This window comes from Mucilaginibacter sp. UYNi724, assembly GCF_054057495.1.
Genome location: NZ_JBSRZI010000007.1, coordinates 112,794 through 170,464 on the forward strand (window position 1 = coordinate 112,794; position 57,671 = coordinate 170,464).

Below are 57,671 nucleotides of genomic sequence, written 5' to 3' on the forward strand. Positions count from 1 at the left end.
AAGCAATAGTTGCGCTCACCTGCTTGCTGCCAACAGAAAGCTCCTGCGCTATTTTTATATTGTATGATTCCATTTGATTTGATTTCACCGATTCAGAAGATTACACTGATTACCGGGAATGCGAAGTTGTCACTCTTTAAGCAGAAATCAAACGGATAGTTTTAAACAAGACGGTAAATTAGTCTTGCCTAATTTTATTATTTTGTTTGTGCTAATTAATTATTACGTTTGTTGAATGGATATGCGCCCCATCTGCCTGATAATCATGCTAACAACTTTTGTATCTGTCGCCTACGGGCAAACAGATACCCTAAAGCACAAGTACACCTTGTTTAACCCCGTGCCCCGAGAAAAAATGAAGGATATGGAAACCGACCGTCCAGATGTTACGGAAAGCGCCTATTCGGTAGCGGCCGGGCATTTCCAGGTGGAGAGCGACTTGTTAAGGCATGTGCGGAACAAAAGTGACGGCGTACAAAGCATCCAAAATACGTATAACCTGGCCAACTATAAATTGGGGTTAACCGAGCGGTCGGACATTCAAATGGTGATACCAACGTACACAACCATCACCGTGCGCGACATTGCCTCCGGTAAAATAACAAACAAAACATCGGGCATTGACGATATCTCCGTGCGGTTTAAATATAATATATGGGGCCACCATGGAGGCAAAACGGCGCTGGCAGCGTTGCCCTATGTTGTATTGCCAACCTCGGCTTTTGCAAACAATGGGATGCAGTATGGGATAGTGTTCCCATTCGCGCTATCGCTGGGCGAGGAATGGAATTTTGGCTCGCAGGTGGCAGTGAATGTTGCCAAAGAGGACGATAGCCATTTTCATCCCGAATACCTTTATTCCTTTACTTTTGGCCGGGAGCTCTCGGAAAAACTTAGCGCTTTTGTAGAAGGGGTTGTCACCTATAATGTTTTCGCCAAAAAGGCCGAGACCTTTGCCAATGGCGGGTTGATATTTTCTGTAACCGGTAACCTGAATATTGACGCGGGGGTAAATATCGGGCTTAAGCAAAGCTCCGACAAAATATATTTCCTGGGCTTTTCGTTCAGGTATTAGTAACGTCATAATAACAACTATGCATACGCTATCCGAAGAAAATTACCTGAAATGTATTTACCGCCTTTGGCAGGACAAAGGGCAAAAGATAACCCCTACTGCCATTGCGGAGTCGCTTGGTAACAACCCGGCATCGGTGGTGGATATGATCCGTAAGCTAACCGATAAGCAATTGATATCTTATGATAAAAAGAAGGGTGTAGAACTAACCCCGCAAGGGCAAAAAGATGCAACTTTAATAGTGCGCCGCCATCGTTTATGGGAAGTGTTTTTGTTAGAGAAACTGGGTTACCATTGGGACGAGATCCACGATATAGCAGAAGAGCTGGAGCATATTAAAGACGCTACCTTAGCAGATAGGCTGGATAAGTTCCTTGGTTTCCCGGAGTATGACCCGCACGGTGACCCGATACCCAAAGCCAATGGGAAAATGGCCAAGCGTTTTTCTACTACCCTTGCCGATGTTAAAACCGGCGGCAGTTGCCTTGTTGTGGCGGTAAAAGATACCACCAGCCAGTTTTTACAATACCTGGTAAAACTGGATATTAATATTGGTACAAAAATTCAGCTGATAGAGAAAATTCCGTTTGATAGTTCATTAGTGATCAGTATTAATGGCAACGAGCATAAAACCGTTTCGCAAAAGTTTGGAGAGAGTTTGCTGATAGATATGTAGGAGATGTGCAGATGCGCGCGTCTTTGCGAGGAGCGATAGCGACGTGGCAATCTCTTTGAGCTATTCGTTGATGCAAGATGTAGAGTCGTCCTAAAGAGATTGCTTCGTACCTCGCAATGACGCGTTAGGGAATCGCAATGGTATGTTTTTATAGCGCACGCTATATTCTTATCCTCCATGCTCGCCTAACAGATCCTTTAAACTTTCTAATGTATCGGCTTCCTCTTTAGGTTTATCATGGCGCCAGCGCAAAATTCTGGGGAACCGTAGGGCTATGCCCGATTTATGCCTGCTTGACTTATTGATCCCTTCGAAACCTATCTCGAAAACCAATTCTGGCTTTACGGTGCGTACCGGGCCAAATTTTTCTAAAGTGTTGCGTTTAACGAAGTAATCTACTTTGTTTATCTCGGCATCGGTAAGGCCGCTGTAGGCCTTGGCAAACGGTACCAATTTATCGCCATCCCAAACGGCAAAGGTATAATCGGTGTAAAGATCGGCGCGGCGGCCGTGGCCCTTTTGTGCGTAGATCATGACGGCATCAACAGATAGCGGATCTATTTTCCATTTCCACCAATCGCCTCTGCGGCGGCCAACCTGGTAGGTAGCGCTTTTGCGTTTCAGCATAATGCCTTCGGCTATCATCGCACGGGATTGTTCCCTTGTTTTTTCCAGTTCTTCCCAGCTATCAAATTTGATGAGCGATGAAATGCGGAATACTTCGGGAAATTCGGTTGCGGCTTGTATCTTTTCCAATATCTCACGCCTCTCCGATTGAGTTTTAGTGCGGATATCTTCGCCCGCATATTCCAGGCAATCGTAAACTATGGTAGCAACAGGGCTATCGGTCAGGATCTTTTTACTCAGGTTTTTACGCCCGATACGGGTTTGCAACACGCTGAACGACATGGGTAACCCATTCTGAAAACTCAGGATCTCGCCATCAAGCACGGTGCCGTCAGGCAGTGCATTCAAAAAATCATGCAGCTCGGGGAATTTCTCGGTAGCCAGGTCCTCGCCACGGCTCCATATAAAGATCTGGCCGCCGCGTTTTATCATTTGCGCACGGATGCCGTCCCATTTCCACTCGGCCTGCCAGTCGGCGGCATCGCCAAGGGCGTTGCCAACATCCTCTGCCGACTTACGCTTTTCGGATGTTTCCTGAATAGGGTATGCCAAAAAGAAAGGATATGGGCGCGAGATGTTATCGGCCGCGTTTTGTTCCTCTATCAGCTGGTCGTAGGTATAATCTTCCGGCATCCAGCTGCCCATAATTCGATGGGTAAGGGCAGGAGCTTCTATCCCGGTAATATCAGCCAGGGCTTTCACTACCAGGTTATTTGAAACGCCAATCCGGAAACTGCCCGTAAGCAATTTATTAAACACAAAGCGCTCCTGCCTGTCCAGCATCGCCCATGATGTTATCAGCCAAAGTTTCTTTTCTTCTTCGTTTTTACTGCCGATGGCATTTATCTCGGCTATCCATTCCGTTAAAGTCTTGCTGCTGCTGTTTTCGCTTTCGGGCATCAGTAATGACATGGTTTCGGCAAGGTCGCCAACCACCTGGTAACTTTCTTCAAATAACCATCGCGGGATGTTTGACGCCTCGATAGCCCAATTGCGGATAAGTGTAGAATTGATGGGCCGCTTTGGTCGCCTGCCGGTAAACAGGGCAAGCATATGCATTTTATCGGTATCGGGTACGTTGGTAAAATAGTCCTTCAGTACCTTAACTTTTTCGTTGGTTTTGTTGGTCTCGTCTAAAGAAAGGAATAGTTGTGCAAATGCTTTCATGATGAAGCCCCCTCTAAATCTCCCCCGATAGGGGAGACTTTTTGAATGTCTTGAGCTATAGCAAGCTCCTCCCCTTTCGGGGGAGGTTGGGTGTAGGCTTCCGCATCTTCCTCCTCACCACCATACAGCGTATGCACCTCGCTGGCGTTGAAGCCTATTTCGTTTAAATACCTGGTGAACGATGCCGTGTAACCGTGAGTTAGGTAAACGCATTCGCAATCGGTAGCATCAATAGCGCTAACCAGGCCGTTCCAATCGGCATGGTCAGACATGATGAAACCGCGGTCGGCCGCACGGCGGCGTTTGGCACCACGGATAGCCATCCAGCCGCTGCAATAACCAAAACTATATGGCCCAAACTTGCGCATCCACGGCGTACCTACAGATGACGGCGGGGCAATGATGATACCTTTCCTCACTTCTTCTTTTGATGATTCTAAAGTGATACGTTCCGTTGGGTTTAATATCACGCCATTACGGCGCAGGGCTTCGTTCGTGTTTTCGATAACGCCGTGGGTGTACACCTTGCCAATGCTTAGATCAAGGTTTTGCAGGATGCGCTGGGCTTTACCTAACGAGTAGCCAACTATTACCGTAGCTACGCCATTTTCGACATTGCTACGCCACCAGTTATTTACTTCACTAAAGATTTCTGACTGTGGTTTCCAGGAATAAACCGGCATCCCGAAGGTACACTCAGATATAAAGTGATGGCATTTAACCGGCTCGAAAGGGGTAGAGATACCATCATCATCCGTCTTATAATCGCCTGATACTACCCAAATAACGCCCTTGTATTCAATCCTGATCTGCGCGGAGCCAATTACATGGCCCGCCGGAAACATGGAAATACTTACGCCATGTTTAACAACCGTTTCGCCGTACTCGATAGTGCGCAGGTTAATATCACCTAAGCGGTAAAGCATCACCTCGCGCGACAGGTGGTGCGCTAAATAGTTCTTATGCCCAAAGTAGGCATGGTCTGCATGGGCGTGGGTGATCACGGCATCGTCCACAGGTTTCCAGGGGTCGATGTAAAATCGGCCCTGTTCGCAGTAGATGCCCCTATCCGTAAATTCAAGCAGTGGTTTAGCCATGGTTAGTATAATAACCTATGGCGTTGAAATTAGTTTGAGTTTGTACTGATGACTATTTGGCTCGCCCGTTATAAAAAACAGGGCAAAAAAAACAGGCGCGATAATCATCGCGCCTGTCATATCTCAGTGTGCTAAGTATTAGTTTGTGCCCGCCGGTTTAACGGTAGTTAACTTGCTGCCCAAAGTAAGGTAATCTGTTAGTACCTGTCCGGCCTCTTTTTGTAAGAAATCCATATCCTCCTTTTTAGGTTTTACCTGGCCTTTTTTTAGTGCCGGCAAACCTAAGGCTACCCTGCGTTCGTTATTATGCTCAAACGCTTTTTTCTCATCGGCATCGCGTTGCTCTTTCAGTTTCGCCTCGTTTAGGGTTACGCTGGTTTCAGTAGCTTGCTTTTTAGATTCTTCAATATCCTGTAACAGGTATTTGTAGCTTTGGCTTGATGCCATACGATCTTCATGCAATTTTTTAAGCTGCGGCAATACGGTAGCAAAATTACCTACGGTAGTGTAATCGCTTTTCTCGATCACATCAAAAGGCATTGCAGATGGCTCGGTATCTTCACCGTATTTATCTAAAGGTATAACAGACGGGAAATCAACATCGGGCAATACGCCTTTATGCTGTGTAGAGTTACCATTTATGCGGTAGAATTTAGCGATGGTTAAGTTTAACTGGCCAAATTTATTCTGGCTGCCGGTAGCTACAGTTTTGGTTTTACCCGCAACGGCCAATAATTTATCTTTTAATGATGGGGTGATAACCTTATCCAGATCGATAGCGTTTTGTACCGAACCTTTACCATAGGTTTGTGTACCCAAGATCAAACCACGGCCATAATCCTGGATCGCGCCGGAGAAGATCTCTGATGCCGAGGCGCTAAAGCGGTCAACCAATATGGCTAACGGGCCTGCGTAGGCAATAGCAGGGTCATCATCTTTATCAACCTCTACCTTGTTACGCGCATCGCGTACTTGTACTACAGGGCCGGTTTTGATGAATAGGCCGGTAAGCTCAACAGCCTCCATTAAAGAGCCGCCACCATTTTGGCGAAGGTCAATTACCACACCGTCAACATTTTCACGTTTCAGGGTATCTAATATCAGCTTAACATCACGGGTGGTGCTTTTGTAATTAGGGTTACCTGCTTTATAATCTGCAAAATCAAGATAAAATGCAGGGATAGATATAACACCTATCTTAACAGTTTTACCATTTTGATTGTACGTGCGGATCTCTTTTTTGGCAGAGATATCCTGTAAAATGATCTTTTCGCGTACCAGTTCTATCACCCTTGGCTTAGCGGTAACGGCGCTGCCTTTAGCTAATAACTGCAACCTTACAGTTGTGCCTTTAGGGCCACGGATCAGCGCGATTGCGTTATCTATCCTCCAGCCTACAATGTCCTGAAACTCGCCGGTTTTGCCTTGTGCTACACCAACAATGCGGTCATCGGCATTAACCAATTTGCTTTTATCGGCAGGGCCGCCGGGGGTAACGTTTTTAATGGTTACATATTCGTTCTCTATCAATAGCGATGCGCCGATACCCTCTAAAGAGCGCGACATGTCAATATTAAAGTTAGCCGCGTTAGATGGGTTAAAGTAGTTGGTATGCGGATCTATAGCCTCAGTAAAAGAATCCATAAACGCCTGGAACACGTCCTGGTTAGACAGCTTGTTGGACTGCGAAAGGATGTTGGTATAACGCTTCTTTAAAGTCTCTTTATTAGCGGCAAGTTCTTTACCGGTAAGCTTAAGGTTAAGCAGATCGTATTTTACACGTTGTGCCCAAACGTTATGCAGGTCGGTTTCTGATGCTGCCCAAGGCAATTTATCACGATCGTATGTGTAGGTATCATTCTGGGCGAAGTCAAATGTTTTGCCCAATTGCGTTACCGAAAAATTAACATACTCGTTATAACGCTTTTGAAACACGTTGAAAATATAAAATACATTGGCCAGGTTACCGGCTTTAATGTCATCATCAAAAGTAGTTTTAAACTGGTCAAACTCCTTAATATCTGATGCTAACAGGTAGTTATGGTTCTCATCAAGCTTTTTGATATAACGGTCATATATGATAGCCGATACCGAATCATTTAACGGTACTTTTTTGTAGTTATAGTCAGAAACCAAAGTGTACACATATTTTAAAACAACACTTTGCTGCTCATCGGGCTGCAGGTCATTAGGGCCTGCATGTTTGTAATTTACTTTGGCTGGGGCTGCATTACACGCAAACGCGGTTGCTAATGCCAGCATTAAATATAATTTCTTGAACATATCTTTTACACTATTTAAATCGGGACTTGTGTGAAACATCAATACTTGTGCCTGTTTTTAATTTATAGAATATAAAAAGAGACAGCCGCAAAGCTGTCCCGCTAATATATTGAATAACAATATTACAATAATGTTTGGGTTGTTTTATTATAGATGCCGCATTTTACCTAATTGTTACAAAAACAGGTTTTATTTGGATTTACCAGTAACGTCAACAGCTTCGGCGTAGCGCAGCTCTGATTTTGGTAACCAAACCTTGTTGCTTTGTACAAATTTGATCTTGGTATCTATTAACTTAACGTCATCAGTACGGCCTGTAGTACGTGCAAGGTCGCGCGCTTCTGCAAGATCTTGTTGTGCCTGAGTAAGATCGCCAAGGTCGGCTTTGATAAGTGCCAGGCTAATTAAGTTATTTATGGTGTGCTGGTAGTCGTTCTGTTGTTTAGAGATCAGGATGCTTTGCAGGTAATACCACTTAGCTTCCGACAGGCGGTTCTCGCCAACGTAGATCTTGGCAAGTTCGCTAAATCGGTAGCTGGCTAAGGCATATTCGCGGAAACGCATGTTATGTTGGGCCGCGCGCATTACAATGCGCTCATTTATCTCCAGGGTAAACTGACTGCGGGGTATGATGTTTTTTGCAAGCTTTTTTGGATTATACACTAATTGTTTGGCCGATAAAAACCGTTTAAGGGAAAGGTCTTTCACTTGAGATATCTGAGGGTACCTCGCGTGTTTTTTAAAATCGCCGCGCCACCACTGGGCAGATGCCGATAGGTTTAAAGCGCAAAAAATTACTAAAATGATGTATCGCATTTAAATTATAATCGGGGGATATTAAGTTAATTATTTTAACTGGTATGTAAAGATACTACAATTATTAGAATTTGCAAATTATGGCTTTTAGGCAATAATTGAATGTTTTATTTGGATTTGAACGAAACGCCGGCTCTTTTGGTATATACAGTTGAATAATAAAGCTTGAAAACCGCAAGCGGCATATTTGTGTAACTTAAAAGAATAACTTAGCTTTACTAACACAATGCCCTGTCTATTAGATAGATAATTGGTTTAGTTATCCCAGTGAGCAATTTAAATCTAAACAAAAAGCGAAAAACTTGTTACCTAAAATTAAATGTGTTATGTTAAATAAGGTCAGCGCTTCTGCAAAATTGTATACCCTGTTGTTTATTACGGCAGTTAGTATTGTGGCGCTGGGAGTTTACGGCATTAACGACCTCGAAAACATGAATCAAAACACCCAAACGCTGTATGCCGATAGGGTGCTGCCATTTGAGCAATTGTCCAACGTTAGGTTTGCATATACCGAAATATTAACGGTGGCCCAGAATACGGCAAACCATATGCTCAGTTTCAGGGACGCAGAAAAAAGAATACAACAAGCAGAGAAGGTAATAAATGATAACTGGGGCAGATACCGGCAAACTTACCTTACGCCTGAAGAGTTGCTATTGGTTAAACAAACACAACTTACAAAACGAAAGGCTGACGAACAATACACGGAATTACTTATCCTGTTAACTAAACAAGACCAGAAGGGGCTCGAAGCATTTATAAAGAACGAAGACTATGCCGGGTCGGCACCATTTACCGTAAACCTAAGCCTATTAATGAAATTGCAAGTACGCGTAGGTAAACAAATATATACAGAGAATAATAAAATATACCACACCACATCCAAACGGTTCATTACCTTAATTTCGCTTTTCTTAGCCATCGCCCTTTCGTTGTCGTTGTATATTATTAGAAATATCAAAACGCTAATTAACACCATTTTGCAGGGCAAACGCAGGATTGAACAAAGTGAAGAGAAATACTTTTCTTTATTTGAACAAGCGTCTGACGCGATCTGCATAGTAAATTCGCAGGGTAACTTTACCGAGGTAAATGATAGCATGTGCCGGCTGGCGGGCTACACACGAGAAGAATTTTTGACCATGAATATTACGGCCCTCATAAACGCCGAAATATTAAAAATTCACCCTCTTAGATATGCTGAAAAAAAAGTGGGTGAATCTGTAACCGGCGAGCGGAAATTGGTAAAGAAAAACGGGGATGTCATCGACCTTGAAATTAATGGTAAAAAGTTTACTAACGATAGGATAATGATTATTTCCAGAGACATCACGGCCCGCAAGGCGATGGAAACGGAACTGATCCATGCGGAGTTGAAGTTTCGAACGCTCGCCGATAAATCCATGGTTGGAATTTACATTGTACAAAAAGGGAAATTTGTATATGTAAACCCGCGCTTTGCCGAGGTTTTTGGATACGAACCGAACGAATTGATAGGCAGAGAACCCGTTGAAGCCATTGTCCATCCAAACTATCAGGCGATATCTAATGAAAACATACGGTTGCGGGTAGAGGGCGAAGTAGATAGCGTGCACTACGAGGCCATGGGAAGAATGAAAGACGGCAGCGCTAACTGGGTAGAATTTTATGGTAGCCGCGCTATTATTGAAGACGAACCAACAATTATAGGTTCGATGATAGATATCACCGAAAGGAAGATAGCCGAAGAGGGACTAAGGGCATCTGAAAAGAAATACAAGCTGCTTTTTGAGAGTAATCCGGTGCCACTATGGATCATCGCTAAGGATGATCAATCCATTATTGCTGTTAACGAGGCCGCCTCCATCCTTTACAAATACACCAAGGACGAATTACTGAATACCAGTGTAAAAAAACTCAGGCCGGCAGAAGATTGGGATCGGCAACTGTTAAGCTATCAGAAAGAAATTACCGGTGCTGTGGATTTTGGCTTGGTTAAACACCTAAAAAAGGACGGAACTGTAATTTTTGTAAGTATAATTTCTGAAGACATTTTATTTGAGGGTAGGCCCGTGCGGATCTCGTCAACAGTTGATGTTACAGAAAAATTGAAGGCGGAAGATTTGCTTAAAAAGTCGGAGGCCAACTTGCAAACCATCTTAAACACTACCGATACTGCTTACGCCTTATTAGACCGCCATCTGAAAGTTTTGGAATATAACGATATAGCCCTATCATTTGCAAAGCAGGAATTTAATTTTGACCCTAAAAACGGCGGCAAATTTTTTGATCATTTACCTAAGAACAGGCGCGCCCAGTTCTTAGGTAATATTGATAATGTATTTAAAGGTAATACCATTAGCTATGAAGTTACGTACGACCAGCCAGATGGCGGTAACATCTGGTACTATGTTAAAATGTTCCCGATATTCAATAAAGAGAATGAAATATTGGGGCTGGTGCTTGCGATTTCTGATATTACCGAACGTAAACAAGCCGAGCAGCGTTTGCAACTGGCGTACCAGCGTATAAAAACAAACATTGGGTTTATACGAGAGATGATCTGGAAACAATCGCATATCCTTAGAAGCCCATTAGCCAATTTAAAAGGTCTGATAACCATTCTGCATAGTGACCCTGAGGATAAGGAAGTAATGGCCCACATAAAAACGGAACTCGAAAGAATGGATGCTGTTTTTAAAGAGATGGCGCAGGATTCATCTGCAGATGATATGAATTATGATGATAGTTTGAAATAGCAAACAGGTGCAGTTAGTGATTAGCGTTTCAATCCCCATTACTCAAACACCTCTACCTCGCCGTCGTGCAAGGCCCAAACCATGTAAGGATGGGTATCGGCATGGTAAATATCGCCATTGCTGGTGATGCCAATGATGCCTGCAAAACCATCATAAGGTTTCATTTCGTCGAGGGTTTTTGCTGTCGCGACAGATAGGGGCATGCCATCGGTTACGCGGGTGACAATTTTTGACGCTACCGACGCGCTGGTGATATCCTCGCCCACGCCTGTACAGGAAATGCCCGCGAAGGCATTGGCATAATTACCTGCCGTGGTGGCTGAGTCGCTTACCCTGCCGGGGATCTCGAACCCTTTGCCACCGGTAGAGGTAGCAGCGGCTATATCGCCATAAATATCAAGCGCCACGCAGCCAACGGTACCCAATCGGATAGAGTCGCTTAGTTTTTTCTCGTATTCTTTACGGCGCTGGGGTATTTCGGGGTTGTAATAAGTAAAGCCATTTTCGGATGCGAAGCCGCTTGCGCCTTGTCCGCTAAGTACGCGGTCGTCATATTCCATTAATTTTTCAGCAATGCAAATGGGGTTTTTAATATCCTCAATATTGATAACACCGCTAAACTTTTGGGTCTTGCCATCCATCAGGGAGGCACTCAGGCGGATCTTGCCATCGCTTTGGATCTGCGAGCCGGTGCCTGCGTTAAAAAGGTCGCAATCTTCCAGCAGGCGTACGGTGTACACCACAGTTTGGGCGGCGGTGTGGCTTTCCAGATATTTGTGGCCCAGGGTAACAATTTCGCGCAGGGCATCCTGCTTGGCTTTTTTTACCTCCTGGTTTGTGTTAGATTCGCTAAAAAACCCGCCGTGTATGATCAGTTTCATTGTAATAGATCGCTTTTGCTTTCACCGTCCGGTACGCCAATATAAACGTTCTCTTCAACCTTAACCGCTTTTTTGATGATCATGCGGTGCTGCTGCAGGTCGTACTTGTCAAATATCGACATTACATGCACCTTTAAATTCTCAATAGAAACGGGGTCGCCTATCTCTACATCATAAACGTTGGTTTCTACAATATTCTTGCCATCAACCAACATTATTAATCCCGATCCTATGGCCTCCATCATACAGCCCTCGGTAATTAAAAGGCCTGCATCTTCGCCAAGGCCAATGCCCAGTATGCCGGGGTTGGTGGCAACGGCGTATAATAAACGGCCGATGCGGCCGCGCTGTACAAAGTGCGTATCCACAATCACAGAATCTATAAAACCAAGGCCGGCGGTTATTTGCACTTCGCCTTTTATAAGGGCCTCGTTGCTTTGCCCGCGGTAAATCATGTGGGTTGATGCCGCCGCAGCACCTGCTGAGGTACCTGCAACAATAAAGTTATCGTTCTGATAGCGTTGTTTCAAGATCTGCAAAAACTGCGTACCGCCAAAAATAGCGGTTAGGCGCAGCTGGTCGCCGCCGCTAAACATCACCACATCGGCCTTGCTTATGCGCTCCAGGTAATCGGGGTTGGCGGCATCCTCGCGGCTTTTGATATGTAAAATGTTAACGTGGGTAACATTAAGCTGGTTAAAGGCCTTAATGTATTCGTTACCAACAAGTTCCGGGATCTGCGATGCGGTGGTAATTACTTCCACAACAGAACCTTCGTGCTTATCCGATTCATTAATGATGCGCCGCAAAATACCTTTTTCAAAAAATTTGATATAGTGAGGTTGCATGATATGCTCCAGCACACTTACATTACTGCCCATATCAACAGCACCACCAATTATTATTAATTTTCCTTTAGGGGCATCCATAATCTTTGTATCAATTTATACAAATTAAAATAAAATTGATTAAAAACTAATGGTTTAATTAATAAAACTGCATTTTTTGGCCGAAACATTTTATTAGATTGATAAGTTCTTTAGATTTAAAAGAAATTCCCGATTCATTTTTAAAGCATATATGAAGATTGAAAATATACAGGTATTACGTGGCCCGAACCTTTGGAGTGTTAGCCGAAAAAAATTAATACAGATGCGGTTAGATCTGCAAGAAATGGAGGAACACCCGTCTAACACCATCGATGGTTTTTACGAGCGTATGAAAGCGCTTATTCCAAGCCTGTACAGTCACCGCTGTTCGCCGGGCGTACCGGGCGGTTTTTTTGAGCGCGTTATTGCAGGTACCTGGATGGGGCATGTGATAGAGCATATCGCTTTAGAGATCCAAACCCTTGCGGGGATGGAAACCGGCTTTGGCCGCACCCGCGAAACTAAAACACCGGGCACGTACAACGTTGTGTTTGCTTATGTAGAAGAAAAGGTGGGCGTTTTTGCTGCCGAATCGGCCGTGAATATCGTGCAGGCCTTGATAGACGGTACCGAGTACGACCTGGAAAAAGATATCCAGACCATGCGCGAAATTCGTGAGAATACACGCCTGGGCCCAAGCACGGGCTCGATAGTGGAAGAAGCCATTGCCCGCCGCATCCCCTGGATAAGGCTGAATAACCAATCGCTTGTGCAATTGGGTTACGGTAAAAATCAGGTACGTTTCCGCGCCACCATGACGGAGAAGACCAGCAGCATTGCCGTTGACATTGCCAGCAATAAAGATGAGACCAAGCGCCTTTTACAGGAGCAGGCCATCCCGGTTGCAAAGGGGATGACCATCAGCAAAACCGAGCAGGTGATAGAAGCTATTGACCGAATTGGTTTCCCGCTGGTATTTAAACCGCTTGATGGTAACCATGGCCGCGGCATCAGCATTAACATCAATACTATAGAAGATGCGATTGCCGCTTATGAGTTTGCCGCCGCAATTTCGCGCCGCGTTATTGTGGAGCGATTTGTTACCGGGTACGATTTTAGGGTGCTGGTGATAGACAATAAAATGGTAGCCGCCGCCCTGCGCGACCCGGCCCATATCATAGGCGATGGCGAATTGAACATTCAGGAACTGATCGACAAAACAAATACAGACCCGCGCCGCGGTTACGGCCACGAAAATGTTTTAACATTGATAGACGTTGACCGCGATACCTTAGACCTGCTGGAAAAGAAAGGTTATACTTTAGAGACCATACTGGAGAAACACGAAAAGCTCTTTGTAAAATCGACCGCTAATTTAAGTACTGGTGGTACGTCCATTGATGTTACCGACCATGTGCACCCGCAAAACATTTTTATTTGCGAGCGCATCTCCAAGATCATCGGCCTGGATATTTGCGGGATAGATATTATGGCGCAAAACCTTACCGAACCCCTTACCGAGAACGGCGGTGTGGTATTGGAAGTGAACGCAGCGCCTGGCTTTAGGATGCACATTGCCCCAAGCGAAGGTTTGGCGCGCAACGTGGCAGGCCATGTGATAGATATGCTGTACCCTCCGGGTAAATCGGCACGGATCCCTATTATTGCCATTACCGGCACTAACGGTAAAACTACCACCACCCGTTTAATAGCGCATATCGTAAAAAATAACGGGCACCGTGTAGGCTTCACCACCAGCGACGGTATCTACGTACAAAACACCATGATGCTAAAGGGCGATACCACCGGCCCGGTAAGCAGTGAGTTTATATTGAAAGACCCAACAGTTGATTTTGCCGTGCTGGAAACTGCACGTGGCGGCATCCTGCGCTCGGGCCTTGGCTTTAGCTCTTGCGATATTGGTGTGATCACCAATATACAGGAAGACCACCTTGGCTTGTCAGACATCCACACCCTTGACGACCTTACCCGTGTAAAAAGCGTGGTGATCAACGCTGTTAGAAAAGGCGGCTGGGCTGTTTTAAATGCCGATAATAAATACTGTGTACAGGTTGGTAAAAAAGCCGATTGTAATGTGGCGTACTTTAGCCGCGACGAGAAAAACCCGGTTATTGTAGCGCATTGTAAAAAAGGCGGTATAGCCTGCGTATGCGAGAATGGCTTTATTACCATTATAAAAGGCGACTGGAAGATCCGCGTGCAGCGCACCATCCAGATCCCGCTAACCTTTGGCGGTACTGTTCCGTTCATGATCGATAATGTAATGGCGGCTACACTGGCTACTTACCTGCATGGTTTTAAAACCGAGGATATCAAGATCTCGTTAGAAACGTTCATCCCATCTGCTGCGCAAACCCCGGGGCGTATGAACATCTTCGAGTTTAAAGATTTCCGTTTCATGATTGATTTTGCGCACAACCCTGATGGCTTTAACGGGATCAAAACTTTCCTGAGTCATATAGATTCGCCGCTTAAAATTGGTATCATAGCCGGTACCGGCGACAGGCGCGATGAGGATATCATTGAGTTAGGTAAAATAGCTGCAGAGATGTTCGACTACATCATTCTCCGCCAGGAAAAACACCTGCGCGGCCGTACCGAAGAGAATATATTAGACCTGTTAAAACAAGGTATTGCAATCGGCGGCAATACGCCTTTCGAGATTGTACCGAAAGAAATAGATGCCATTAAACATGCCATGAGCCTTGCCAAACCGGGCTCGTTTATCACCGCACTAAGCGATGTGATAAGCAATGCGATAGAAACGGTACAAAACTACCAGGAGCAGGAACGTAACGGGTTGTTTAACGTGTAACCTCCCAACCCCCCTGAAGGGGGAATCTTTGAAAAGCTTAAAGCCCGTCTGATTTTTTAGGCGGGCTTTGTTATAGCGAAAAACGTCATTTCGAACAAGGTACGAGGAGAAATCATATACGAGCAGTAGGTAGCCAATTGCAGGGCGTATAAGATTTCTCGTCGCTGCGCTTCCCTCGAAATGACATGGTTATTTATTCTGCTCACCCTTCAGGGGGCCGGGGGGCTCTTTCGTCCGCTTAAATAATAATGCCATAGCATCATACTCGCCACTGTTCTATAGGGTTGCCATTGTTCGGCTATTACAATCAATTCTTCTTTGGTGGTTTCCTTGGGTAAACCTTTAAGGCGCTTTACCGCGTTTACAATGGCCAGATCGCCTACCGGGAAAACATCGGTGTGTTGCAGGGCAAACATTACGTACACATCTACCGTCCAGTTGCCAATGCCTTTTAAGGCGGTAAGCTGCCGGCGAATGTCCTCATCTTCCATTTGTTCAAACGCTTCAAGATTAATTTGCTCGCTGATGATGGCTTCGGCGAGATAGCGGAGGTAAGCTGTTTTCTGTCGGCTGCAATAACACTCTCGCATTTCAGCATCGGTTAGTAACAGGATGCGGGCCGGGGTTATTTCCTGCACACGTTCGCGAAGTTTGTTCAGGGCAGATAATGCCGATGCCAGCGATACCTGCTGCTCCAGGATGATATGCACCAAGCTCTCGTACGTGTTTGGCCGCGACCAAAATGGGGGGTAACCGTATAGTTTGATAACGTTGGCAAAGTCGGCATCCATTGCGCCAAGTTCGTCGCAAATGGAATGATAGGTGGCTTGGGTAAACTGTTGCGGCATATAATTGTTATTATAAAATTACTAACTTTTTTAGGATTTAGTGTTTCTAATGCTGATTTTTACACTTATGATCAACCTGCCGCCATTAGCCGAACGCATGCGCCCAAAATCATTGGATGATTATGTGGGCCAGAAACACCTTGTTGGGCCGGGTGCTGTTTTGCGCAAGGCTATCGAGAGTGGAACGCTGCCATCTATGCTTTTTTGGGGGCCGCCGGGTGTTGGCAAAACTACGCTGGCTTATATAATATCGCAATCGCTATACCGTCCGTTCTTTTCGCTGAGCGCTATCAATTCGGGGGTGAAGGATGTGCGGGAGGTTATAGAGAAGGCTTCCTTATTAAAAGAGCAGGGTGAGATTTTGCCGATACTATTTATTGATGAGATCCACCGCTTCTCTAAATCTCAACAAGACTCGCTGCTGGGTGCCGTAGAACGCGGCATTGTTACGCTGATTGGCGCCACTACCGAGAACCCATCGTTCGAAGTAATCTCCGCTTTGCTGTCGCGGTGCCAGGTTTATATTTTGCAGCATCTGGCAGAACAAGACCTGCTCGACTTGCTGGAGAAAGCCAAAAAGGAAGATGTTGTATTGAAGGACAAGAACATCATAATTAAAGAACATGAGGCGCTATTGCGATTAAGTGGCGGTGATGCCCGCAAACTGCTGAACATATTTGAGCTACTCGTAAATGCCTTCGATAGTAAAAAGATAGTGTTGACTAATGATGTGGTGTTGGAGCATGTACAGCAAAATATGGCCCTATACGATAAAACGGGCGAACAGCATTATGATATCATTTCGGCCTTTATCAAAAGCATGCGCGGCAGCGACCCTAATGGCGCAGTGTACTGGCTTGCCCGCATGATCGTAGGCGGCGAAGATCCGCTGTTTATTGCCCGCCGGATGCTCATCCTTGCATCCGAAGATATTGGTAACGCTAACCCTAACGCGCTGTTGTTGGCACAGGCTTGTTTCGAATCTGTAAACAAGATAGGCATGCCCGAGTCGCAATTGATATTGAGCCAAACAGTAATTTATCTGGCAACATCGCCCAAAAGTAATTCGGCAACTACGGCAATTGGTGCGGCTATTGCATTGGTACGCGAAACCGGTGACCTGCCCGTTCCCCTGCACTTGCGTAATGCGCCAACCAAACTGATGAAAAACATTGGCTATGGCAAAAATTATAAATATGCCCATAGCTACGAAGGCAATTTTGCCGACCTCGATTTTCTGCCGGAAGAGATCCGCGGGACAAAAATTTATAATCCCGGTAACAATGCACGCGAGAATGAATCAAAAGAAAAGCTGAAGAAACTTTGGGGCGACAGATACAAATATTAGTATCTTAACCGCACCGGTTTTTCGGGCTTAAATCTTACTTCCTTCACATGATATCAACCTTTTTCGATCACGAGCTGAAATCTTTTTGGCGGTCAAAAAACACAGGTAAAAGCATTGCCATAAAAATAGTAATGGGGGTGCTGATCTTCATCCTGCTTTTATATGTACTTGCCTTCGGCATTTTCCTTGATACTATTTTAAGTAAAATGTTCCCCAAGGAAAACCTGACGGTTGCATTCTGCGGTATCATATTAGTGTATTTCCTGTCGGACCTGCTGCTGCGGATGCAGCTTCAGGAACTGCCTACCTTGAAAGTACAGCCCTATTTGCACCTGCCGGTAAAGCGTAATAGCGTGGTTGGTTATCTGGCGCTTACATCAATGCTTTCGTTTTTTAACTTATGGCCAATAGTGCTTTTCGCGCCGTTTATTATTAAGGTGATACTGCCTGCATCGGGCGCAGGTATCGCGGGTGCTTTTATGGTTTCTATCATCGCGTTAGCATTATTTAATAACTACCTGGCATTATACATTAAGCGCAAAGCTAACTTAAACGGATGGGTTTTCCTGATAGCCGGCGGCTTTTTAGCCTTAATTACCTGCGGCGATTACTTATGGCACTGGTATTCGCTTAAAGCAATATCATACTTGTTTTTTGGTAACCTTATCATAAAACCTTACCTGGTATTGCTGCCTTTGGCACTTGCCGTTATCATGTACTACGTAAACTTTTACTATTTAAAAGGCAACCTGTACCTGGAGGAATTAAGCTCTAAAAAAGAAGCCGCCAAAAGCAGTACCGAGATCCCGTTCCTGGGCCGTTTTGGTAATATAGGTGACCTGGTAGCTAACGAGATAAAACTTATTCTGCGTAATAAAAGGCCGAAATCGGCTTTGATTATGGGGCTGTTTTTTATGTTTTACGGGCTGATATTTTATACCAACCCAAAAATGGGCGAAGGCTTTAAGGTATTTGTAGGGATGTTTATGACGGGCATCTTCATCATCAATTATGGCCAATTTATGTTTAGCTGGCAGGCCTCGCATTTTGATGGCATCCTGGTAAGCAAAGTTAAGTTCACCGATTTTTTGAAAGCTAAATATTTGCTGTTCACTATTGTATCAACGGTAGCTTTTATCCTGACCACGCCGTATGTTTATTTTGGGTGGAGAACGGTGATGATCCATTTTGTGATGTACTTGTGGAACCTGGGCATCAATACCACCATTGTACTTTATTTTGCCAACCGAAACTATAAACGTATCGACTTGAGTAAAGGTGCCTCCTTTAACTGGGAGGGTGTAGGTGCAAGTCAGCTGTTATTGTCGTTCCCGCTGATATTGTTTCCGTACCTGATCTATCTGCCGTTTAATTATTTAGGATATACCAATGTAGGCCTGGCTGTATTAGCCGTGGTAGGCATCATATTCATCATAACCCGCGATTTCTGGATCAAAAAACTCGACCAGGATTTCCAAACTAAAAGATATCAAATAGCCGAAGGCTTCAGAAATAAATAACCATGATAGAGATAAAAGACCTTAAAAAAGTTTACAACGGTGTAACTGTAGTAAATGTGCCATATCTGCAAATTAACAAGGGCGAAAGCATCGGCCTTGTGGGTAACAACGGTGCCGGAAAAACCACTTTGTTCCGCATGATATTAGATCTGATCCGTGCTGATAAAGGCGAGGTGGTATTAAAAAGCGAAAAAGTTGCCGGTGGCGAAGCATGGAAAAATTACACGGCGGCCTACCTTGATGAAGGCTTCCTGATAGATTACCTTACCCCCGAGGAATACCTTTATTTTATAGGCGGGCTACACAACCAGAACAAAGCACAGGTTGATGAAAAGCTTGTGGGTCTGTCAGAGTTTTTTAACGGCGAGATCATCAAAAAGGGCAAATACATCCGCGACCTGTCTAAAGGTAACCAGTGTAAAGTTGGCGTAGGTGCATGCCTGCTGCAACAGCCGGAGTTATTGATGCTGGATGAGCCTTTTGCCAATATTGACCCGAGCACGCAGTTCAGGTTAAAGAACATCCTTAAAGACCAGAACAAAAACCATGGGGTTACCACCATTGTATCCAGCCATGATTTGAACCATGTAACCGACGTGTGCGACCGCATTTTGCTGATGGAAAAAGGTGTGGTTATCAAAGATATCGCCACAAGCTCGTCAACCTTGACTGAACTGGAAGAATACTTCGGGGTAGGCCAAAGCACGGCATCGTACACGGTAGACCCTGAAGAAAACCACTAACCATTGCCCATGTATTTGATAAGAGAAGCAACGGTTGCCGATGTGGGTGCCATTATACAGATAGCCGAACAAACCTGGTGGCCAACCTATGAGCCTTTGCTTGGCAAAGAGCAGGTTGCCTACATGTTGGCGGAATTATATTCAGTAGAAAAAATAACCAAACAGATAGCAGAAAATCAGCAAACGTTTTTGTTGCTTTTAGAGGATGGGCAACCTGTAGCCTTCGCCGGCTACTCGACACGCGAGGAAGATGCCGGGATCTACAAACTTCATAAGCTTTACTGCCTGCCTCTAACCCAGGGCAAAGGCTACGGTAAAATATTGATAGATGCCGTTGCCGATAAAACTATAGAAGCCGGCAAGCACACTTTAGACCTCAACGTAAACCGTTATAACAATGCCAAAAGCTTTTACGAAAAAATGGGTTTTACGGTGATATTGGAAGAAGATATCCCTATTGGCCCGTATTGGATGAATGATTATGTGATGCGGAAAGAGTTGTAGATTATTCTCTATGTCGTTGAGGGGCATAGCGACGTGGCAATCTCGTCGAGTTCGATATGCGAACGACGAGATTGCCACGCTATCGCTCGCAAAGACATTTTTTAAAGGGAAAGGCGTAATCAATGCGCCTTTCCCTTTAATGTGATTCTTTAACCTTATGCTGTAAAAGCTTCTATCGCTTTTTCTATCCGGATAATGGTTTCGCTTTCGCCAAGTAGTTTGGCTATGTCGAAGACGTGAGGCCCAAATTTGCCGCCTACCAGCATAATGCGGAACGGCAGCATTACATCGCCGGCCTTTAAGCCTTTTTCTTCGGCAAGGGCTTTGAATTTAGCTTCCAGTTCGTGGGCGTCAAATGTGTCGGGGCTGCTTAATATGGCGATGAATGCGGTAAAAAAGTCTGTTTTAGCATCCGTCCATTTTGGTTTAACGGCGTTCAGGTCATACTCTGCAGGCTGTTGGAAAAAGTATGCGGACTGCTGGTAAAAATCGGGCAGCAAAACGCAACGCTCTTTAACTACATCAATAACCTTCAAAAGGTAGGTCTCATCTTTTATAATGATGCCTTTGGCCTTTAATATTTCCCAAACTTTAATCTTCAAGGTTTCGGCAGGGGTGCGTTTTATCCACTCGGCATTGTACCATTTGGCTTTTTCAAAATCGAATTTTGCACCCGCTTTACTGATCCGGTCTATAGAGAATTTCTCTATCATTTCGTCAAGCGTAAAGATCTCCCGGTCGGTGCCATCGTTCCAGCCAAGCATAGCCAGCAGGTTCAAAAATGCTTCGGGCAGGAAACCTAACTCGCGGAAACCCGGGGTTAGTTCCCCCGTTTTATTATCCAGCCAGTTCATGGCATACACCGGGAACCCAAGGCGTGCGCCGTCGCGTTTGCTCAGTTTGCCGTGGCCGTCTGGTTTTAATATCAGCGGTAAGTGCGCCCATTGCGGCATCTCGGCTTTCCAGCCCAGATACTCCCAAAGCAGGATGTGTACCGGTGCCGATGGCAACCACTCTTCGCCACGGAAAGCATGGGTTATTTTCATCAGGTAATCATCAACCACCACAGCTAAGTGGTAGGTTGGCATCCCGTCGGCTTTTAAAAGTACTTTATCGTCAACCTGGTTAGTTTCGAAACTAACATGGCCGCGGATCATATCGTTAAAATTGATGGTATCATCCTCCGGCATTTTTATGCGGATAACATGTGGGGTGCCATCATGTAAAAGTTTCTCGGTTTCCTGCAAAGGCAGGGTAAGCGAATTGCGCATGCCGTTGCGGGTAGAAAGGCCGTATTGGAAGTTTGGAACATCCTTACGTTTTTCGTTCAACTCGTCGGCGGTATCAAAAGCATAATAGGCGTGGCCGTGTGCGACAAGTTTTTCGGCGTATTCGCGGTAAATGGGTTTGCGTTCGCTTTGGCGGTAGGGCGCGTACTGGCCGCCCACAACCGGGCTTTCGTCGGGCGTAATGCCGCACCATTTAAGGCAGTCTAAAATGTATTGCTCGGCACCATCCACGTAGCGGGTTTGGTCGGTATCTTCGATACGGAGCACAAAATCGCCTTTGTGTTTTTTGGCAAATAAGTAATTAAACAAAACGGTACGCACACCACCAAGGTGTAAACCACCTGTAGGGCTTGGCGCAAAACGGACTCTTACTTTTTTTTCTGACATCGCGCAGCAAAGATAACCCTATTAACCGTAAGCCAAAAGATTGATGTAAAATGTGGCGGCACATAAACAAAATGGTATGTCTGGTCACTTGTCAGTCTGAGCTTGTGGAAGACCTCAGCACCTTACAAATGGCTCGATAGGTACATGACAATTGGAGTGTTACAAATACGTCACACCGTCAAACACGGATTTTGTGTAGTAAATTGGCTCGAAGGGTTCGTTTTCCAGCATTTGGCAATCTGCTTTTACGTTGGTGCAAAATACATCGCCAAATATGCTGGCAATGGCGGCATCAGCGGCATCGCGGCCGGTGGCTATTTTTACAAGTCCGTTAAGCGGGGCAAGTTTAGTAGCATCAAACAGGATCCACTCGCCGCCAATGTAAGCCTCAAAACAAGCGTGGAAATCTGCAGGGACAAGTTTATAAGCATACCCTGTAAAATAACGGGCAGGGATGGTCAACGCACGGCAAAGGGCAATACCTAAATGCGCAAAATCTCGGCAAACACCGGCTTGCTGGGTAACGGTGTCGTAAGCCGAGGTTTCGGAGTTGCTAAAGCCGCTCAGGTATTCAACATTTTTATGGATCCACTCTGTAACCGCTACCACCTGCTGATAGGTGTTGTCGATATGCCCAAACGTGTTGTTTGCTAAACGGTACAACTTGTCTGATTGGCAATACCTGCTTGGGTTTAAATAAGTTAAAACCAAAGGGTGAAACTGACTTACCGGGATCTCCAGAAAGTTGTGGTAATCTTTTATTTCGTAGTAATTGTCAACCGTGGCTTCGTACTTAATGTTTACGTGCCCGGTTTCAGGGATATCCAACCTTACAAATCGGTTTTCGCCATTGGTTGATGGTAATTCTTCAGCCTTTATATAAGGATCTATGCTGAGCTTTTCGTATAGTATAGTTTGGTGCGCTGTACGCAGCGCGTGTACGTTTAATATAAGTGTGCTGGGTGCCTTAACTTCGTATCCTAACTCTGCCGAAACTTTAAACTTCATCTTTTGACACAGGTAATTTTGCAAACGCTTTTTCCATCCAATCTCCCGATATATGCTGTAATGCCGCTTTCAACTCATCATCCCATTGTGCCGAAATACTGGCCATGTCTTTTTGAGTATATCGCTGCTCAACCAACGTAAAAGTATCTTTCTTATAAAGTGCAACATCGATCGGGAAATCGACATTGTTACTGCTCACCCTTGTAGAATCGAACGAGAGGAACGCAGCCTTCAATGCCAAATGCATGCCAGAATCTTCGTCGATAGTACGATTTAAAATAGCCTTGCCATGGCCCGAGTTGCCAATAGCAACAAACGGTGCGCCCTGCCCAAGTTCTACCCAGTTCCCTTCGGGATATAGCAGGAAAAGTTTGTGCTCGCTATCGCCTTTTAGCTGCCCGCCAATAATGGTGTTGAGGTCGAATTTAAAGCCGGCCTTCTCCAATATTATGCGGTCTTCTTCACCAACGCGGCGTACCTGCTCGCCAAAGGCGTTCACGGCCTGGTAAAGTTTATCAAAGCTTTGGGTTTCTACCAGTTCGTTAAAATAGACTACGGCTTTGTCGCGTACTGAGCGTAAGCCGCTGGTCATGATGAACATGCTGCCGCCGTCTTTTTGTACGGTGGTCAGTTTCTTTTTAACGGTAGTTTCGGTACCCGATGTAATGCGGGTATCGGCAAGGGCAATTAAGCCTTCTTTAACTTTAATTCCTAAACAGTAAGTCATGATTTTTTGAAAAAGAACCAAGATATAAGAATCAAGAGTCAAGACAAATTTTTATTCTCCTGTCTTGCTTCTTGGCTCTTGTATCTTAACTCTATATTATTGCTGCTGTTGTTGTTGCTGCTGAATCATCTCCATATACTTCGCATAGCTATTGCGCGATGCTGTAGTAGAAGCTTTTGGGTGATCATTCGATACGGTAAATATATCTTTTTCTTCGTGAACCTGCCCGTCTTCGTACCCAACAGAAACCGATACTTCCAGCCTGTGGCCTGCCGCTCCTTTATAAACGCCCTTAACCGGCGAACAATCAGAGAAGTTACGGCCCACCGCTAAACGCACATGATTTTCGTTAGCCACGCAATTATTAGTAGGGTCGATGCCAAGCCATCCGTATCCGGGCAGGTAAGCTTCGGCCCAGGCATGGGTTGCGCCTTCGCCGCGCATGCCATCTTTATTTGGGCAGATGTAGCCGCTAACATATCGGGCCGGGATGCTAACCAATCGCAGCATCACCATCAACAAATGGGCAAAATCCTGGCAAACACCGGCGCGGATCTTCCAGATCTCATCAAGCGTGGTTTCAACGGTGGTTACACCTTTTATATATTCGAAGTTCTTGTAAATATAGCTGCAGAATTTTAACGCCGTATGGTAAGGGGTGTCTTCCACTTTACGTTCAGATTCTACCACCGGGCGCAGTTCGCTCAATCCCTCAAAATATTCCTGTTTCAGGAAATCGATATAAGGCACTACGTGACGCAGGTTAAACAGATCGTTCCATTGCTCGGATGAAAAAATATTATCCAATGGCAAAGGGCGCGGGTGTGTGATGATGGATAATTGCGAATTGATCACCATCAGGTTATGCGGTTCGGTGTAAGTAAAACTGCCTACTTCGTTACCGTAATAATCAATATAAGTATCTACCTGCGGGTGCCCGCTGATGTTCAAATCGTGCTTTAAAACTTCCTGGTAAATATCAACAATAGGGTATAGGATAATTTTGTTGGCGCTATCGCGGACAAAACCATCGTAAGCGTATTTGGTGACATGTTGTATTTTAAATTCGGGCATGATATAATGTTTAATTTGACGATTTGACGATTTGAAAATGCTTGTTCCTTCATTTTCAAATTTCAAATCAGCACATTTTCAAATTGAGATTAAGAGTTTGCAAAGTAATATTCGTTAAGCGAGTTGCCAATGCGGTAAAGATCCTCGCGCAGGCTGGTTAGGTACTCGTGCAGGCCCACCTGGCTAATGCTTTTAACCGAACTATATTTGATATTGCTTTGCAGCTTTCCAATTTGAAATGAGATCTCGCGGTAATCGTTCACATTGCTGTTGTTCTTCAGCCTGTCAAAATACCGCTGGATATTATTTACCGAATAGATAACAGAGCGCGGGAAATCGTTATTCAAGATCACCTGCTCAATTACATTATGTGCTTCTAATCCGTCGCGGTAGGTTTTTTGGTAAAGCTCGTAGCCTCCTATTGATAACAAAAGGTGCTTCCAGTAGGTGATATCTAAAAGCAAGTCGGGGTTGTTGTTTATCGGCCCAAACTTTACATCAAGGATATCTATCGACTGGATCGCGCGCTCCAGGTATTTACCAATGTTCATAAAGCTGCGCGCCTGCCCGCGTTCCATGGTGATTTCCGCGGTTCCATAATACAGCATAACCTCTTTGATCAGCACATCCAAAACACCTATTGGGTCGTCCTTTTTAAGGCCTGCTAAAATGCGGGGTTCTTTGGCGGTATGGTAATACTCGTTAAGGCATTGCCAAAGGTCTTTTGGGATGTGTTCCTGTACACTGCGGGCGTTTTCGCGGGCAAGCGTTACCAGGTTCACGATAGAGTTCGGGTTATCCTTATCTATCACCATAAATTTTAAAACCGCCCGGCTGTCGTTATTCAACTTGGCTATCAACTCTTCATCCGACCCCGAAAAAATGTGGATCACCGGCTCCCAGGTAAAGCCTGCAACCGAATCCTGCGACGAGGCATAGTTGGTCTTTAACATTCTTAAAATTCCGTCGCTACGCTCAATATATCTGCTTAACCAATAAAAACTTGCTGCTACCCTACTTAACATATTTTCTTATTTCGGATTTCGAATTTTCAATTTCGGATTTTCGTCCTGATGAAGCTTCTCTTGTTTCTTGACTCTTGTATCTTTTCTCTCTAACTCAAAACCCACGTATCCTTGCTGCCGCCGCCTTGCGAACTGTTCACCACCAGTGAGCCTTCTGTTAAGGCCACGCGGGTCAATCCGCCGGGTACAATCTCGATGCCATCGGGGCCGCAAAGCGCGTAAGGCCTTAAATCGATGCGCCTTGGTTGCAAAACCCCGCCAATATAACACGGCGCTGCCGACAGACTGATGGTTGGCTGCGCGATGAAATTGCGCGGGTCTTTCAGGATCTCCAGTTTGTATTTTTCTATCTCTTCCTCGCTTGATGCATGGCCCATTAACATTCCGTAACCGCCGCTTTCGTTGGTCTTTTTAACCACCATGGTATTGATGTTCTTGAACACAAAGTCGCGCTCGTCCGGGTCAGACAGGCGGTGCGTTGGCACGTTCTTCAGTATCGGCTCCTCATTCAAGTAATACTTGATCATTTCGGGTACATAAATGTACGTCGCTTTATCATCGGCCACCCCATTACCTATTGCATTTACTATAGCTACGTTACCTTTACGATAGGCTCCCATTAGCCCGGCCACGCCTAAAACGCTGTTTGGGTTAAATACCAACGGGTCTAAAAAGTCGTCGTCCACACGACGGTAGATCACATCCACCTGTTGCAGGCCGATTGTGGTTTTCATATAAACTTTGTGGTTGTTCACTACCAGGTCGCGCCCTTCTACCAATTCCACACCCATTAAACGGGCAAGCGTGGTATGTTCAAAGTAAGCCGAGTTATATATCCCCGGACTAAGCAACACTATAGTTGGGTTGCTTATCTGCCTTGGTGAAAGGGAAAGTAGATTTTTGTATAGAATAGATGGATATTCCGTTACACTCCGCACACTACAATTTGGCAGCAGATCGGGGAACAGGCGTTTGGTTATCTCGCGGTTCTCTAACATGTAACTTACACCAGACGGGGTGCGAAGGTTATCTTCCAGTACATAAAAAGTTCCATCATGGTCGCGGATCAGATCGATACCGGCTATGTGTACATATACATCATATGGCACATCCAGCTGATACATTTCGCGCAAAAAATGCGGGCATGAGTACACGATATCTATCGGTACAATGCCGTCCTTTACGATGAATTGATTGTGGTAAATATCTTTCAGGAAAAGGTTAAGCGCGGTAAGCCTTTGCTTTATGCCTTTTTCTACAAAAGCCCATTCATCAGAAGTGATAACCCTGGGGATAATATCAAACGGAAATATCTTTTCGATGCCCTCGCCGCTATTGTAAACGGTGAAGGTAATTCCCTGCGTCATAAACAGGCGTTTAGCCAGTTCTTCTTTTTTATTAAGGTCATCCGGCGATTCTTTAGCCAAATACTCAATTACTTTTTGATAATGGTCGCGAACAATGCTGTTTTCGTTGTACATTTCGTCCCATACGCCGTTTATTAAATTGTATTTTTCAAAGTGTTGCGACTTGTACATAAAATATCCCCTTTAATGTCCTAAAAAATCAATTTGTTATTTAAAACGGTTTATTTAAATCTATTTAACAGCCATAATTAACTATTCTTTGGTAAATTATGAAAATAATCGCACAAATAATGCAAGATTTATATTATTTTATAATAATAGCTTTAATTTTTTGAATAAAAGTAAATGCTTAATGCGTTTGTTTCTGCAGGTAGATTACAGAACAAGCAATTTAATGCAAGTGTTTGCAGGTGCAATAAGTATTTGTTTGGAAGGAAAAGAGATTTATAAAAAGCGGCATATCTAAGCGATAGCATCTGTATGCCACCACTTACACCATCGTAGCATTTGAAGGCAGTTTAACCAACATTAACAACTGTAGTTCGCCAAGGTAATAGATAAGTATATGCGAAAGTAAACTTAGCTTACCTGTCACTTTGCTCTTCCATATTTAAATCGGTATTGAATGGGCTTTTAGTAAACGGATAAACAGATTGCTTTAAAAAGCCTTTAGGATAATTCCCCTCGTGTACACCGGTGCCTGCGGGCCATTCGTTGCCCGGCAAATAATAAGTGCCAAAGATTATATCGATCAATGGAAAAATGGAAGCGAAATTATGCCCGTAATACTTTGGGTCCTCGCAATGATGCCAATGATGGTATTGAGGGGTAGTGAAAATATACTTGATGAAGCCAAAATTAACACGGGTATTGGCGTGTATAAGTACCGCATGTATGGCGATAAAAATAATATAAACATTAAAAACAGTTGTTGAAAAGCCCAGCACATACAAGGGAATAAACGTCATTGCCCTGGTGAAAAATATATCCATAAAATGAGTGCGGCTACCGGCCAGCCAATCCATATTTTGCGTAGAATGATGGATGGAGTGGAAACGCCATAAATACACCCGTGTATGGAAAAAACGGTGTGCCCAATATTGAAATAGATCTGTAGTGAAAAAAGCAATAAATAAAGCGACAATAAAAGGAAGGCTTTGCACCCACAAATGCATTTTATCCAAGCCCATCCATCCGAAAAACAATATTGCAGGCTTTTGGGTAACAATGCCAAAAAATTGAATAAATAAATGACTGATAATAAAGTATATCAAATCGGTACGCCACTCTTCGTGAAACTTGGTTTGAAGTTTGTTTTTGGGGAAAAACAACTCCAGGGGTATAAAAATCACGGTCATTAAAAGCAGGTCGAGCAACATCCAGTCTAACCCGAAATGCCAGCTAACTTTTTCAACGCCCCGGCCTTGTACTGTAAAGGCGCCAAGTAATATAGCCACCCCGGCGATACCCGATCCTATAAAAGCAAGTGTGAGTTTTTTACTAAACAGGATGCTAATTAATGCAAAAAAGAACGCTGCTATGATACCGGCCGCCATTAAAATTTGCATGCTTTCTTTAGTGTAAATTTCTCTAAACTCCGGTGTGGTTAGTCGCTCCGGGTATCGGAAACAAAAGATGCCCAAAAGCGCCAACACCGCTAAGAAAATGGATATATACCCACTTATCTGACCTTCTCCAACTTTTAAACGTTCTCTTTGCGGCATATGCTAATTGTTCTAAAAAAACTCAAGTAATTGTATTGCAAGCTAGTTAATATACTCAAACAAAAAAATAAATTGATCATGTGTAAAGTTCCCGAAGTCTTAACCGGATTTGAGCCTAACATGGAGCCTAACGTATAAAACATGGGAGACTTTTAAGTAATAGCCTCTTTGGTTTCGGTGGGCAGCTTATCGTTAGTGAAATCTTTAAAAAGCAATTCCCAGGCTATTTTAAACCAGATAATGATGGGTATATACGCTTTAATGGCGTAAAGCTGCATCCAATGCCGCGCAGGCTTAGGGAAAGCGTCAGACGGGCCAAGGCCGGTTATCACGAGCAGTAAAACCAGCATGATAATGTTGAAACGGCTGAAGGGTTTCTCCTGCATCATCATGTATATAACGGCACCCGCGGTAGCAATAATAAAGGTAGGGTGTTCTGACGCGGTGCTGAATATAACAACCATTAACAACATGGAACACATTACCTGTGGCTGAAATTTGAGCGAGGCATATTGCTTAAACCTCAATAAAGCGGCACCAAAAACAGCCGCACCACCCAATAAGAATGGCCAGTTAGGGATGCTGCTATCCTGGAACAATCTGCGGGTTACACCCATAATACACCAGTCGAAACCGGTGGTAAGGTCTTGGTTGGTGAGGTTTTTGGATGATAGTGCGGCAAACCAATCCCTGTAACTTTGAATCAGAAAACCCGGCCCTGAAATTATCGCCGGCAGGCAGAAGAAAACGACCAACCATATAAACGACCAGATGATATATTTTACCTTGTTTTTAGAGAATACAAAAAACGCTAAACCAACAATAGGATAGATTTTCATCAGCGTACCAAAAACCGTAAAAAGCGTACTGTATTCGTCGTTTTTTCGCCTTACAAAAGTAAAACTAAGTATGATTATAGCAGCAATAGCGGGGTTAAACTGCATGTAATGGCTGGAGTTTGCAAACTCGATGGCGCACAGTAAAAGGATGGCGGTTTTGGTACGATTATTAAACGGCAGGGTGTTGATGGCCCACAAAAACATAGCGGCATTGCCAACCTCCCAAAAAAAGAAGCCCCAGCTTTCGGGCATCAGCGACATGGGGGCTATGAGCAGGGTAAACGCCGGGCCGTAGATGTACACGTCATAATACTCTTTTGGGTATAGCAAATAAAGATTTACATGTTCTCTAAAGTGAAAGTATGAGGTGCGGAAGATGAGGTAATTATTATCTATATGCCTGAAATACTTTAGCTGCCAGCAAAAAATAGCTACGGCTATATATAGCACGCATGTCCATTGGTAACCCGTTAGTTTTAGGAATTTTTTTGGTGATAATGCTTCGCTCATCTACGGGTATAAAATAAAGCAAAATAAATTTATTTGCTTAGGCTAAATACAACAAAAAGGCCGCTTTATAAAAGCGGCCTCTAAATAGTATCGGCATAAAAATTAATCTCTTAGTATCTTATCTTTTATGGTGTTCAAAGCCGCGGGCTTCAAACGCTAAAAGTACGTTGATAATTACCCTATTGTAAATAGCCGTGTTACTTGTACTGCTGATAACAATTGCGCCATTGGTACGGGTTGCCGCGTCAATAGTTGCAGAAGGGATTGCGGTAAGCAATTTATTAAGGTGGAAGGCAAGCTTGGCAGTTACGTTGGTAGTTGCATCGATGGTAACATTTTCAACTTCGGCTTTAAGTATGGCGTTGTCGTTGTAATCAAATTCGATTGGTACGGCGACACCACCGGTTGTAGTAAATGTGCCTTTAACCGTAAGCGGAATATCAGCACCTGCCGATTTTACCAAAAGCACCTTTACTTCAATTTGTTTATAAGTACCGGTATCAATTTTAGCGGTAACAGTTGCCGGGTCAATAGCCAGCAGATCGAGATTGTTGATGTTTTTTGTGGTGATCTCTATTTCCCGGTTATTCTTTTTGGCTTCCAGTTTAAAACGGCTGATGTTGGCAATGGCCGATGTCCATTTGATACTGGCGTTTGTGGCGACTGATGCGTTAGTTTGCAACCCACCTGTGGATGTTGTATTCACCGTTGAGGAAGCATTATCGGCACTAAGTGCAAATGCAACATCCGCGCTTGATGCCGTGCTGGTGTTTGAGTTGTCTTTTGTACACGATACCAGGGCAACGCTTGCCACCATTGCAATTGCGCTAAATTTTAAGATCGATTGTTTCATATTGTTATTTTGTAGGGGTTGTTATAGCTTAATACGTCGGTAAGGCACACATGGTTGCCTTATTGGTACGAAAAAACATAAAAAAGATGCTGCACATAATCGTTAAAAAACAAAGGCCCGTGCATTTCTGTATAGGCTTTTGGAAATGTATGATAAGGTATAGGGAGGGTTTTAAAAAACGTAATTGACAGATAGTGATAAGGCGTTTGCGAAACTTAAATTGAAAGCGTTATAAGTGCCTTTTATAGATCCATCGTTTGTTTGATGTACATAACTTAAATTCCCGAGCCCGGCTGCAAGTCCTAATTTTTTTACCGGGAAATAAACAAAATCTAAACTAATACCGCCTGCATACATTTTGCTGCTATAATTATTGTATGCCGGATAATCATCATTAAACGCATCTTGTTTCCCATAATAGTAATTAAGATATGGGCCGGTTCTTATACCTATCTTGTTTTCATATAAAACATACTTTCTTGCGTACACGCCAGCACTAAATCCGTGCGATTTTTGTACGCCAAATGAACTTGGATCATTCTCACTTTCTTGTTTTGAATGCCCATAGCCAACAGATATGCCAAGGTCAAGGTTGTCGGCAATAAAGTAGCTGTAACTGGGAGCGAAATTGTAAGAAGTTGTTTTAGCGTGCTGATTATCGCCATAAGTGTTGTTGTTAGGCTCAAACTGTTTCGAATCAGAACTGGAAGTTGAGAAACCAAAACTGGCACCCAACATTTGGCTTCCTTTTTGTGTTTGTGCTTTAGCGGTTTGGATGGCGATAGCTGATACGCATATCAGCAGGAGTTTTTTGTACATAAAATTGTTTTAAGGTTTGTTATTTGATTTAAAATCTGCCTTATGACGGTACCTCAGGGTATTGGTTTAACACGTTTTTAAGGAAACATTTAAATTATAGCTAACGTGTTTATAATGTGTTATTTAATTTTTAGCGGTAATTTCTTTACTTTACAAATCTTGTATCGCTATATTATTACAGTGTAAATTTGAGCCCCATCACCCAATAAAAAGTAAACATGAAATTAATATACCTACTGCCGCTGCTGTTGTTAACTGCCCCTGCGCTTACTCAGGAAAAAGCCGATTCTGCAAAAAACATGGCCGTAATTGTAAAAAGCGATTACAGCGATGATTGGGCCAACCTGCGCCGATACGAGGCCGAGAATAAGGCCTTGCCGTCCCCTGCAGCGGGTGAAAAGCGCGTGGTTTTTTTGGGGAGCTCGATTTTCGAATTTTGGAAAACGCGCGTGCCCGAATATTTTGAAGCACATAAAAACTATATCGACAGGGGGATAGGTGGGCAGATAGCGCCACAACTATTACTTAGGTTTCAGCAAGATGTAATTGCACTAAAGCCCCATGCGGTAATAATACTGGCCGGGAGCAATGATATTGCGAGCACAACAGGGCATGTAACCAACCAGCGCATTTTGGATGATGTGAGATCGATGGTAGAGCTATGCCGGATCCATAAGATCACACCCATACTTTGTGCTTACATACCAATCAATGAATATCCATGGCGTAAAGGGTTCCCTGCTGCAGAAAAAATCATAAGCCTTAATAAGGCTATAACAGAGTATGCGACTCAAAACAAATTGATATTATTGGATTATTACAGCCCACTGGTAGATGATAAGCAAGGCACCCGCGCCGAACTTACCCTTGATGGTGTACACCCGAACGTAGCAGGCTATAAAATTATGGCTAAGGTAACTGACGAAGCGATAGCCAAAGCTTTTAAATAGAAATTTGCTATAGCCGATATTAAATACATCGATAAAAACTATTGACTTATGAAGATAGCAACCTACAATGTAAATGGAGTTAACGGACGCCTGCCGGTTTTGCTGCGCTGGCTGGATGAGACCAAGCCTGATGTCGCCTGCCTGCAGGAATTGAAGGCACCAGACGAAAAATTTCCGTTGGATGCTATAAAGGAAGTGGGATATAGCGCTATATGGCACGGCCAAAAAAGTTGGAACGGCGTGGCTATTTTAGCCCGTAATGCCGAGATACTGGAAACCAGGCGTGGCCTGCCCGGCGACCCGGACGATACCCACAGCCGTTATATTGAAGCTGTGGTAAATGGCCTTATCATAGGTTGCCTGTATTTGCCAAATGGTAACCCGGCACCCGGTCCAAAATATGATTATAAATTACGCTGGTTCGAACGTTTTACGGAACATGCCGCGGGCTTGTTAGCCTCCGGCAAACCTGTGGTTTTAACAGGCGATTATAACGCGATACCTACCGAACTGGATGCATACAAAGCAGAGCGTTGGGTGGAGGACGCGCTTTTTCGCCCCGAGACACGCGAAGCATATAAAAATTTGGTTGACCAGGGGTGGACGGATGCTATTCGTAAACTAAACCCCGATAAAATTATTTATACCTTTTGGGATTATTTCCGCAATGCCTATGGGCGCGACGCCGGTTTACGGATCGACCATTTTTTGCTTAGTCCGGATTTAGATAAGCACTTGCTGTCCGCAGGTGTTGACAGGCAAGTACGAGGCTGGGAAAAAACCAGCGACCATGGCCCCGTATGGGTGGAGCTGGCAGATGTATAACTTCTGCCTTAAATCATACTAAGGTCATAACTTAATCTTTATAAAACTCTTGCATTATTTTGCAGTTTATTTGTTGATTAATTTAACACAACCTATTAGTTTGAATAAGAGCACCATACAATATTTTAAGCCGAAATATAGCGGCTATTTAAGCGCAGTTTATTTGTTGTTGTTTTTTATAGCGACCGGAAATTCAGCATATAGCCAAGTGAAGATCGCTACGGATACAGCCAAGGTAACGGTTGCCGCGCCGGATACGGTAAGGATGCGCAAGGAAGCTGCGGATTTGGCTAAACAATATGATATTGGTGACCTGTTCAGTGATATTTTTCATCCTAAAAGGAAGCTGGATTCCGTTAAAAAGAAACCATCGGGCATTACCATTATTCCTAATATTGCATCAAACCCAAGTATAGGGTCGCAAATAGGGATAAAGGCGGTGGCAGGCAGGGTACTGGGAAACGAGCCGGGTACTTTTATGTCGGTAGCGGCTACTTCGGCATCTATCACCACAAAAAACATCATCTATTTTTACATCAACCATAACATATTTACACCCGGTAACCGCTGGAACTTTCAGGGTAACCTCGTAGCCGCTAAAACCGTTACGCCTGATTTTGGTATCGGCATTGGCAACGGCGCTACAGGTAGCGTGAACGATAAGATCCTTACCGACCCGGACCGTAAGGGATATGCTATCCACTCGCAGTTTTATAGTTTCCGCGAAAAGGCTTATAAGGAAATAGATAAAGGGTTGTTTATTGGGGCCGGTGTTTCATTTGATCTGAGAAGGAAAATTACCGACGTAAGTACACCCGAAGTGCCTACGCCATACTCTATTTACAACGAACGTTACGGCTTTAATAACGATCATTATACATCCAGCGGATTATTGTTTAACATACAGTACACCACCCGCGATAATCAAAACCGTGCTTACAAAGGTATATATGTTGATGCCGGTTTCAGGATAAACCAATCTTGGATGGGGAGCTCTAAAAACGCGGTTCAGTTTACTGCCGATTTCAGGAAATACATTAGCCTGTCAGAAAGTCGCCCCGAGCATGTTATCGCATTCTGGAACTGGGGATCTTACTTAATAAGCGGTGCCCTGCCATATCTTGATCTTCCTGGTACAGCCAAAGACGGTGCTTTCCGGAGCGGCCGTGGTTATACAACAGGTTATTTTAAAGGCACCCAATACGATTACTCGGAAGCTGAGTACCGTTTTCCAATCACCAACAATAATTTTTTAAGTGGCGTGGCATTTGTTAACGTACAAACTGCAAACGATGAGTTAGGTACCAAACTGTTCGAAAAATGGCAGGCGGGATACGGTGGAGGGTTGCGTGTACTATTTAATAAGGCAACGCGTACCAACCTGTGTTTAGATTATGCCTGGGGTAATTATGGCGCGCGTGGTTTCTTCCTCGGGTTAAACGAAGCGTTCTAATTATTAGCCAGTTGCTTTAAATAGTCAGAAACTTTACTGCCGCCATAATCGGCGCTGCCTTCGTGGCGGAACACCATTTTGCCCTCCTTATCAAATATGACGGTAGTGGGGAGTGTACCCTTAAATAAACTTTCAGGAAAATTACCGTTAATTCTGTACAATGGCATAGCGTAATCGCGTTTACGCATAAACAGTTCCGATCTGGCAAAATTGCCATCTGCATCAACCATTATAAAAACAATATTTTTGTTGTTCTTCACCTTTCCGTAAAGTTCATTTATTGATGGCATTTCGGCAACGCAGGGCGGGCACCAGGTAGCCCAAAAGTTTATAAAAACTACTTTGCCCTTTTGCTGCTGCAGATTTAAAAATTTACCATCGGTGCCTTCAAAAGTTACTGACGGTAAAGTTACGGGGGCGCCTGTGTATACGGTTTCTGTAATATCCGGTTGAAAGAACCCCACTTTCATGAGCCCCCTAATAAATAACCCTTTTACCGACGGTACAAAAAGCACAAGTAACAAAAAAGCGATGAACAGGCCATTGAGCCAATTCGTTCTTACCTGTTTCTGTAGCGCCTGCAAATTCATAACTGTAAAATTAGCTTATTTTGTGTGCAGTAGTATTTGGCAGGTTAAAATTATATTTTTGGACGAGCAGAAATGTAACCTATGGAAAACCCAAGTGCCGAAATATTAAAAACCAGGCAACACTTTGATATATTGGATGGCTTGCGTGGCGTGGCCGCATTATCTGTTGTGTGTTTCCATTTTATGGAGATGGTTTACGCGGCCGATAAAAACTTTATTGCCCACGGTTTCCTGGCGGTCGATTTCTTTTTTTGTCTGTCAGGCTTTGTCATCGGCTATGCTTATGACCATAGGATAGGCAAAATGGGCGTTATCGAGTTTTTTAAATCGAGGATCATCCGCCTGCACTCACTGGTTATTTTAGGATCGATATTAGGATTGCTCGCCTTTTTGTTTGACCCGTTTGTGGCGTTCCCAAACGGATACAGTACGGGCAAAATCGCGTTGATATTCTTAAGTTCAATCTTGCTTATTCCGTACCCCATAATGCAGGAGCGGGCCTTTAACCTGTTCAGTTTTAATGCGCCGGCCTGGTCGCTGTTTTGGGAATATGTGGCCAATGTTTTTTACGCGGTCATCCTTTTCAGGGTAGGGCGCAAATGGTTGCCGGTCCTAACAGCGATTGCCGCGTTGGGCATTTGCTACATCGCCTACAGATCTGGCAATGTTATAGGCGGCTGGAGCGGTGGGACTTTTTGGGATGGCAGCGCGCGCATAAGTTATTCGTTTTTAGCAGGCCTGTTGGTTTACCGCAGTAAGTGGATCGTCAAAAGCAAACTTGGCTTTACAGGGCTGGCCTCATTGTTACTGCTCGCCTTTGTGATGCCTTTTAATAAATGGGTTTGGCTTACCGAGCCCCTGGTGGTATTGTTTTATTTCCCATTGTTGGTTGCATTGGGCGCAGGCGCCATATTAAAACCGGGGTTAAAAAAGCTTTGCCAGTTCTCCGGCGGTATCTCATATCCTCTATATATGACGCATTACGCTGCTATATGGGCGTTTGGTAATTACTACGCAGCTAATAAGCCGGCAGCTGGTCAACTTGCGGTAATAATTATTGTTGGGATGATAGTATCAGTAGCTTTTGCCTACCTCGTAATGGTATTTTACGATACGCCCGTGCGTAAATACCTAACCACTAAAAGAAAGCAAAACCTACAAAAATAACCTGCGCTAAATTTTACAAAATACCGTTAAGTAATTCATACCTTGCAATTAATGGCGGACTACTTAACTTTACTAAAAGACTGGATTGTTGACCTTGGCGATAAGCACGAAGTTGATCCCTTGTTACTGGGGTGTATTTACGTGGCTTGTAAAGTGTCGCTTTTTACATGCCTTGGGTTTTTAGTAAGAAATATCCGCGCCAAAAAACCAATCACGTTATTGATCCTATTGGCCGGCACCTTTTTTAGCATCCCCTACATTTACATTATTATTGCAGGCCGTAATATTCCTTTTTGGGTTTATATCTTTATAGGGTGCATGTTTTGCTATGGCGGGTTCACTATCTGGAAAAAGGTTACCGAAAAGCCAAAAGCGTTAGATATCGTTGAATGAATATTAACAGCCGAACATAATAAAGCCTCTCAAATTATTTGAGAGGCTTTATTATACTATTTATTTTTATCAAGCCCTTTTGCCGGCCATGCTTCGCTTTGCATCAGCAGGCTAAACCAATCTTCGAGGTGCCATGTATGGGTTAGTTTTCCGTTTTTCAGATAATGGAATTCGTGCAGGGCGATGCTTGCTTTTTTATTGGTTGCGGGGATGCCCAGTATATTGTTATTGTGTGTAAATACGATCGATGCCCTTACTCCGGCGCGTTCATGTGTGCCAAATATTTCGTGGATGATGATCTCTACATCCGGCAGTACAGAGGTAAAGTAGGTGATAATATCCTTTAACCCTTGCGGGCCATCTTCCTGGCCGGGGCCAAGCGGTATGTCTTTCCAGTCGGGCGTGCAAACCATGTCAATCAGGTTGGGCTGTTTGGTTTTCCATGCGCCGTAAAATATCTCAATGGCTTTGCGCTCTTGTTGTGTTAAGGCCTTTACTAATTCCGGTGTTTCAGTTTGTGCTGTCATCTTGTTTCGTTTTGTTGAAACAAAGGTCGGTTAGACGGGCAGCCCATCTCTGGTGATGATTTAAGTAATAATGGTGATGATTTAAGTTTTATCTGTTAAGCAACCAGGTGCAAATAGGGTTTGCTATTTTCTTCCAAAAGCCATTTACGATATGCCGATGGTGTTATCCCGGAAAACTCCTTGAAAAACTTGGTGAAGTTTGATGGGTCGTAAGTTAGACGAATCGCAATATCGTTGATGGATAGGCCATGCTCGGCCAGGAGTTGTTTAGCCTCTTTAAAAATGCGCTGTTCGTAAAAATGGCATGGGGCTAAGCCGGTATGCAGTTTTATAACACTACTTACATGAACCGGATGCAGGCACATAATACTTGCGATGTCCTTTATATGAAACATCTCCTCTACACGGCCGGCCATAAAATCGTCTATATGCTCGTCAAGCACCTTTAGAAACAACTCTGTGATCTCGGCCTGTCTACTTAAATATTGGTAAGGGACCTTCATAATAACAAGTCAAATATCGAGCTTTAAAATTCTAAAAAATGGTGAAGATTTAAGTATTTTAAATGCGAAAGCCTCCCCATGTTACCAGGGAGGCTTTTAACTATTGGGAGGATGCTACTTTATTGCCAGCAGATCCACCTTTTCAATAATAGGGTCTTTGGCTAAAAGCTCGGCTGCGTTTGCCATTAATGCTTCGGCTATTTTACCATCCAGGTGCGCCTGGCGGCCTTCTTCTGTTTCAAAGGTGTCAAATATCCCAAACGTTGATGGGCCCAGTTGCAGGGCGTACCACCTTACGGTACCCGGTTCTGCTTCTGCCAAAGGCAAAGCGCTTTTTAAAAAAGCAAGTACATCGGCTTCCTTACCAGGTTTTGCTTCTACGCGGGCTAATAATGCAAATTTTTCCATAATTGAGTGTTGTAGTGTGTTTGTAGCCTATAAACGTAAAATTAACCAGTTCCGATGTTTTATTATAGTATTTATCCAGGTTGCCTGTACCCTTCAGTGCCCAGTAAACCAGCACCAGTTTAAAAAGCAAGCGTCCAAAACGTTTTGCATCGGTAGCTAATCCAAATGCGCTGCGATGATTTCTGTATTGCGAGATATTCCCGGGGAACGCTGCCGTAAAAAATGCTGCCGCAGCTTTGCCAATATTAGCCACATGTTTTTGGGAGGAAATACCAGGGCGCTCTCTAGCGTAATTTCTGCAATGCCGGAGAGAGTAGCACAGTGATGAAGTGCAATTATGGGTTCGCTAATCCCAGATTTAGTTATTGCTTGTACTTAGTAAGTAAAGCTATTGGCGCAACATCAATCAGTTCGGGCGGTTTTACCATACTAAGCGTACTGCTTTTGTATTTTTGAAATGCGCTGTTAGCTATGCGCACAACCAGGACTTGTTTTTTAATGACGCGCCGTTTGTAAATGTTGTTATAAACAATGTGGTTAAAACATGAATATACCCTTGCGGATACTTTTTGCAATTGATTTGTCAGGTTTCATTTTGTAGATTATTGTTTATTGTATTGCTCGTCGGTTACATGTTCTAACCAGTTAACTGGCGAACCATTTTGTTTTTCCTGAATAGCTATATGGCTCATGGCGGTGGTAGCGGTGGCGCCATGCCAGTGCTTTTCGTTAGGTGCAAACCAAACTACATCGCCCTGATATATTTGTTGTATTTGTTCGCCTTCGCGCTGTACCCAACCACTGCCTGCTGTAACTATTAGCGTTTGCCCGAGCGGATGGGTGTGCCAAGCGGTGCGGGCTGCCGGTTCGAAGGTTACCAGTGCCATAGCCACGCGGGCGGGATCCGGCGGCGCAAATAGCGGATCGATACGCACTGTCCCTGAAAAATATTCTGAAGGCCCTTTGCCTGAGGGCTGTGAGCCGCAGCGTTTGATTTCCATTATATGTTGATTTTAAAGATACGTCCATTTTTAACACACGGTACTGTATTTTGTTAAGTAGCTATCTCATTTTATTAAACTACTTTAACTTTTGTTAAAGTTGAGGGCCGTTCCTTTGTGGTATGGAAAACATGAAAGAAACAGTACAGCGCTACGTTAACGGCTGGAACGAGAAAACACACGAAGCGGTAAAGGCGGCATTTGTACAATGCTGTGCCGATGGTATCACTTACAAAGATAAAAATACGCCTATGTTAAAGGGCATCGATGCTTTGGTATCCCTGGTTATGCAATCGCACGATATTGTGCCGGGGCGTGTATTTTCGGTATTGACCCAGCCAGAGTATTTTGATCGTAGCTGCTATTATGCATGGGGTATATCCATTCCCGGTACCGGCGAACTTTCAGGCAGGGATTATGTGGAGTATAATGATGAGAACCAAATTACGGCGATAATAGGATTTTTACCGGCATAATTGTAATATCGCTCATGTTTGAGCACATCCTTGCAAATTTTGCCACGCATATAACGCTTGATGTTGCGGAGGCCGATAGGGTTACCGCAGCATTACAGTATAAAATGGTTTCTAAAAATGGCAGCTTGCTGGAGGCGGGTGAAGTTTGCCGGAATATTTACTTTGTAAACAGTGGATGCCTGCGCATTTTTAACCGCGATAAAAACGGCGACGAACATAATATTATGTTTTGTCCGGAAAACTGGTGGGGGAATGACATGACCAGTTTTACGGGTCAGTCGCCGGCCTACTATTATATTAGCGCGCTGGAAATAACCGAAGTTGTTTATATCAGCCATAAAGCTTTGGAACAACTATATATCGACGTACCCAAGCTGGAACGCTTCTTTCGCATCCTGGTACAAAACGGGTTCAGCTTATTTCAGCGCCGCATTAACACTAACCTATCTAAAACTGCCCAAGAACGGTACGCTTTATTTCAACAATTGTATCCCACATTGGAGCAGCGCATTTCGCAGAAACACATTGCATCATACCTGGGCATAACACCGGTGTTTTTAAGCATGATAAGGAAAAGGAACAAATAATATTAACAACATTGGTGTGCAAAAAGGTAAAGCAAGCACCCGTTTGTTATATTTGCTCATATTTAGCTGTTATTAACAACTACCTTATGCGCATTATAAAAGCCCTTTTTATTGCATTTATTATAATTACAGCTGTATCATGCAGCTCAAAAACACAACCGCAGCCAACACTGTCCGGCAATTGGAAGATTACCAGCGCCGTGGGTAACGATGGCCGCCAGTGGACAGGTAGCTTCATCCTAACCGAGGATATCCCCGGTTATAAAGGGGTTTTTCAATGGCAGTCGGTAGATGGAAAGTCTTCCGGAACAGATGCCGTAACAGCCACTTACGAATCTGTTATAAAAGTACTTACCATGAGATCGGTGGCGGTAACCGGCAACATCGAAAGTGTAAATTATTCCATGAATGTATCTAATGGAGGCACCAAAATGGAAGGCGTTTGGACAGGGTCAAGCGATGGTACGGTAGAAAACCCCGGTAAATTAACAGCGGTGAAGCAATAAATAAGAAGGGTGCGAACAAGCCATGGGTCATATCTCCCAAAACGGGGTTTGCGACACAAAATAATTGGCGACAGCTATGCGAAGCACGCTAAAACTTAACATTAACTTAACCTAAGTAGCGTTATATTTCCGCTTTACAGTAACTCACGGATTTGAAATGCTTATCGTACTCGCTGCACTGGTTTCGCTGGCTTTATTGGTATTGTTTTTTTATGCGGTTATCCCTAAAAGCATGCCCTCGGTATTTTGGGGCAAAGTAGAGTTGTTTTGGGTAATGATATCTTTCTTAAGTGTGTTATATGGCACTATGGAGGTGCTAAAGATAGATAAGCGAACCGAATACGAAGAATTGCACAATGCTGCTAAAATCGATTTTGAAGAAGCACAGATATTAATTGGCGAGCATTTGCCGGTGCTTGATCTGCATCACTCATCTGCGGGGCAAAAGACAGGACTGGAGTGGTTTCATACCATGGTGAATTTAATGGACGAGGGTTACGAGTCACGTAAATGGGAAGATTTTGCAAACTATACCAAGGGCTTTTTATTTAAAACCAAAGGGATTTCGGTTAATGAACATATCCGGGCCTTAAAATATCACTGGCCCGAAGACCCACAAATTAAAACTGACGATATTGCTTTTAAGCGAGATATTAAATTGATAGCTGATAAGTTGGAGGCCATTGAACGGGAGAAAGAACAACTGCTGAAGCAAGCACCAAGCAATAAACCAGTTACCTGGCCACGTTATATTATAGCTTTGGTGTTTTTGATAGGGCTGTCGTTGAAAGTCCTGAAGATAAGGCACGAGTCGTATAGGTAATTTAGCTACTTACCAACCTTCAAGCTATAACCATCATCAAAACTTCTAAAATCTTTTTTTAACCTCCTGGATAAGATGTTAAGTGTTTCGCCCTGGCGGGTCACTTGCAAGTAATGGAACTCGGGTTTATAGTCGGGAGAAATATCATGCATTTTCTCGTTATTAGGCCTAAGTGGCTGATGCAAACCGCCACCACCGCCAATGACCAGGAAATTCTTACCCTCTACCTTAAAATTTTCAAAATTATGCGAATGCCCCGAAAGGAACAGTACTGCTTTTTTTGATTTAATAAATGGCGGCACAAAACTTTGCCTCACAGCCTCTGATGGATTTACGATAGTGCTATTGGTATAAGGCGAATGGTGGCAGCCAACGATGATCAATTTTATAGCCGGGTCATTATCCAGGGCCGGTAATTTTTCTTCATACCACTTGTTTTGTTGAGCGATATCAGCTACGGACATTGTGCCAAAATTGGAATTTAGCAATATTACGGCTACGGAATCTACAACCTCCGTAAACCCTAAGGGATCATAGGCAGGAAAACGCTTCTTAAAATTATTGATGCCTTTTTTAGCGTTGAACATCACCTCGTGGTTACCCAATGTTGCATAAACGGGGATAGAATCTTTAACCAATTGCGCAAGGTAACCATCGATATTTTTCCAGGCACTCTTACATCTGCCAAGCGAAACAACATCGCCTAAAATAAAAAAGGCTTTGGGCCGCATGCTATCTACAGCCATAAATATCATTTTTGTGGCCAGTAAATTATGATTGGGTTTAAGCCACAATTTTTCTATCCACATGGGTTCCTGCGTATCACTGGCAAAGGCAATAACCGGCTTCTGGTTTTGCGCGTTAATTATATGCGCAAAAGTTATCACCAAAATGCAAAGGCACAGCAATCGTTTCATGTAATTAGAAACGTTGATTAAGATAATTTAGTTTGAATGGCTGCGAGCGTGCCGTTTACCACGCTTAACTAACAATAAGCTTAGCTATATAGTGACCTACGTTTGATTGTAACTTATGAAATAGGCATTAGATGATTTTTAATAGTAATAAAAAAAGCGAAGCGCCTGAAATAAAGCGAATAGCTTGTAGTTGTGGAGGATAGACACCCGCTGATGTCTATATTGCAAACAAAAAAGCCTCCAGATTTCTCAAAGAGGATTTATTTCGGTAGCAACATAATAGTACCCAGTCAAATAAACCCCGCAGGCTTGCCGGGCAAGGCACTGCGGGGTGGTAACCGCTACGTTACAGTTCTTTATCTTCAAACATTTTTGCGTCGCGGGTATTTTTTTGTACAGCAATAGATGAAAACATGCTTAAGCAAAACGCCATAGCATAAAAACCTTTTTCGCTTCGGGCAAGATCTGCATTCCACAGGCCAATGGTGAGTAACACCATTGCAGCAATAGTGGCAAACCAGCTTAAGCCGTAATAAAGGTCGGTAACAACATGTCCCTCTGCCCTGTCCCTCACACTTTTTTGTACCGAGATTACTGCAAACAAGCCAAATAGTAAAATGGTGAAGTAATATCCTTTTTCGTTCAATTCCATAGTTGCATTCCATAAGCCAATGCAATAGCCTACTGTTCCTGCTAATAATGCAAACCAGGAGGCGCCCATAAATGCGGCGGTTGGTTTAAACGGGTTTCTAACTTTATCACCATATTTTAAGATGGGTGAATTTTCCTCTGTTCTGTTTTGTAGCGATTCCATGTTTTTTGTTTTAGTGATTAATATGGAAGCAAATGTCGGCTGTACCATAGGCCTAAAAAAATCATAATTTGGAAATTACTGACGATATATTATTTAAATATTATACTTTTATATACACGAACTTATTCTCATGGACTCACTTAAGGAGTTGATCCAATTACTCAATGTCGCCGATAGAAAGCTTTTCAGGCAATTTTTACACCGGAAAAATAAAAGGGAAGATGTAAAAAACCTGCAGTTGCTCAATTTGATAGAAACTGACGATATCAACGGCTTAAATAAACTTTATGGACCGGAAAAAAACAATGATGCATATCATGCCCTTCGTAAAAGGCTGCAGGATAACTTGCTGCTGTTTTTATCTCAGAAAACGTTTGAAAGCAATCATTCCGACACCTATGACGCGTTTCGCCTGGTGGTGGTAGGGCGTTTTTTGTTAGAAAACGATATTGTAAAAGTAGCGTTCAAATGCCTGGACAAGGCGGAGCGTTTAGCTGAACAATTAGAGCAATTTAATTTATTGAACGAACTTTTGCTTTTAAAGCTGCAGTATGCCCACCTGACGGGCGCTGAAAGCCTCGACATCCTGACCGAGCGTTTCTCACAAAACCAGGCGCATATGCAACGCGAGGCTAAGCTTAATATAGCCTATGCCTTTTTGAGGCAGGAACTGCAGGAGATACACCTGAAAGGGAAGATCGTTAACTTAACGGCGCTGATGATTACAACCATCCGGAAATATAAAATCTCTGCCCGGGACCTGATGACGTACAAATCTATTTATCAGATTCTTTTCATCGCGAATGAATACGCGGCAATACAACAGAACTATGGATTGATAGAGCGATATGTTAACCGTACGAATCAATTTATAAAAGGCCTATCCTACAAAAATTCATCCTATCTTTTTTACCATATATCCATTTTGTATTTTTTGGCAAATTTTCATTTACGCCAAAGTGATTTTGCAAAAAGTGCAGCTTATCTTAAGGAAATGATGGGTTTGATGGCAACAGATAGTCGTTATTATAAGCTGTTTTATCTGCGTTATCAATTACTTTACGCACTTAATTTGTTTTTTACCGGCTTTGCAGAAGATGCGACCGCGTTGTTACAGGAATCCCTTTCTAATACAAAGCATACGTTTAAACCTGAAGATATAGAGGATTTACGATTATGCCTTACTATGTTTTTAGGCTTGTGTAATGATCGGGGAAGTTTAAAAAAACTGGCCTTGTTAACGCGCACTGATGCCTGGTATGAAAAGAAGATGGGCATGTTATGGGCTATCCGAAAGAATTTGATGGAAATTTTAGTTCACGCGCAGTTCTCCAACATCGAGCTTGCCATGTCTCGCCTTAGTAGCTTCAGGCGGCGATATAAGAAGTATCTGGTTAAAACTTCGGAGGAGCGTGTGTTATCATACCTGAGGTTGGTTGAAAAATATCTGATACAACCTGATATAGTGTTTGAAGCAACGTACAAAAAGGCGGTTATAAACCAATTGGGTAAAGAACAGAACAATGATATTTTTACTTTAAGCTTTATAGCATGGTTGATAGCACACCAGGAGAAAAAAACGGCCTATGAGGTTGTTTTAAAACTCGTATAGGCTGATAAATGCGAGCAATATTTGAATTTTGGAAACGCGGCACCACGACTGAACTTGAATTGTTTTAAGGTTAAGAGGTAATTTCAATCCTATATCCTTTTCCGCGTATAACAATGATATTAATATTAGGGGCCGGCTCCATCTTTTTTCTAAGTTTAGATATGAACATGTCCAGGCTACGCCCTACAATAACACCTTCATCTTCCCAGATCTCTTTTTGCAGCCGGCTTCTGGCTATGGTCTCGTTGGGCGACATGGCAAAAATAAACAGTAAACGAGTTTCAGTCCCGGTCAGGCCTATGGTGTTTTTATCTATTACAAGCTGCCTTTGCGGGGCATCAAATATAACAGATCCCAAAGTGAAGGTGTTGGTGGAAGGAGCGTTAGACAAAGCCTTGCGCGGCTTAATTGGCCTTAAACACACAAGACCAACAAGTGCTAAAAAGGGCAGGCCGCCCAGTAAATATCCATTTATTACGGTATTTGTGCCCTTGGATTTAAATTTAATGTTAATAGTGTAATATGCCGTAGGCTGCTTTCTTCCAGAACATGCCACAATATTATTTTTTGCATCTCTGGATACAGCGAAACCAAACGCTACGCTTGCATTACCACTATTTAAAACGTTAACAACATAATCACCCGTTAGCGGGTCTTTGGCCAACAACCGACGCGTGGTATTCATCAGCGAATCTGGTTTAAAAGTAAACTCATTCTCGAAACTGATTTGGTACTCATTTTCAGCGATCTTGTTTACCGGGAGAACCCTTGATGAACTGTCGCCCGATTGTAATAGCAGTTCATGTCCTATCCTGCGGAGCAAAACTTCTTTTCTGACTATATCAAAGTCGTCGCTGTCGGCCATACTGAAAGCCGCGCAGGTTACAGAAATAGATAAGAGTAGAATGAATCCAAAGAGATACCTGCCTTTTCCGTACAGGAGATTTCGGCTACTAAGCATAGTGTCAGGTTTTTATTTACAAAGGTTACATTTTTATTTACAATCCAAATTCCCCGTGCTGAAAGATATCAAAGTAATTTCGCTGCATAAAATGATATGATATGAAAAATAAAAGAAACGTTTTGCAGGGCTTGGTTATGTACATCTTATTTTTGATGCTTGTTTATTGCACTAACTGCAAAGGGCAAGATCGAACAAACGTACTTAAAGATAGTATCAAGTCGGAAGAAAAAAACATAGCTACATCCTTCGGGCCTAACCGAATCACCCGAAATGTAATACAAGATAGAAAGGGTAACATTTGGATTGCTTCTTGGGATGGCATTTTTAAATATGATGGAAAATTGTTTATTAATATCACAAGTAAAGTAAGTTCGGCACGCTTCTTTTCTGTTTTAGAAGATAAGAAAGGCAACTTTTGGTTCGGCTCTATTGGCTCGAGTGTTTTTTATTACGATGGGAAATCTTTTCAAAATTTTACAATAAAAGAGGGGCTTTCCGGTAATAGGGTCACTTGTATATATGAAGATAAAGCCGGCAACATTTGGTTTGGAACTGAAGCCGGAGCAAGCCGTTACGATGGGAAATACTTTCAAACTTTTAAAATGAGTGAAGCCCAACCCGTTAACAAGGCTGATTCTGTTCATGGTTCAGTTTACCAACACCGGCTTCCAGAAGTTAGTTGGATGCATAATGATGTTAGTTCTATTATTGAAGATAAAACAGGAAAACTTTGGTTTGGCACAAGGGGAAATGCCTTCATTTATGATGGAAAGGCATTTAAAACTATAACTAATAAAGAAGGGAAACCTTTTGCAAATGTTCGTTCGATAATCAAAGATAAAAAAGGCAATATCTGGCTTGGTGGCAATAATGGCCTTTGGCGATATAACGGCAGTGCATTTACCAACTTCACGCAGAAGTTTGTTGGGTATATTTACGAAGACAAAAAGGGTAATATATGGACAAGTTCAGAAAGTTCTAATGGCATAAGTAAGGTGCTTTCTGGTTATATTACTAATACCACAGTTTGGGCACTTTCCCGGTATGAAAAGTCCTTGTCTAACAAAAAACCAACTGTGACCGAAATAGCATATAAACCGATGCTCTTCGGGATTTTGGAAGCTAACGACGGTAGTATTTGGTTTGGATCTATGAATGGAGTGTATCGTTATGGTGGAAAGAGCATCACGGACTTTAAATGTAAACATCAATAATCGGCAATGACAACAGTGTGAACATAGGGGCACTTATTAGTCGTTCAAATCCAACCCTGTTAAATACGCAGTTAATTCTTGTTCATTACATTTTGAAGAGTGATTTTCCAAAGCTGATAACCTGTTTTATTTAAGTGCAGGCCGTCGGCGATAAAATAATCGGCATTAGGCGTTCCCCCGGCATTCAGCATTGGGGTAAATATGTCTACCCATTTCCAATTCGGATGATTATTTGCTATTTCTGCCGAGATAAGCTCATTTGTATATTTAAACTCCTCTCTAAGACCCCAACGAGCTACGCTTGGCTTTAAAGAAATGAAATAACAAGGAATTGAACCGAATTTATGTTTCACCCGTTCTGTTAATTGCTGAAAGAAAATAAATACCTCTTGGGGGCGTCGCCCATCTGCAAGGTCGTTATCGCCGGCATAAAAAACTATCTTTTCTGGCTGATATCCGTCTGTAAGCTGGCTGAAAAACCAGGTACAGGCAGCAAGTGTCGAGCCTCCAAAACCCAGGTTAACGGTACTTAACTCCTTAAAGTCATCGGCAAGGTCTGTCCATTGCCTTACAGATGAGCTCCCATAAAATAATGTATCAGGCGTATAAGTTAGTGCTGCACGTTCTTTTTCTAAACGATGTATTTCATCTTCATACCAAAGCATATAAGGGCGGTTAAAGGGCCAAACCTAATTAAATGAATTGGAAAAAAGGTTTCGCAGGTATTTTAAAATTATTAGAGTTAAGAAATCAAGTTTGGAGTGCTTTTGTTTAGTTACAAAGTATTACAGCTTAATGTTGATAGCTGTCCTTATTATTATGTCATAAGGCCGTTATTTTTTTTCTATTATTCACAAAAATTTATTTAAAAAATTAAAATATTTACTATTTTGGAGCTGTCAAATTCCTTTGACCAATTTCTTTATTTTTTTAATATTCACGAAATTTAACTGGAGAAATAATATCAAAAAATTAAAACTACGACAGGCAATATCTAATCAAATTCGCAAAAGGGCTAAGCAGCAATTACCGTGTATTAAAGAAATGGCGGTAGCGGCTAATCATAAATTTGAACTTGAAATAGATCAATTTTTACGTAACTGGGTTGTTCAACACGAAAATGAAATGCTACTTAGGTTTGATCAGCCGCTGGAGGAATACCTTGCAAATGATGCTCTGCGTGATTTTTTCCTGAGCTCGGTTCATCCTTTACAGCAATTGCTGCAGCAAAGTACAATTGCCAACCATTTAGGAAGAGGGGTTAACGAGGTCTATTTTGACCCAATTTGCGGAGATCCCTTATTTTCAACTTTTGAACAACGGATTTATAACCTTGCGCGCCGGATGGATAGTGAAAGGATGGATATTCCTTTTCGCACGATTCAGCCAAGCAAGCAGACAGAGGCTGGCGATATCGCGGATATTAGCACCTATCCGGTTGATTGCGAGCAGCTACGCTATAACAGTGGAAATCATTTTACCAGCCGCCCGGCGAATGAAAACGTATTTGATGAAAACAGTCAACACTGCATGGTCAAGTCGGCCAATAATTTGAATATAATATTCAAGCGTGGTTTTCTGGAAGATCGCTTACAGGAGATTAAGGACCTTACATTTGAATTACATCAGGCAGGGGAGAAACATCTGCAATTTTTTGTTATTTGCAGTCGGCATTCGCTTAAAGAGGGGCATTTCGGAGCCTCCCTGGTCATTATGGACCCGGCAAATCCCCACTTTCCGGTCCGCGTGATGGTTTGCGACACCCTTCTTAAGGAATTGCCACAACATCCGCGTTGGTGGCATCATTTTGTTGCCGAATACGCTAATGTATTTGGTGATGCCGTAGCAGAGATTATAGAAGATCTTTCGCACCCTTTGCAAAAGGTAAATATTAAAGGTGATGACCCTTACCGGCACGACTGGGACTGCCCATACTACGTTACCAGCATGACAGATGCACTTGCCGATCTTGTGAAAGAAACCCCCGAACTAATAGTAAACGGAAGTTTACAGGAGATACATACCGCTATGAAGGGTTTGATGCTTGATTATTATCAACCCGATCAAACGATCAAAGAAAGAAACGATATCAAACACACCAATTGCTTAAAACGATGGAATAGCGGTATGAAAGTAATTAAAGAACTGTTATATGATATGTCGCGTAACTCGTCCTACGAAGCGTAACTATTTCACAATTGCGAGCAAAGTCGATATTAGTTTCCCTGGTTAATTTAATGCAATGAAACTTTATTATTAATTACGGCAAGTTTAGTATATCCTCCCGCTATGGAAAGTTACAATTTCGGATAATTATGTCTATGGTTCGCGACCACATTAAATTATAAAGCCTCTCAGATTTCTCTAAGAGGCTTTTTAGTTTTCAGGTAGCGGGAGCAATACAATATCGAACCATTTAATCGAAGATATTGCGAATATTAACAGTTTAATAAGAGTTGTTTTGGCGCGACGTATGTTAGTAAGAGCTATCCGGTGAAAATACAGTAAACACCTTCACTTCAAATTCTAATATTGGGCGGGTGTGAGATCGTAATTTATACACAATTATAAAAGACCAACCTGTTCGCGAAAGTTTATTTACTTTAACGAATAATCACACCTGAATATTTTATTGTTAACTTCGGCTACCAATTGTATAAACTATGGCTACAGTTCCATTTTAACCGTATGAAAAGGTTTTTTACCCTGTTTTTTGTTTGTTACTCCTCCGTACTGTTTGGGCAGAACAATGAATTTCAGTTCTCTAAATTGGATATTGGCAACGGCCTGTCGCATAACCAGGTGAATTGTATCTTAAAAGACCGCAGCGGCTTTATGTGGTTTGGCACATTGTCTGGCTTGAGTAAGTACGATGGTTATAAATTTAAAGTATTTAAGCACGAAGAAGGCGATACGGCAAGCCTGAGCGACGATTTTATGGTAAGCCTAACCGAAGGGCCCGATAATAAGTTATGGGTAGAAACAAGGAACGGGTTCAATATTTACGATCCGCTTAAAGAAACTTTCAACCATAATATCGCCGCTGTCCTCAAAGCGTTTGCTGTACCCGCGCAAAACTTTACAGGATTAAAAAAGGACAGAGCCGGTAATTTTTGGTTTCTTAACTCATTTAGCGGTATCTATAAATATAACCCGCGCACAAAAAAAACAGAACATATCAACTATAAAGCAGGTCTTAACACATCTGTTTATAGCAACGCCGTTGCAGACTTATCTGTAGACACGAAAGGCAATATTTGGCTGGTTTACAATAAAGGGATTTTGGAGCGCCTCGATCCGTTGACCCACAAGGTTAATTATCGCAGGCAACTAAGCGAACTACCCATCGGTTTAAACACTTCCTATAAGGTTTTTATCGACAGGCAAGATGATGTTTGGGCATATGTGCCAAGTTATTCATCAGGTGTTTATTACTTAAATTCAAATACAAGCATTTTTAAGCATCTGGATAAAGATGGCACCCCTTCCGGCATCAATACAAATGTAATTGCCGCGGTGGTACAAGATGATCATAACAGGATCTGGATAGCTACCGACCATGGGGGCATCAATTTGCTTAATAAAGCAGATTTTAAAACCAAGTACCTGCTTAACCGCGAGGACGACGAAAAAACCATCGGCCAGAATAGTTTAACAACGCTTTACAAGGACAATACCGGTATAATTTGGGCAGGCACTTACAAGCGTGGCATCAGTTATTACCATGAGAGCATCATTAAGTTTCCATTGTACACCCATCATTTGTCTGATCCGGGGAGTTTAAGTTTTAGCGATGTAAATAAGTTTATTGAAGATGATAAGGGTAACCTGTGGCTGGGTACAAACGGAGGGGGCTTAGTTTACTTTAACCGTAAAGATGGCAGTTTTAAACGCTACATGCATGATGCTGCAAATAGTAACAGCCTCACCAATAATGTTATTGTAAACATGTACCTGGATCATGAGCAAAAGCTTTGGATAGGCACATATTTTGGCGGGCTGGATAAATTTGACGGCAAAACTTTTACACATTACCGCCATCGCGATGATGACCCCGGCAGTATATCTGAGGATAGGATCTGGTCGATAATTGAGGATCGGGACAATAATTTATGGGTAGGCACCCTTGCCGGCGGCCTAAACCTCTTTAACCGGAGCACCAATTCTTTTAAACATTATAAAATGGTGCCCGGTTCGTCCAACACTATGCATTCCAGTTATGTTGCCGCCTTACTTGACGACCGGCATAAAAATCTTTGGATAGTAACATCCTACGGCGTTGATGTGCTTAACCGGCGTACCGATCAGTTTATGCACTATGTGCACGATGATAAAGACCCCAACAGTTTGGTTAACGATAACACCAATAATATTTTAGAGGATAGCAGCGGGCTCATCTGGATAAGTACACGCGAAGGCATCAGCATATTAAATACAGCAACAGGTAAGTTCAAAAATATTACCCGCAGGGATGGCTTGCCGGACAACACCGTTATAGATTTAAGGGAAGACGACGCCCACAATATTTGGGCGAGCACACCCAACGGGTTATCGAACATTATTGTTGACCGTAAAAGTAAAGGGTTGCCTTTGCGCTTTATCAACTATAACGAGAAGGACGGTTTGCAGGGGAGGGAGTTTACAGCCAATTCATCTTTTAAAACCCGGGAGGGTGAGTTGATTTTCGGTGGCGGTAACGGCTTTAATATTTTTAAACCTGCAGGTTTACGCAATAGTACAAACGCCCCGCTACTGGCTTTTACCGATTTCCAAGTGTTTAATAAAAGTGTTAAGGCGGGCGAAAAAATCTTTGGGAATATGATTCTGCCAAAAGCGATATCACATATTGATACTGTTGAACTTAAATATAATGAAAACGTTTTTTCTATTGAATTTGCTGCCCTGAATTATTTTGACGCAGATAAGGCGAAGTACGAGTATATAATGCAGGGGTTCAATAAAACCTGGATTAGTGCTGATAACCTTACCCGAAAGGCCACCTATACCAATTTAGATGCCGGCGACTATACCTTTAAAGTGCGCGCCGCTAATCCAGGCTTTTGGCAAAGTAAACAGATTGTGCTATATATTAAAATACTGCCCCCATTTTGGAAAACTACAGTTGCTTATGTTTTATACGCCGTGCTATTTATAGGCATCTTGTTTTTTATACGTAGCAGGGGGATTCGAAAACTACGCCTCGAATTTCTTTTAGAGAAGGAGCGCGAGGAAGCACAACGCATGCATGATCTCGACCTAATGAAGATCAGGTTTTTTACCAATGTAAGCCATGAATTCCGTACGCCATTATCATTAATTATGGCGCCGGTTGATAATATTGTTAAACAAATTACCGAACCCGGGATAAAAAAGCAATTGCTTTTGGTAAATCGTAACGCCAAGCGATTATTGAACCTCGTAAATCAATTGCTCGATTTTAGGAAGATGGAGTACCAGGAGTTGAAACTCCATAAAACCACGGGCGATATTGTTGAGTTTATCCATGACCTTTCTTACTCATTTACGGATGTTGCCGAGCAAAAGCAAATTAGCTTTGTATTTGACAGCGAAATTGAAGAGTATTACACCAGTTTCGATCACGAAAAAGTTGAGCGTATTTTATTTAACCTTTTATCAAACGCATATAAATTTACCCATGCAGGTGGGCAGGTAAGTGTATTGCTCAATTTAAAAAATCAAACTGTTGGATATAATAACCAATTTGAAATAAGGGTAATTGATACAGGTATAGGTATCCACGCGAATAAGCAAGGGAAGATCTTCGAGCCGTTTTTCCAGAATGATATCCCCGGTACAATGCTGAACCAGGGCAGCGGGATAGGCCTGTCGATAGTAAAAGAATTTGTGCGCTTACACGCGGGTGAGATAACTGTTGAAAGTGAATTGAACCAGGGCAGTTGCTTCACTGTTATGATCCTGTTGCAGCAATTAAATAAAAATACATTTACAGATAAGCCCGTTCATTTACAGCACTCTGGCGACGATTTACCGATATCTACCAATCGGGAGGTGCAGGTAAGGGATGGGCGCGACAGTAAAAAACCGGTTGTGCTTTTGGTTGAGGATAATGATGATTTCAGGTTTTACATTAAAGACAACCTAAAAGATTCTTTCCATATTATCGAAGCCGAAAATGGCAAACGTGGTTGGCAAAAAGCACTTGCACAGCACCCTAACTTGATAGTGACCGACATAACCATGCCGGAGATGAACGGCATAGACCTTTGTATCAAGATCAAAAGCGATAAGCGTACATCGCACATCCCGGTAATATTGCTTACTGCGGTAGCCGGCGAAGAGCAGCAATTAAAAGGTTTAGGAACGGGCGCTACCGATTACATGACCAAGCCTTTCAATTTCGAGATTTTACTTTCTAAGATCCGTAATATTTTGTTGCAGCAGGAGCATATGCGCAAAACCTACCAAAAACAGGTGGAAGCTAACCCTACCGAAATGAAGGTAGATTCGCCTGATGACGGGTTTATCAAAAAGGTTTTACTGTTGATTGACAACAATATTTCTAATCCCAATTTCTCCGTAGAGGAACTTAGTAGCGAAATGTTTGTGAGCCGCTACACGCTATACAAAAAAATACTGCAGATGACCGGCAAAACACCAAATGAACTGGTTAGGCAAATGCGGTTAAAACGTGCGGCACAGCTATTAGAAACCGGCCATTTAACCATCTCCCAGATCTGCAATAAGGTTGGTTTTAAAAGCCAGAAGTATTTTGTTAAAACCTTTAAGGCGGAGTACGATATGCTGCCATCCCGGTATGCAGAAACACATCATCAATAAGCTTCTTTACATCTTTTTAACGGGCTTCATTTGTAACTAATGGGGTTTGTCTGTCAGTAATTTACTGTTTAAATGGCCGCACATCTATAATAATTATCTATAAATCAACTATTTAGATAAGGGTTGACATTTGTGCCCCTATTTATCCACAACAGGATAATAAATACGCCATAATTTTATCTCCGAACCAAATGACGGGGCAACGGCATTCTTAACAGCCAATGTTATCGCATTACCAATTTAACCAATTTTTGTAAAATACATTCGGGATTGCTATATAATCCGCGCGGAGATCTGCATGGTCCGTCGTAGTAATGTAATTTGAATTATGATGCCAACGAACCAATCAAACCAATTATAAAATTATAAACTAACAAATCATTATGGGAAAAATTCTACGATCAGTACTACTTTTTGCCTCCTTTTTTATATGCGTTACAGCATTAGCGCAAACAGGGGGCATAGTAGTAAGAGGAACAGTAACAGATGAGAAAGGGATAACCCTGCCCGGGGTTACCGTGTCTGTTAAAGATGCGCAGGTTAATGCACTTACTAATGTAGATGGTAAGTATAGCATTACTGTACCTGAACAGGGCCGGGTACTTATTTTTAGTTTCATAGGCTTGCAACGGCAGGAAATTACTATTGCCGGCCAAACACAAATAAACGTCCAGTTGCTTTCTTCAACTACATCATTAACTGGTGTGGATGTTGTTGCTATTGGATACGGTTCGCAACGCAGGCAGGACGTTAACGGCGCTATATCATCCGTAAAAGCGGCAGACATTGCCAACCTACCGCAGGCAAGTATCGATCAGTTATTACAGGGTAAAGCAGCAGGTGTTAACGTAACTCAAAATACCGGTGCGCCGGGCAGCCAAACTTCGGTGCATATCAGGGGTATTTCTACGTTCAATTCCGGCGAACCCTTATATGTTATAGACGGCGTACCAATCTCAGGTGCCGCCAATGCTAACGGCGGTACTTCTTTAAACGCTAATAATGGCGCAAACTCACCAAGCCCGCTTGCATTGCTCAATCCAAACGATATCGAGTCGTTAGATATATTAAAGGATGCATCGGCGGCATCAATTTATGGGAACAGGGCGGCTAATGGTGTAATTATTATTACCACAAAAAAAGGCCGTAGCGGCACCGCCCGTATCAATTATGACGGTTACGCCGGTTTCCAGCAGCCACAAAAATATTTGAAACTGATGGATCTTACCCAATACGCAAGTTTACAAAACTCGTTGGCTGATGCCTATGGTGTGGGCCGCCGCGGCGAATTTGCCGATCCAAGCCTTTTAGGTAAAGGTACCGACTGGCAACGCGCAATTTTCCGTACAGCCTACCAGCAAAGCCACCAGTTATCTATATCCGGTGGTAAAGAAGGGTTTACTTACTACCTATCGGGCGGGTATTACGACCAGGATGGTATAGCTATTGGCTCAAACTTTAAACGTTACTCGTTTCGTAGCAACGTTGATGCGCAGGTAAACAACTGGTTTAAAGTTGGCTTAACAGTATCCGGCAGTAAATCATCAGAAAACATCATATACAGCGATAACGGTGGTATAATTTACAACGCGTTATTACAAGCACCGGATATAGCGGTTTACAACGCCGATGGTACTTTTGCAGGCCCGCCAAACACACCCGATGCGGTTGGTGGTATCTTAAACCCTGTGCAACAGGCAACAAGTATTTCCAATATCCTTAACAGGAATAATTTAAACGGAAACTTGTACGCCGATATTAAATTTGTGAAGGATCTTACCCTGAGAACAGAGATAGGCGGGGATTTCGGTTTTTCTAACAACAATATTTTTACACCAAGCTACTCGTATGGTAGGTTTACCAACCCCACAGCGACACTTCGCGAGCAGCAGAACACGAATAGTTATTACAACTACAAAGAGTACCTTACTTACACGCATACATTTGCTCAAAAACACAGTTTAACCGCTTTGCTGGGTTACGAGGTATCATCATCAAGGTGGGCTTACACGCAACAAAGTATTTCGGGTTTCCTAACCAACACATTAGGCAACAATGTGCCTACAGCAAATTTAGGTACGGCTACAACTGCTGTAATAGATGAAAGAAGAAGCGCGCCACATAATCTGGAGTCGATATTTGGGCGTGTTATTTATACGTTTAACAATAAATACAGCCTTACCGCTGTATTGCGTGAAGATGCATCATCAAATTTCGCACGGGGCCATCAACGCGGTTACTTCCCATCATTTGCGGCATCGTGGCGTTTATCTGACGAGGATTTCTTCAAACCAATTAAAAGCGTTGCCGATAACGTAAAGATCCGTTTAGGTTATGGCCAGTTGGGTAACGAGGCCATTGCGCCATATTCATTCGGTTCGCAGTTAAACCCAACAATAACAGGTTTAGGTACAGGATTTTTAGTGGCAAGGATCCCCAATCCTGATCTTACCTGGCAACACCAGATAGAATATAACGCAGGTATCGATTTTAGTTTATTTAATTACCGCATAGAGGGTTCATTCGACTACTTTCAGCGTAAAGCAAGCAAATTCTTGTTTCAGTTGCCATTACCGGCATACGTAGTAGGCGGCCCGGATTATTTGGGCGGTATTGCTTCGCCATTTATTAACTCAGGGGGGATTACCAATACAGGTTTCGACATTACATTAAACACGCGCAATATCGTGTCTAAAGATTTTAAATGGAGCAGTACTTTGATCTTCTCCCGTTACAAAAATAGGGTAACCTCTTTAGCTAATGGTTTACAGCAGCTTGTTCAAAGTGTAACCAACGGTTTCCTAAGCTTGCCTATCACACGTACCACTGTAGGTGGCCCGCTTGGCGAATTTTACGGTTACAAAGTTAAAGGCGTATTTAAATCTGATGAGCAGTTAAGGAGCGCGCCGGTACAGTTTGGCTATCCCGTATCAAACGACCCAAACCTGGGTAATAAAAGGACGTGGTTAGGTGATGTACAGTATGAAGACCTTAACGGGGATAACGTAATAGATGCAAAAGATCAAACCTCATTAGGCAGCCCGCAGCCTAATTTTACATATGGTTTCACAAACAATTTCAGTTATAAAGCTTTCGACTTGAGCGTATTTTTACAAGGCTCGCAAGGCGGGCAGATCCTGAACCTACTTGACCGTACCTTAGGCGGCCTGGCAAATCTTTACCAGAACCAGTACGCATCACAAGCGAATTTCTGGAGTCCAGCTAATCCAAATTCAAACCTCCCTGCGCCAAGGGCAGGTACAGATAATGCCAACCTTCAAATCTCAGATAGGTTTATTCACAGCGCTTCATACCTCAGGATCCAGAATGTTAGCATTGGGTACAACTTCCCGGTTGGTCTTATCAAACGCATTAAGCTTGCGCGTTTAAGAGTGTATGCCAGCGGCCAAAACCTGTACACATTTACCAAGTATAATGGTTACGACCCGGAGATAGGCTTACAAAACCAAAA

50 protein-coding genes (2 of these 50 cut by a window edge) are annotated in these 57,671 nt (G+C 43.1%); 22 read left to right on the top strand and 28 right to left on the bottom strand.

Going from position 1 to position 57,671, the window contains the following annotated elements:
* Positions 1-73, bottom strand: partial view of a Tex family protein gene (locus tag ACVW0P_RS12160; protein ID WP_457132324.1) — the 5' portion only. The gene continues 2,192 nt to the left of window position 1, outside the view; only the first 73 of its 2,265 coding nucleotides appear in the window; it begins with the start codon at positions 71-73; its stop codon lies beyond the left edge, outside the window.
* A gap of 192 nt (positions 74-265) precedes the next feature.
* Between ACVW0P_RS12160 and ACVW0P_RS12165 the strand changes: the two genes are divergently transcribed.
* Together ACVW0P_RS12165 and ACVW0P_RS12170 are read left to right on the top strand one after the other, a co-directional pair.
* Positions 266-1,075, top strand: coding sequence for a transporter (locus ACVW0P_RS12165; protein ID WP_457132325.1), 810 nt, complete (start codon positions 266-268; stop codon positions 1,073-1,075).
* Positions 1,076-1,094: 19 nt separating this feature from the next.
* Complete coding sequence (locus tag ACVW0P_RS12170) at positions 1,095-1,751, top strand: metal-dependent transcriptional regulator (protein ID WP_457132326.1); 657 nt, start codon at positions 1,095-1,097, stop codon at positions 1,749-1,751.
* A gap of 168 nt (positions 1,752-1,919) precedes the next feature.
* On the opposite strand, the gene ACVW0P_RS12175 is transcribed toward ACVW0P_RS12170, so the two are convergent.
* The 4 genes from ACVW0P_RS12175 to ACVW0P_RS12190 form a co-directional block, all read right to left on the bottom strand.
* On the bottom strand, positions 1,920-3,545 hold the full coding sequence (locus tag ACVW0P_RS12175; RefSeq protein ID WP_457132327.1) for an ATP-dependent DNA ligase: 1,626 nt from the start codon (positions 3,543-3,545) through the stop codon (positions 1,920-1,922).
* Positions 3,542-4,642: a ligase-associated DNA damage response exonuclease gene (locus ACVW0P_RS12180; RefSeq protein ID WP_457132328.1), complete on the bottom strand. Its 1,101-nt coding sequence runs from the start codon at positions 4,640-4,642 to the stop codon at positions 3,542-3,544. Before ACVW0P_RS12180 ends, ACVW0P_RS12175 begins: the two co-directional genes overlap by 4 nt.
* 138 nt (positions 4,643-4,780) lie before the next feature.
* Positions 4,781-6,925, bottom strand: coding sequence for a carboxy terminal-processing peptidase (locus tag ACVW0P_RS12185; protein ID WP_354426817.1), 2,145 nt, complete (start codon positions 6,923-6,925; stop codon positions 4,781-4,783).
* Positions 6,926-7,114: 189 nt separating this feature from the next.
* A complete protein-coding gene (locus ACVW0P_RS12190) occupies positions 7,115-7,741 on the bottom strand; it encodes a hypothetical protein (protein WP_457132329.1) in 627 nt (208 codons plus the stop codon).
* A 326-nt stretch (positions 7,742-8,067) separates the two neighbouring features.
* Here ACVW0P_RS12190 and ACVW0P_RS12195 point away from each other — a divergent pair, with 326 nt between their 5' ends.
* Positions 8,068-10,479, top strand: a complete 2,412-nt coding sequence (locus ACVW0P_RS12195; RefSeq protein ID WP_457132330.1) for a PAS domain S-box protein — start codon at positions 8,068-8,070, stop codon at positions 10,477-10,479.
* Positions 10,480-10,517: 38 nt separating this feature from the next.
* On the opposite strand, the gene ACVW0P_RS12200 is transcribed toward ACVW0P_RS12195, so the two are convergent.
* Positions 10,518-11,360: an isoaspartyl peptidase/L-asparaginase gene (locus ACVW0P_RS12200; RefSeq protein WP_457132331.1), complete on the bottom strand. Its 843-nt coding sequence runs from the start codon at positions 11,358-11,360 to the stop codon at positions 10,518-10,520.
* Positions 11,357-12,289 carry a cyanophycinase gene (locus ACVW0P_RS12205; RefSeq protein WP_457132332.1) on the bottom strand — a complete coding sequence of 311 codons (933 nt, stop codon included), beginning with the start codon at positions 12,287-12,289 and terminating at the stop codon, positions 11,357-11,359. The genes ACVW0P_RS12200 and ACVW0P_RS12205 overlap by 4 nt, the downstream gene beginning before the upstream one ends.
* Before the next feature lie 151 nt (positions 12,290-12,440).
* Between ACVW0P_RS12205 and cphA the strand changes: the two genes are divergently transcribed.
* On the top strand, positions 12,441-15,065 hold the full coding sequence (gene cphA / locus ACVW0P_RS12210) for a cyanophycin synthetase (RefSeq protein ID WP_457132333.1): 2,625 nt from the start codon (positions 12,441-12,443) through the stop codon (positions 15,063-15,065).
* A gap of 209 nt (positions 15,066-15,274) precedes the next feature.
* On the opposite strand, the gene ACVW0P_RS12215 is transcribed toward cphA, so the two are convergent.
* A complete protein-coding gene (locus ACVW0P_RS12215; RefSeq protein WP_457132334.1) occupies positions 15,275-15,913 on the bottom strand; it encodes a DNA-3-methyladenine glycosylase family protein in 639 nt (212 codons plus the stop codon).
* Positions 15,914-15,980: 67 nt separating this feature from the next.
* Between ACVW0P_RS12215 and ACVW0P_RS12220 the strand changes: the two genes are divergently transcribed.
* From ACVW0P_RS12220 to ACVW0P_RS12235, 4 genes are read left to right on the top strand one after another with little or no spacing between them, the layout of a single operon-like run.
* Positions 15,981-17,261 carry a replication-associated recombination protein A gene (locus ACVW0P_RS12220; RefSeq protein WP_457132455.1) on the top strand — a complete coding sequence of 427 codons (1,281 nt, stop codon included), beginning with the start codon at positions 15,981-15,983 and terminating at the stop codon, positions 17,259-17,261.
* A 47-nt stretch (positions 17,262-17,308) separates the two neighbouring features.
* A complete protein-coding gene (locus ACVW0P_RS12225) occupies positions 17,309-18,781 on the top strand; it encodes a DUF5687 family protein (protein ID WP_457132335.1) in 1,473 nt (490 codons plus the stop codon).
* A 2-nt stretch (positions 18,782-18,783) separates the two neighbouring features.
* Positions 18,784-19,524 (top strand): ABC transporter ATP-binding protein, encoded by a 741-nt coding sequence (locus ACVW0P_RS12230; protein WP_457132336.1) that lies wholly within the window; start codon positions 18,784-18,786, stop codon positions 19,522-19,524.
* 9 nt (positions 19,525-19,533) lie between these two features.
* Entirely contained in the window at positions 19,534-20,028 is a 495-nt protein-coding gene (locus ACVW0P_RS12235) for an N-acetyltransferase family protein (RefSeq protein WP_457132337.1), read from the top strand.
* Positions 20,029-20,183: 155 nt separating this feature from the next.
* Here ACVW0P_RS12235 and gltX read toward each other — a convergent pair whose 3' ends face one another.
* The 10 genes from gltX to ACVW0P_RS12285 form a co-directional block, all read right to left on the bottom strand.
* Positions 20,184-21,704: a glutamate--tRNA ligase gene (gene gltX, locus ACVW0P_RS12240; protein ID WP_457132338.1), complete on the bottom strand. Its 1,521-nt coding sequence runs from the start codon at positions 21,702-21,704 to the stop codon at positions 20,184-20,186.
* A 159-nt stretch (positions 21,705-21,863) separates the two neighbouring features.
* On the bottom strand, positions 21,864-22,712 hold the full coding sequence (locus ACVW0P_RS12245) for a transglutaminase-like domain-containing protein (RefSeq protein ID WP_457132339.1): 849 nt from the start codon (positions 22,710-22,712) through the stop codon (positions 21,864-21,866).
* Positions 22,702-23,439: a peptidase gene (locus ACVW0P_RS12250; protein WP_457132340.1), complete on the bottom strand. Its 738-nt coding sequence runs from the start codon at positions 23,437-23,439 to the stop codon at positions 22,702-22,704. The genes ACVW0P_RS12245 and ACVW0P_RS12250 overlap by 11 nt, the downstream gene beginning before the upstream one ends.
* A gap of 96 nt (positions 23,440-23,535) precedes the next feature.
* Positions 23,536-24,513, bottom strand: a complete 978-nt coding sequence (locus ACVW0P_RS12255) for a transglutaminase family protein (RefSeq protein ID WP_457132341.1) — start codon at positions 24,511-24,513, stop codon at positions 23,536-23,538.
* A gap of 89 nt (positions 24,514-24,602) precedes the next feature.
* On the bottom strand, positions 24,603-25,538 hold the full coding sequence (locus tag ACVW0P_RS12260; protein ID WP_354426803.1) for an alpha-E domain-containing protein: 936 nt from the start codon (positions 25,536-25,538) through the stop codon (positions 24,603-24,605).
* Between the two features lie 89 nt (positions 25,539-25,627).
* Positions 25,628-27,076 (bottom strand): circularly permuted type 2 ATP-grasp protein, encoded by a 1,449-nt coding sequence (locus ACVW0P_RS12265; protein WP_457132342.1) that lies wholly within the window; start codon positions 27,074-27,076, stop codon positions 25,628-25,630.
* Positions 27,077-27,489: 413 nt separating this feature from the next.
* Entirely contained in the window at positions 27,490-28,629 is a 1,140-nt protein-coding gene (locus ACVW0P_RS12270) for a sterol desaturase family protein (protein WP_457132343.1), read from the bottom strand.
* A 152-nt stretch (positions 28,630-28,781) separates the two neighbouring features.
* Positions 28,782-29,978 (bottom strand): glycosyltransferase family 87 protein, encoded by a 1,197-nt coding sequence (locus tag ACVW0P_RS12275; protein ID WP_457132344.1) that lies wholly within the window; start codon positions 29,976-29,978, stop codon positions 28,782-28,784.
* A 118-nt stretch (positions 29,979-30,096) separates the two neighbouring features.
* Positions 30,097-30,831 carry a hypothetical protein gene (locus tag ACVW0P_RS12280; protein ID WP_457132345.1) on the bottom strand — a complete coding sequence of 245 codons (735 nt, stop codon included), beginning with the start codon at positions 30,829-30,831 and terminating at the stop codon, positions 30,097-30,099.
* A 171-nt stretch (positions 30,832-31,002) separates the two neighbouring features.
* Complete coding sequence (locus ACVW0P_RS12285; RefSeq protein ID WP_457132346.1) at positions 31,003-31,650, bottom strand: hypothetical protein; 648 nt, start codon at positions 31,648-31,650, stop codon at positions 31,003-31,005.
* 218 nt (positions 31,651-31,868) lie between these two features.
* Between ACVW0P_RS12285 and ACVW0P_RS12290 the strand changes: the two genes are divergently transcribed.
* From ACVW0P_RS12290 to ACVW0P_RS12300, 3 genes are all read left to right on the top strand, one after another.
* The gene (locus tag ACVW0P_RS12290) at positions 31,869-32,600 is read left to right on the top strand and encodes a GDSL-type esterase/lipase family protein (protein ID WP_457132347.1); all 732 of its coding nucleotides are present in this window, start codon (positions 31,869-31,871) and stop codon (positions 32,598-32,600) included.
* 48 nt (positions 32,601-32,648) lie between these two features.
* On the top strand, positions 32,649-33,425 hold the full coding sequence (gene xth / locus ACVW0P_RS12295) for an exodeoxyribonuclease III (RefSeq protein WP_457132348.1): 777 nt from the start codon (positions 32,649-32,651) through the stop codon (positions 33,423-33,425).
* Positions 33,426-33,633: 208 nt separating this feature from the next.
* Positions 33,634-34,878, top strand: coding sequence for a BamA/TamA family outer membrane protein (locus ACVW0P_RS12300; RefSeq protein WP_457132349.1), 1,245 nt, complete (start codon positions 33,634-33,636; stop codon positions 34,876-34,878).
* Here the strand turns inward: ACVW0P_RS12300 and ACVW0P_RS12305 are convergent.
* A complete protein-coding gene (locus ACVW0P_RS12305; protein ID WP_457132350.1) occupies positions 34,875-35,468 on the bottom strand; it encodes a TlpA family protein disulfide reductase in 594 nt (197 codons plus the stop codon). The two genes, ACVW0P_RS12300 and ACVW0P_RS12305, sit on opposite strands and share 4 nt — an antisense overlap.
* An 81-nt stretch (positions 35,469-35,549) precedes the next feature.
* On the opposite strand from ACVW0P_RS12305, the gene ACVW0P_RS12310 reads away from it, so the two are divergent.
* A complete protein-coding gene (locus tag ACVW0P_RS12310; protein WP_457132351.1) occupies positions 35,550-36,635 on the top strand; it encodes an acyltransferase family protein in 1,086 nt (361 codons plus the stop codon).
* A gap of 51 nt (positions 36,636-36,686) precedes the next feature.
* Positions 36,687-37,028 (top strand): hypothetical protein, encoded by a 342-nt coding sequence (locus ACVW0P_RS12315; protein ID WP_457132352.1) that lies wholly within the window; start codon positions 36,687-36,689, stop codon positions 37,026-37,028.
* A 56-nt stretch (positions 37,029-37,084) separates the two neighbouring features.
* On the opposite strand, the gene ACVW0P_RS12320 is transcribed toward ACVW0P_RS12315, so the two are convergent.
* From ACVW0P_RS12320 to ACVW0P_RS12340, 5 genes are all read right to left on the bottom strand, one after another.
* Positions 37,085-37,555: an ester cyclase gene (locus ACVW0P_RS12320; RefSeq protein ID WP_457132353.1), complete on the bottom strand. Its 471-nt coding sequence runs from the start codon at positions 37,553-37,555 to the stop codon at positions 37,085-37,087.
* Between the two features lie 95 nt (positions 37,556-37,650).
* The gene (locus ACVW0P_RS12325; protein ID WP_457132354.1) at positions 37,651-38,058 is read right to left on the bottom strand and encodes a helix-turn-helix domain-containing protein; all 408 of its coding nucleotides are present in this window, start codon (positions 38,056-38,058) and stop codon (positions 37,651-37,653) included.
* Between the two features lie 114 nt (positions 38,059-38,172).
* Positions 38,173-38,466, bottom strand: a complete 294-nt coding sequence (locus ACVW0P_RS12330; protein WP_457132355.1) for a putative quinol monooxygenase — start codon at positions 38,464-38,466, stop codon at positions 38,173-38,175.
* Positions 38,420-38,719, bottom strand: coding sequence for a hypothetical protein (locus tag ACVW0P_RS12335; RefSeq protein ID WP_457132356.1), 300 nt, complete (start codon positions 38,717-38,719; stop codon positions 38,420-38,422). Before ACVW0P_RS12335 ends, ACVW0P_RS12330 begins: the two co-directional genes overlap by 47 nt.
* Positions 38,720-39,068: 349 nt before the next feature.
* A complete protein-coding gene (locus ACVW0P_RS12340) occupies positions 39,069-39,467 on the bottom strand; it encodes a (R)-mandelonitrile lyase (RefSeq protein WP_457132357.1) in 399 nt (132 codons plus the stop codon).
* 131 nt (positions 39,468-39,598) lie between these two features.
* Between ACVW0P_RS12340 and ACVW0P_RS12345 the strand changes: the two genes are divergently transcribed.
* The 4 genes from ACVW0P_RS12345 (at position 39,599) to ACVW0P_RS12360 (ending at position 41,859) form a co-directional block, all read left to right on the top strand.
* Complete coding sequence (locus tag ACVW0P_RS12345; RefSeq protein ID WP_457132358.1) at positions 39,599-39,943, top strand: hypothetical protein; 345 nt, start codon at positions 39,599-39,601, stop codon at positions 39,941-39,943.
* Between the two features lie 14 nt (positions 39,944-39,957).
* Entirely contained in the window at positions 39,958-40,530 is a 573-nt protein-coding gene (locus ACVW0P_RS12350) for a Crp/Fnr family transcriptional regulator (protein WP_457132359.1), read from the top strand.
* An 86-nt stretch (positions 40,531-40,616) separates the two neighbouring features.
* Complete coding sequence (locus tag ACVW0P_RS12355) at positions 40,617-41,036, top strand: hypothetical protein (RefSeq protein ID WP_457132360.1); 420 nt, start codon at positions 40,617-40,619, stop codon at positions 41,034-41,036.
* A gap of 157 nt (positions 41,037-41,193) precedes the next feature.
* Entirely contained in the window at positions 41,194-41,859 is a 666-nt protein-coding gene (locus ACVW0P_RS12360) for a hypothetical protein (protein WP_457132361.1), read from the top strand.
* 5 nt (positions 41,860-41,864) lie between these two features.
* Here ACVW0P_RS12360 and ACVW0P_RS12365 read toward each other — a convergent pair whose 3' ends face one another.
* Both ACVW0P_RS12365 and yiaA read right to left on the bottom strand, forming a co-directional pair.
* Positions 41,865-42,776 carry a metallophosphoesterase family protein gene (locus tag ACVW0P_RS12365; protein WP_457132362.1) on the bottom strand — a complete coding sequence of 304 codons (912 nt, stop codon included), beginning with the start codon at positions 42,774-42,776 and terminating at the stop codon, positions 41,865-41,867.
* A gap of 346 nt (positions 42,777-43,122) precedes the next feature.
* Entirely contained in the window at positions 43,123-43,590 is a 468-nt protein-coding gene (yiaA, locus tag ACVW0P_RS12370; RefSeq protein ID WP_457132363.1) for an inner membrane protein YiaA, read from the bottom strand.
* Positions 43,591-43,720: 130 nt separating this feature from the next.
* Here yiaA and ACVW0P_RS12375 point away from each other — a divergent pair, with 130 nt between their 5' ends.
* The gene (locus ACVW0P_RS12375) at positions 43,721-45,202 is read left to right on the top strand and encodes a hypothetical protein (RefSeq protein WP_457132364.1); all 1,482 of its coding nucleotides are present in this window, start codon (positions 43,721-43,723) and stop codon (positions 45,200-45,202) included.
* Between the two features lie 70 nt (positions 45,203-45,272).
* Here ACVW0P_RS12375 and ACVW0P_RS12380 read toward each other — a convergent pair whose 3' ends face one another.
* The gene (locus tag ACVW0P_RS12380; protein WP_457132365.1) at positions 45,273-46,163 is read right to left on the bottom strand and encodes a winged helix-turn-helix domain-containing protein; all 891 of its coding nucleotides are present in this window, start codon (positions 46,161-46,163) and stop codon (positions 45,273-45,275) included.
* 101 nt (positions 46,164-46,264) lie between these two features.
* Here ACVW0P_RS12380 and ACVW0P_RS12385 point away from each other — a divergent pair, with 101 nt between their 5' ends.
* A complete protein-coding gene (locus tag ACVW0P_RS12385; RefSeq protein ID WP_457132366.1) occupies positions 46,265-47,380 on the top strand; it encodes a ligand-binding sensor domain-containing protein in 1,116 nt (371 codons plus the stop codon).
* Positions 47,381-47,451: 71 nt separating this feature from the next.
* On the opposite strand, the gene ACVW0P_RS12390 is transcribed toward ACVW0P_RS12385, so the two are convergent.
* On the bottom strand, positions 47,452-48,045 hold the full coding sequence (locus ACVW0P_RS12390) for a GDSL-type esterase/lipase family protein (RefSeq protein WP_457132367.1): 594 nt from the start codon (positions 48,043-48,045) through the stop codon (positions 47,452-47,454).
* Positions 48,046-48,289: 244 nt separating this feature from the next.
* Here ACVW0P_RS12390 and ACVW0P_RS12395 point away from each other — a divergent pair, with 244 nt between their 5' ends.
* The 3 genes from ACVW0P_RS12395 to ACVW0P_RS12405 form a co-directional block, all read left to right on the top strand.
* Positions 48,290-49,567 carry a hypothetical protein gene (locus ACVW0P_RS12395; protein WP_457132368.1) on the top strand — a complete coding sequence of 426 codons (1,278 nt, stop codon included), beginning with the start codon at positions 48,290-48,292 and terminating at the stop codon, positions 49,565-49,567.
* A 501-nt stretch (positions 49,568-50,068) separates the two neighbouring features.
* The gene (locus tag ACVW0P_RS12400) at positions 50,069-54,199 is read left to right on the top strand and encodes a two-component regulator propeller domain-containing protein (protein ID WP_457132369.1); all 4,131 of its coding nucleotides are present in this window, start codon (positions 50,069-50,071) and stop codon (positions 54,197-54,199) included.
* 383 nt (positions 54,200-54,582) lie between these two features.
* Positions 54,583-57,671, top strand: partial view of a SusC/RagA family TonB-linked outer membrane protein gene (locus ACVW0P_RS12405; RefSeq protein ID WP_457132370.1) — the 5' portion only. The gene runs 79 nt beyond the window's last position; only the first 3,089 of its 3,168 coding nucleotides appear in the window; it begins with the start codon at positions 54,583-54,585; its stop codon lies beyond the right edge, outside the window.

What these genes read in the sequence shown, in the direction of transcription:
- ACVW0P_RS12175 (WP_457132327.1), bottom strand. Translation starts at nt 3,545, where the DNA reads ATGAAAGCATTTGCACAACTATTCCTTTCTTTAGACGAGACCAACAAA.
- ACVW0P_RS12225 (WP_457132335.1), top strand. Translation starts at nt 17,309, where the DNA reads ATGATATCAACCTTTTTCGATCACGAGCTGAAATCTTTTTGGCGGTCA.
- ACVW0P_RS12330 (WP_457132355.1), bottom strand. Translation starts at nt 38,466, where the DNA reads ATGGAAAAATTTGCATTATTAGCCCGCGTAGAAGCAAAACCTGGTAAG.
- ACVW0P_RS12165 (WP_457132325.1), top strand. Translation starts at nt 266, where the DNA reads ATGCTAACAACTTTTGTATCTGTCGCCTACGGGCAAACAGATACCCTA.
- ACVW0P_RS12390 (WP_457132367.1), bottom strand. Translation starts at nt 48,045, where the DNA reads ATGCTTTGGTATGAAGATGAAATACATCGTTTAGAAAAAGAACGTGCA.
- cphA (WP_457132333.1), top strand. Translation starts at nt 12,441, where the DNA reads ATGAAGATTGAAAATATACAGGTATTACGTGGCCCGAACCTTTGGAGT.
- yiaA (WP_457132363.1), bottom strand. Translation starts at nt 43,590, where the DNA reads ATGGAATCGCTACAAAACAGAACAGAGGAAAATTCACCCATCTTAAAA.
- ACVW0P_RS12375 (WP_457132364.1), top strand. Translation starts at nt 43,721, where the DNA reads ATGGACTCACTTAAGGAGTTGATCCAATTACTCAATGTCGCCGATAGA.
- ACVW0P_RS12195 (WP_457132330.1), top strand. Translation starts at nt 8,068, where the DNA reads ATGTTAAATAAGGTCAGCGCTTCTGCAAAATTGTATACCCTGTTGTTT.
- ACVW0P_RS12230 (WP_457132336.1), top strand. Translation starts at nt 18,784, where the DNA reads ATGATAGAGATAAAAGACCTTAAAAAAGTTTACAACGGTGTAACTGTA.
- ACVW0P_RS12190 (WP_457132329.1), bottom strand. Translation starts at nt 7,741, where the DNA reads ATGCGATACATCATTTTAGTAATTTTTTGCGCTTTAAACCTATCGGCA.
- ACVW0P_RS12185 (WP_354426817.1), bottom strand. Translation starts at nt 6,925, where the DNA reads ATGTTCAAGAAATTATATTTAATGCTGGCATTAGCAACCGCGTTTGCG.
- ACVW0P_RS12355 (WP_457132360.1), top strand. Translation starts at nt 40,617, where the DNA reads ATGCGCATTATAAAAGCCCTTTTTATTGCATTTATTATAATTACAGCT.
- ACVW0P_RS12345 (WP_457132358.1), top strand. Translation starts at nt 39,599, where the DNA reads ATGAAAGAAACAGTACAGCGCTACGTTAACGGCTGGAACGAGAAAACA.
- ACVW0P_RS12380 (WP_457132365.1), bottom strand. Translation starts at nt 46,163, where the DNA reads ATGCTTAGTAGCCGAAATCTCCTGTACGGAAAAGGCAGGTATCTCTTT.
- ACVW0P_RS12270 (WP_457132343.1), bottom strand. Translation starts at nt 28,629, where the DNA reads ATGCCGCAAAGAGAACGTTTAAAAGTTGGAGAAGGTCAGATAAGTGGG.
- ACVW0P_RS12350 (WP_457132359.1), top strand. Translation starts at nt 39,958, where the DNA reads ATGTTTGAGCACATCCTTGCAAATTTTGCCACGCATATAACGCTTGAT.
- ACVW0P_RS12235 (WP_457132337.1), top strand. Translation starts at nt 19,534, where the DNA reads ATGTATTTGATAAGAGAAGCAACGGTTGCCGATGTGGGTGCCATTATA.
- ACVW0P_RS12255 (WP_457132341.1), bottom strand. Translation starts at nt 24,513, where the DNA reads ATGCCCGAATTTAAAATACAACATGTCACCAAATACGCTTACGATGGT.
- ACVW0P_RS12360 (WP_457132361.1), top strand. Translation starts at nt 41,194, where the DNA reads ATGCTTATCGTACTCGCTGCACTGGTTTCGCTGGCTTTATTGGTATTG.
- ACVW0P_RS12315 (WP_457132352.1), top strand. Translation starts at nt 36,687, where the DNA reads ATGGCGGACTACTTAACTTTACTAAAAGACTGGATTGTTGACCTTGGC.
- ACVW0P_RS12275 (WP_457132344.1), bottom strand. Translation starts at nt 29,978, where the DNA reads ATGAGCGAAGCATTATCACCAAAAAAATTCCTAAAACTAACGGGTTAC.
- ACVW0P_RS12400 (WP_457132369.1), top strand. Translation starts at nt 50,069, where the DNA reads ATGAAAAGGTTTTTTACCCTGTTTTTTGTTTGTTACTCCTCCGTACTG.
- ACVW0P_RS12325 (WP_457132354.1), bottom strand. Translation starts at nt 38,058, where the DNA reads ATGAAGGTCCCTTACCAATATTTAAGTAGACAGGCCGAGATCACAGAG.
- ACVW0P_RS12290 (WP_457132347.1), top strand. Translation starts at nt 31,869, where the DNA reads ATGAAATTAATATACCTACTGCCGCTGCTGTTGTTAACTGCCCCTGCG.
- ACVW0P_RS12285 (WP_457132346.1), bottom strand. Translation starts at nt 31,650, where the DNA reads ATGTACAAAAAACTCCTGCTGATATGCGTATCAGCTATCGCCATCCAA.
- ACVW0P_RS12180 (WP_457132328.1), bottom strand. Translation starts at nt 4,642, where the DNA reads ATGGCTAAACCACTGCTTGAATTTACGGATAGGGGCATCTACTGCGAA.
- ACVW0P_RS12280 (WP_457132345.1), bottom strand. Translation starts at nt 30,831, where the DNA reads ATGAAACAATCGATCTTAAAATTTAGCGCAATTGCAATGGTGGCAAGC.
- ACVW0P_RS12385 (WP_457132366.1), top strand. Translation starts at nt 46,265, where the DNA reads ATGAAAAATAAAAGAAACGTTTTGCAGGGCTTGGTTATGTACATCTTA.
- gltX (WP_457132338.1), bottom strand. Translation starts at nt 21,704, where the DNA reads ATGTCAGAAAAAAAAGTAAGAGTCCGTTTTGCGCCAAGCCCTACAGGT.
- ACVW0P_RS12265 (WP_457132342.1), bottom strand. Translation starts at nt 27,076, where the DNA reads ATGTACAAGTCGCAACACTTTGAAAAATACAATTTAATAAACGGCGTA.
- ACVW0P_RS12215 (WP_457132334.1), bottom strand. Translation starts at nt 15,913, where the DNA reads ATGCCGCAACAGTTTACCCAAGCCACCTATCATTCCATTTGCGACGAA.
- ACVW0P_RS12320 (WP_457132353.1), bottom strand. Translation starts at nt 37,555, where the DNA reads ATGACAGCACAAACTGAAACACCGGAATTAGTAAAGGCCTTAACACAA.
- ACVW0P_RS12250 (WP_457132340.1), bottom strand. Translation starts at nt 23,439, where the DNA reads ATGACTTACTGTTTAGGAATTAAAGTTAAAGAAGGCTTAATTGCCCTT.
- ACVW0P_RS12245 (WP_457132339.1), bottom strand. Translation starts at nt 22,712, where the DNA reads ATGAAGTTTAAAGTTTCGGCAGAGTTAGGATACGAAGTTAAGGCACCC.
- ACVW0P_RS12200 (WP_457132331.1), bottom strand. Translation starts at nt 11,360, where the DNA reads ATGAAACTGATCATACACGGCGGGTTTTTTAGCGAATCTAACACAAAC.
- ACVW0P_RS12260 (WP_354426803.1), bottom strand. Translation starts at nt 25,538, where the DNA reads ATGTTAAGTAGGGTAGCAGCAAGTTTTTATTGGTTAAGCAGATATATT.
- ACVW0P_RS12220 (WP_457132455.1), top strand. Translation starts at nt 15,981, where the DNA reads ATGATCAACCTGCCGCCATTAGCCGAACGCATGCGCCCAAAATCATTG.
- ACVW0P_RS12340 (WP_457132357.1), bottom strand. Translation starts at nt 39,467, where the DNA reads ATGGAAATCAAACGCTGCGGCTCACAGCCCTCAGGCAAAGGGCCTTCA.
- ACVW0P_RS12170 (WP_457132326.1), top strand. Translation starts at nt 1,095, where the DNA reads ATGCATACGCTATCCGAAGAAAATTACCTGAAATGTATTTACCGCCTT.
- ACVW0P_RS12365 (WP_457132362.1), bottom strand. Translation starts at nt 42,776, where the DNA reads ATGAAACGATTGCTGTGCCTTTGCATTTTGGTGATAACTTTTGCGCAT.
- xth (WP_457132348.1), top strand. Translation starts at nt 32,649, where the DNA reads ATGAAGATAGCAACCTACAATGTAAATGGAGTTAACGGACGCCTGCCG.
- ACVW0P_RS12205 (WP_457132332.1), bottom strand. Translation starts at nt 12,289, where the DNA reads ATGGATGCCCCTAAAGGAAAATTAATAATAATTGGTGGTGCTGTTGAT.
- ACVW0P_RS12310 (WP_457132351.1), top strand. Translation starts at nt 35,550, where the DNA reads ATGGAAAACCCAAGTGCCGAAATATTAAAAACCAGGCAACACTTTGAT.
- ACVW0P_RS12305 (WP_457132350.1), bottom strand. Translation starts at nt 35,468, where the DNA reads ATGAATTTGCAGGCGCTACAGAAACAGGTAAGAACGAATTGGCTCAAT.